At 48.6% G+C, this 57,671-nt stretch carries 54 protein-coding genes (1 of these 54 running past the window's edge); 48 read left to right on the top strand and 6 right to left on the bottom strand.

Translation table 11 applies throughout. The annotated features are described in order from the left end of the window. The 9 genes in view from radC to pyk are tightly spaced (at most 32 nt apart) and all read left to right on the top strand, a layout consistent with a single transcriptional unit that may run on beyond the window. Positions 1-578, top strand: partial view of a RadC family protein gene (gene radC / locus SOI44_RS04435; RefSeq protein ID WP_331348021.1) — the 3' portion only. Its footprint begins 127 nt before the window's first position; only the last 578 of its 705 coding nucleotides appear in the window; its start codon lies off the left edge, out of view; its stop codon occupies positions 576-578. A gap of 32 nt (positions 579-610) precedes the next feature. Next, entirely contained in the window at positions 611-1,675 is a 1,065-nt protein-coding gene (locus SOI44_RS04430) for a metal ABC transporter substrate-binding protein (RefSeq protein ID WP_331348020.1), read from the top strand. A gap of 22 nt (positions 1,676-1,697) precedes the next feature. Then, positions 1,698-4,295 (top strand): DNA polymerase I, encoded by a 2,598-nt coding sequence (gene polA / locus SOI44_RS04425; RefSeq protein ID WP_331348019.1) that lies wholly within the window; start codon positions 1,698-1,700, stop codon positions 4,293-4,295. Continuing rightward, entirely contained in the window at positions 4,295-5,101 is an 807-nt protein-coding gene (mutM, locus tag SOI44_RS04420) for a bifunctional DNA-formamidopyrimidine glycosylase/DNA-(apurinic or apyrimidinic site) lyase (protein WP_331348018.1), read from the top strand. The genes polA and mutM overlap by 1 nt, the downstream gene beginning before the upstream one ends. An 18-nt stretch (positions 5,102-5,119) precedes the next feature. Then, positions 5,120-5,716: a dephospho-CoA kinase gene (gene coaE / locus SOI44_RS04415; protein WP_331348017.1), complete on the top strand. Its 597-nt coding sequence runs from the start codon at positions 5,120-5,122 to the stop codon at positions 5,714-5,716. Continuing rightward, positions 5,709-6,893 carry a DnaD domain protein gene (locus SOI44_RS04410; RefSeq protein ID WP_331348016.1) on the top strand — a complete coding sequence of 395 codons (1,185 nt, stop codon included), beginning with the start codon at positions 5,709-5,711 and terminating at the stop codon, positions 6,891-6,893. Before coaE ends, SOI44_RS04410 begins: the two co-directional genes overlap by 8 nt. Then, positions 6,886-7,851, top strand: coding sequence for an ATP-binding protein (locus SOI44_RS04405; protein ID WP_331348015.1), 966 nt, complete (start codon positions 6,886-6,888; stop codon positions 7,849-7,851). Before SOI44_RS04410 ends, SOI44_RS04405 begins: the two co-directional genes overlap by 8 nt. A gap of 3 nt (positions 7,852-7,854) precedes the next feature. Next, positions 7,855-8,817, top strand: a complete 963-nt coding sequence (gene pfkA / locus SOI44_RS04400) for a 6-phosphofructokinase (protein WP_331348014.1) — start codon at positions 7,855-7,857, stop codon at positions 8,815-8,817. A gap of 22 nt (positions 8,818-8,839) precedes the next feature. After that, a complete protein-coding gene (pyk, locus tag SOI44_RS04395) occupies positions 8,840-10,276 on the top strand; it encodes a pyruvate kinase (RefSeq protein ID WP_331348013.1) in 1,437 nt (478 codons plus the stop codon). Between the two features lie 72 nt (positions 10,277-10,348). Here pyk and SOI44_RS04390 read toward each other — a convergent pair whose 3' ends face one another. Both SOI44_RS04390 and SOI44_RS04385 read right to left on the bottom strand, forming a co-directional pair. Next, positions 10,349-11,569 carry a cation:proton antiporter gene (locus tag SOI44_RS04390; RefSeq protein ID WP_331348012.1) on the bottom strand — a complete coding sequence of 407 codons (1,221 nt, stop codon included), beginning with the start codon at positions 11,567-11,569 and terminating at the stop codon, positions 10,349-10,351. A gap of 6 nt (positions 11,570-11,575) precedes the next feature. After that, the gene (locus SOI44_RS04385) at positions 11,576-12,175 is read right to left on the bottom strand and encodes a TetR/AcrR family transcriptional regulator (RefSeq protein WP_331348011.1); all 600 of its coding nucleotides are present in this window, start codon (positions 12,173-12,175) and stop codon (positions 11,576-11,578) included. 151 nt (positions 12,176-12,326) lie between these two features. On the opposite strand from SOI44_RS04385, the gene SOI44_RS04380 reads away from it, so the two are divergent. From SOI44_RS04380 to SOI44_RS04355, 6 genes are all read left to right on the top strand, one after another. Then, entirely contained in the window at positions 12,327-13,010 is a 684-nt protein-coding gene (locus SOI44_RS04380) for a deoxynucleoside kinase (protein ID WP_331348010.1), read from the top strand. Positions 13,011-13,106: 96 nt separating this feature from the next. Then, on the top strand, positions 13,107-14,306 hold the full coding sequence (locus SOI44_RS04375; protein ID WP_331348009.1) for an efflux RND transporter periplasmic adaptor subunit: 1,200 nt from the start codon (positions 13,107-13,109) through the stop codon (positions 14,304-14,306). After that, complete coding sequence (locus SOI44_RS04370; protein ID WP_331348008.1) at positions 14,303-14,983, top strand: ABC transporter ATP-binding protein; 681 nt, start codon at positions 14,303-14,305, stop codon at positions 14,981-14,983. The genes SOI44_RS04375 and SOI44_RS04370 overlap by 4 nt, the downstream gene beginning before the upstream one ends. Then, positions 14,980-16,686, top strand: a complete 1,707-nt coding sequence (locus SOI44_RS04365) for an HlyD family efflux transporter periplasmic adaptor subunit (RefSeq protein WP_331348007.1) — start codon at positions 14,980-14,982, stop codon at positions 16,684-16,686. The genes SOI44_RS04370 and SOI44_RS04365 overlap by 4 nt, the downstream gene beginning before the upstream one ends. Next, positions 16,683-17,936, top strand: a complete 1,254-nt coding sequence (locus SOI44_RS04360; RefSeq protein ID WP_331348006.1) for an ABC transporter permease — start codon at positions 16,683-16,685, stop codon at positions 17,934-17,936. Before SOI44_RS04365 ends, SOI44_RS04360 begins: the two co-directional genes overlap by 4 nt. A 75-nt stretch (positions 17,937-18,011) precedes the next feature. Beyond that, the gene (locus SOI44_RS04355) at positions 18,012-18,635 is read left to right on the top strand and encodes an MBL fold metallo-hydrolase (RefSeq protein ID WP_331348005.1); all 624 of its coding nucleotides are present in this window, start codon (positions 18,012-18,014) and stop codon (positions 18,633-18,635) included. Between the two features lie 54 nt (positions 18,636-18,689). Here SOI44_RS04355 and rnjA read toward each other — a convergent pair whose 3' ends face one another. Beyond that, the gene (gene rnjA / locus SOI44_RS04350) at positions 18,690-20,567 is read right to left on the bottom strand and encodes a ribonuclease J1 (protein WP_108775854.1); all 1,878 of its coding nucleotides are present in this window, start codon (positions 20,565-20,567) and stop codon (positions 18,690-18,692) included. Positions 20,568-20,657: 90 nt separating this feature from the next. Then, the gene (def, locus tag SOI44_RS04345) at positions 20,658-21,224 is read right to left on the bottom strand and encodes a peptide deformylase (RefSeq protein ID WP_331348004.1); all 567 of its coding nucleotides are present in this window, start codon (positions 21,222-21,224) and stop codon (positions 20,658-20,660) included. A gap of 123 nt (positions 21,225-21,347) precedes the next feature. Between def and SOI44_RS04340 the strand changes: the two genes are divergently transcribed. The 8 genes from SOI44_RS04340 (at position 21,348) to SOI44_RS04305 (ending at position 31,878) form a co-directional block, all read left to right on the top strand. Beyond that, complete coding sequence (locus SOI44_RS04340) at positions 21,348-22,562, top strand: FtsW/RodA/SpoVE family cell cycle protein (protein WP_331348003.1); 1,215 nt, start codon at positions 21,348-21,350, stop codon at positions 22,560-22,562. Continuing rightward, complete coding sequence (gene rsmD, locus SOI44_RS04335; RefSeq protein WP_331348002.1) at positions 22,559-23,116, top strand: 16S rRNA (guanine(966)-N(2))-methyltransferase RsmD; 558 nt, start codon at positions 22,559-22,561, stop codon at positions 23,114-23,116. Before SOI44_RS04340 ends, rsmD begins: the two co-directional genes overlap by 4 nt. A gap of 215 nt (positions 23,117-23,331) precedes the next feature. Continuing rightward, a complete protein-coding gene (gene hrcA, locus SOI44_RS04330; protein WP_331348001.1) occupies positions 23,332-24,378 on the top strand; it encodes a heat-inducible transcriptional repressor HrcA in 1,047 nt (348 codons plus the stop codon). Then, positions 24,375-24,977, top strand: coding sequence for a nucleotide exchange factor GrpE (gene grpE / locus SOI44_RS04325; protein ID WP_331348000.1), 603 nt, complete (start codon positions 24,375-24,377; stop codon positions 24,975-24,977). The genes hrcA and grpE overlap by 4 nt, the downstream gene beginning before the upstream one ends. 22 nt (positions 24,978-24,999) lie before the next feature. Then, positions 25,000-26,835, top strand: coding sequence for a molecular chaperone DnaK (gene dnaK, locus SOI44_RS04320; protein ID WP_331347999.1), 1,836 nt, complete (start codon positions 25,000-25,002; stop codon positions 26,833-26,835). A gap of 86 nt (positions 26,836-26,921) precedes the next feature. Next, complete coding sequence (gene dnaJ, locus SOI44_RS04315; RefSeq protein WP_331347998.1) at positions 26,922-28,070, top strand: molecular chaperone DnaJ; 1,149 nt, start codon at positions 26,922-26,924, stop codon at positions 28,068-28,070. A 44-nt stretch (positions 28,071-28,114) separates the two neighbouring features. Beyond that, positions 28,115-30,664 carry an ATP-dependent Clp protease ATP-binding subunit gene (locus tag SOI44_RS04310; RefSeq protein WP_331347997.1) on the top strand — a complete coding sequence of 850 codons (2,550 nt, stop codon included), beginning with the start codon at positions 28,115-28,117 and terminating at the stop codon, positions 30,662-30,664. A gap of 98 nt (positions 30,665-30,762) precedes the next feature. Beyond that, the gene (locus tag SOI44_RS04305) at positions 30,763-31,878 is read left to right on the top strand and encodes a cation diffusion facilitator family transporter (protein ID WP_331347996.1); all 1,116 of its coding nucleotides are present in this window, start codon (positions 30,763-30,765) and stop codon (positions 31,876-31,878) included. 3 nt (positions 31,879-31,881) lie between these two features. On the opposite strand, the gene SOI44_RS04300 is transcribed toward SOI44_RS04305, so the two are convergent. Beyond that, entirely contained in the window at positions 31,882-32,703 is an 822-nt protein-coding gene (locus SOI44_RS04300) for a Cof-type HAD-IIB family hydrolase (protein ID WP_331347995.1), read from the bottom strand. 78 nt (positions 32,704-32,781) lie between these two features. Here SOI44_RS04300 and SOI44_RS04295 point away from each other — a divergent pair, with 78 nt between their 5' ends. The 25 genes from SOI44_RS04295 to SOI44_RS04175 all read left to right on the top strand — a co-directional run bounded on the left by SOI44_RS04295 (position 32,782) and on the right by SOI44_RS04175 (position 57,445). Then, the gene (locus SOI44_RS04295; RefSeq protein ID WP_331347994.1) at positions 32,782-33,279 is read left to right on the top strand and encodes a DUF5673 domain-containing protein; all 498 of its coding nucleotides are present in this window, start codon (positions 32,782-32,784) and stop codon (positions 33,277-33,279) included. Positions 33,280-33,378: 99 nt separating this feature from the next. After that, positions 33,379-34,206 (top strand): NUDIX hydrolase, encoded by an 828-nt coding sequence (locus tag SOI44_RS04290; RefSeq protein ID WP_331347993.1) that lies wholly within the window; start codon positions 33,379-33,381, stop codon positions 34,204-34,206. Continuing rightward, positions 34,203-34,721, top strand: a complete 519-nt coding sequence (locus SOI44_RS04285) for a cysteine hydrolase family protein (protein WP_331347992.1) — start codon at positions 34,203-34,205, stop codon at positions 34,719-34,721. The genes SOI44_RS04290 and SOI44_RS04285 overlap by 4 nt, the downstream gene beginning before the upstream one ends. A gap of 15 nt (positions 34,722-34,736) precedes the next feature. Next, the gene (locus tag SOI44_RS04280; RefSeq protein ID WP_331347991.1) at positions 34,737-36,251 is read left to right on the top strand and encodes a nicotinate phosphoribosyltransferase; all 1,515 of its coding nucleotides are present in this window, start codon (positions 34,737-34,739) and stop codon (positions 36,249-36,251) included. Further along, positions 36,251-36,877 (top strand): nicotinate (nicotinamide) nucleotide adenylyltransferase, encoded by a 627-nt coding sequence (gene nadD / locus SOI44_RS04275; RefSeq protein ID WP_331347990.1) that lies wholly within the window; start codon positions 36,251-36,253, stop codon positions 36,875-36,877. The genes SOI44_RS04280 and nadD overlap by 1 nt, the downstream gene beginning before the upstream one ends. Beyond that, on the top strand, positions 36,874-38,823 hold the full coding sequence (locus SOI44_RS04270; RefSeq protein WP_331347989.1) for an NAD(+) synthase: 1,950 nt from the start codon (positions 36,874-36,876) through the stop codon (positions 38,821-38,823). The genes nadD and SOI44_RS04270 overlap by 4 nt, the downstream gene beginning before the upstream one ends. Before the next feature lie 54 nt (positions 38,824-38,877). Next, the gene (locus SOI44_RS04265) at positions 38,878-39,255 is read left to right on the top strand and encodes a hypothetical protein (RefSeq protein ID WP_331347988.1); all 378 of its coding nucleotides are present in this window, start codon (positions 38,878-38,880) and stop codon (positions 39,253-39,255) included. A gap of 145 nt (positions 39,256-39,400) precedes the next feature. Then, complete coding sequence (locus SOI44_RS04260; RefSeq protein WP_331347987.1) at positions 39,401-41,062, top strand: diphosphate--fructose-6-phosphate 1-phosphotransferase; 1,662 nt, start codon at positions 39,401-39,403, stop codon at positions 41,060-41,062. A gap of 92 nt (positions 41,063-41,154) precedes the next feature. After that, on the top strand, positions 41,155-42,057 hold the full coding sequence (locus SOI44_RS04255; RefSeq protein WP_331347986.1) for a PfkB family carbohydrate kinase: 903 nt from the start codon (positions 41,155-41,157) through the stop codon (positions 42,055-42,057). Positions 42,058-42,062: 5 nt separating this feature from the next. Continuing rightward, positions 42,063-42,422 carry a DUF2200 domain-containing protein gene (locus tag SOI44_RS04250; RefSeq protein WP_331347985.1) on the top strand — a complete coding sequence of 120 codons (360 nt, stop codon included), beginning with the start codon at positions 42,063-42,065 and terminating at the stop codon, positions 42,420-42,422. A 9-nt stretch (positions 42,423-42,431) separates the two neighbouring features. Next, positions 42,432-43,070 (top strand): MBL fold metallo-hydrolase, encoded by a 639-nt coding sequence (locus SOI44_RS04245; RefSeq protein ID WP_331347984.1) that lies wholly within the window; start codon positions 42,432-42,434, stop codon positions 43,068-43,070. Then, complete coding sequence (locus tag SOI44_RS04240) at positions 43,057-43,440, top strand: VOC family protein (protein WP_331347983.1); 384 nt, start codon at positions 43,057-43,059, stop codon at positions 43,438-43,440. The genes SOI44_RS04245 and SOI44_RS04240 overlap by 14 nt, the downstream gene beginning before the upstream one ends. A 15-nt stretch (positions 43,441-43,455) precedes the next feature. Beyond that, complete coding sequence (locus SOI44_RS04235; protein WP_331347982.1) at positions 43,456-44,358, top strand: GNAT family N-acetyltransferase; 903 nt, start codon at positions 43,456-43,458, stop codon at positions 44,356-44,358. 66 nt (positions 44,359-44,424) lie between these two features. Continuing rightward, on the top strand, positions 44,425-44,880 hold the full coding sequence (gene bcp, locus SOI44_RS04230; RefSeq protein WP_331347981.1) for a thioredoxin-dependent thiol peroxidase: 456 nt from the start codon (positions 44,425-44,427) through the stop codon (positions 44,878-44,880). Beyond that, the gene (gene yaaA, locus SOI44_RS04225; protein ID WP_331347980.1) at positions 44,877-45,632 is read left to right on the top strand and encodes a peroxide stress protein YaaA; all 756 of its coding nucleotides are present in this window, start codon (positions 44,877-44,879) and stop codon (positions 45,630-45,632) included. Before bcp ends, yaaA begins: the two co-directional genes overlap by 4 nt. An 84-nt stretch (positions 45,633-45,716) precedes the next feature. Next, the gene (locus SOI44_RS04220; protein WP_331347979.1) at positions 45,717-49,334 is read left to right on the top strand and encodes a DEAD/DEAH box helicase; all 3,618 of its coding nucleotides are present in this window, start codon (positions 45,717-45,719) and stop codon (positions 49,332-49,334) included. Next, positions 49,331-50,014 (top strand): hydrolase, encoded by a 684-nt coding sequence (locus SOI44_RS04215; protein WP_331347978.1) that lies wholly within the window; start codon positions 49,331-49,333, stop codon positions 50,012-50,014. Before SOI44_RS04220 ends, SOI44_RS04215 begins: the two co-directional genes overlap by 4 nt. Continuing rightward, a complete protein-coding gene (locus SOI44_RS04210; protein ID WP_331347977.1) occupies positions 50,011-50,640 on the top strand; it encodes an HAD family hydrolase in 630 nt (209 codons plus the stop codon). The genes SOI44_RS04215 and SOI44_RS04210 overlap by 4 nt, the downstream gene beginning before the upstream one ends. Next, positions 50,637-51,776 carry a 23S rRNA (uracil(1939)-C(5))-methyltransferase RlmD gene (gene rlmD, locus SOI44_RS04205; RefSeq protein WP_331347976.1) on the top strand — a complete coding sequence of 380 codons (1,140 nt, stop codon included), beginning with the start codon at positions 50,637-50,639 and terminating at the stop codon, positions 51,774-51,776. Before SOI44_RS04210 ends, rlmD begins: the two co-directional genes overlap by 4 nt. Positions 51,777-51,818: 42 nt before the next feature. Beyond that, positions 51,819-52,070: a hypothetical protein gene (locus SOI44_RS04200; protein WP_331347975.1), complete on the top strand. Its 252-nt coding sequence runs from the start codon at positions 51,819-51,821 to the stop codon at positions 52,068-52,070. Positions 52,071-52,130: 60 nt separating this feature from the next. Then, positions 52,131-52,901, top strand: coding sequence for a 3'-5' exonuclease (locus tag SOI44_RS04195; RefSeq protein ID WP_331347974.1), 771 nt, complete (start codon positions 52,131-52,133; stop codon positions 52,899-52,901). 3 nt (positions 52,902-52,904) lie between these two features. Then, a complete protein-coding gene (locus tag SOI44_RS04190) occupies positions 52,905-53,489 on the top strand; it encodes an MBL fold metallo-hydrolase (RefSeq protein WP_331347973.1) in 585 nt (194 codons plus the stop codon). 176 nt (positions 53,490-53,665) lie between these two features. Further along, positions 53,666-53,851: a hypothetical protein gene (locus tag SOI44_RS04185; RefSeq protein ID WP_331347972.1), complete on the top strand. Its 186-nt coding sequence runs from the start codon at positions 53,666-53,668 to the stop codon at positions 53,849-53,851. 78 nt (positions 53,852-53,929) lie between these two features. Continuing rightward, the gene (locus SOI44_RS04180; protein ID WP_331347971.1) at positions 53,930-55,417 is read left to right on the top strand and encodes a cellulase family glycosylhydrolase; all 1,488 of its coding nucleotides are present in this window, start codon (positions 53,930-53,932) and stop codon (positions 55,415-55,417) included. Between the two features lie 240 nt (positions 55,418-55,657). Beyond that, positions 55,658-57,445: a sensor domain-containing diguanylate cyclase gene (locus SOI44_RS04175; protein WP_331347970.1), complete on the top strand. Its 1,788-nt coding sequence runs from the start codon at positions 55,658-55,660 to the stop codon at positions 57,443-57,445. On the opposite strand, the gene SOI44_RS04170 is transcribed toward SOI44_RS04175, so the two are convergent. Further along, positions 57,442-57,671 (bottom strand): hypothetical protein (locus SOI44_RS04170; protein WP_331347969.1); only part of this gene is annotated, 230 nt, incomplete at its 5' end. The genes SOI44_RS04175 and SOI44_RS04170 overlap by 4 nt on opposite strands.

The raw sequence follows: 57,671 nt of genomic DNA, 5'->3' as shown, positions 1-57,671 counted from the left end.
GTGCTGTTGATACAGCCGGTGATCTTTTGAAAAAAGCAGGCAGTGTTGCCGGTGTTTCCGCAATGAGTGTTCCTGAGCTGACAAAGATTTCCGGCATTGGCAAAGTCAAGGCACTGGAAATCGTAGCTGCCATGGAACTCTCACGCAGGGTGGCTCTGGAGCGTGTTTCCCAGGGCAGTATCCTGGATACACCGGAGCGGCTGTTTCACTGGCTGCAGAAAGAGATCGGCTCTTCCATGCAGGAAAACTTTCTGGTTGTCTACCTGGACGCCAGCCTGCATCTGATCAGTTACCGGGTATTGTTTACAGGCTCTTTGAATGATGCCCGTGTATACCCACGGGAAGTGTTCAAGGAAGCACTGCTGGCGAACAGCTCTGCATTCATGATGGTGCACAACCATCCCAGCGGCTCTCTTGTTCCAAGCGGTGCAGATCTGTCCTTGACCAAGCTGATGTGTGAAACCGGCAGAATGATGGGGGTTACGGTCATTGATCACATCATTGTGACCGCCAACGGGTATTATTCCTTTGCGGCAGAAGGTCTGCTGAAAGATGCCATGGATGAGACCTGTGCCTGATGGTAAAATGATATGACAGAAGAAGGTGCCCATTGATCAGAAATACATCCGGCAGGAAAAACAGAATGAAGCATTCTCAAAGCAGAAAACATGTTCTGTCCCATTGCGGACAGATCCTGCTTGCCGGCCTGCTTTGTATATGCCTGCTTGGCAGCCTGCCGGGCTGTGTTTCCGTGCGCACCCAGATTGCCTACAGCATTTATCCCATTGGCTGGCTTGTAACAACCCTGGCCCAGAATACCGTTACCACCGTATCCCTGCAGGATGGTCAGACGGCCCAGCGCGCGCAGATCCAGAGTAATTACCAGGACATTCTTGCCAAAAGTGCTGTCTTTATGCACATAGGCGATCTGGAACCTTATCTCTCTGTTTATCAGAATGAGATTGCATCCAGCGGCACGCCGGTGCTGGATCTGTCTGCCCACAATGCAGTGTATGACTTTGCCCGCTATACACCCGATGACAGCAGTACTGCGATGGATGATCAGGAATCTGCCTGGTATGATTCTGCTTTGTTTGACCATACGGATATGTATGAAAAAGATGTCTCTTTGTGGAATGATCCGGTGCTCATGCTTTCGATGGCGAAGGACATCCTGAGCTGGCTGGAAAAGACATATCCGGAAAATACTGATCTGTATGAAACCAACTTCAAGAAGCTGGAGGCGGATCTGATTGATCTGGATGCCCAGTATCAGGCTCTTGCCACCCAGGCTGCAGACCAGTCCATCACACTTCGCTTTGTGACCGTGACGCCAAGTTTTGGCAACTGGCAGAAAACATATGGCTTCCAGGTATATCCGCTTGTATTAAGCCGTTATGGCGTCCTGCCGGATGAGGAAGAGCTGGCTGTGATCGAGCAGCGCATCAAGACAGATGGCGTGCAGTACATTGTCTATGAAGACAGTATGCCGGATGATATGAAGAGTCTGTTTAACAGAGTCATGAATGACTGCGGACTGACCCGCATTGATCTTTCCAATCTGAGCAGCCTGACCCCACAGCAGGAAACCGATGGCAAGGACTATCTGTCCATCATGTATGAAAATCTTGCTGTGCTGCAGAGCATCGTGGAGCAGAAAGACAATGAAGGATGAAAGTAGAAGAGGTAGCGATAAGATGAAAAAGTTAATGCTGGTGGATGGCAATTCCATGCTGTTTCGGGCATACTATGCCACTGCTTATGGAAAGAAAATGACGACGGCACAGGGTGTGCCGACCAATGCTGTATTTGGGTTCTGCCAGATGCTGCAGAAAGCCCTGGATGATCAGAAACCGGATGCGGTTCTGGTTGCCTTTGATGCCGGCAAGCATACCTTCCGGCATGATTTGTATCCGGATTACAAAGGCGGCCGCAAGCCGGCTCCGGATGATCTTGTCCCTCAGTTTCAGATGGTCCGTGACTTTCTGGATGCAGCCCACATCAAGTGGGTAGAAATGCCGGATATTGAAGCGGATGATCTGATTGGCACCATGTCAAAGAAATATCCTGACTGTCAGACGATCATCTTCACAAGCGACCACGATCTGCTGCAGCTGGTGGATGATACAACCTCTGTGCTGTTAATGAAAAAGGGCATGACCGATATGGATATCATGACGCCTTCATCCATGCAGAGTGAGCTTGGCATCAAGCCGCTGCAGATCATTGATCTCAAGGGTCTGATGGGCGATCACAGTGACAATATCCCCGGTATTCCAGGGGTTGGTGAAAAGACCGCTGTCAAGCTGCTGAACCAGTATGACACATTGGAAAACGTGCTTGCCCATGATCAGGAAATCAAAGGTGCGCTTGGCAAAAAGATTCAGGCAAACCATGATCTTGCCACACTGTCCAAGAAGCTTGCCACCATCCGCCGTGATGTCGATCTGGATATTAAACTGGATGACTGTACATTCCAGCCGGATTATGCATCGCTTGTTCACTTCCTGGAAACACTGGGCATGAAGATGCTGGCTTCCCGCTATCAAAGCAGGCTGCAGGGAAATCAGGAACAGAAAGCGGAAGAGACCATGCAGGTACAGCATGTATCTGTGATTCCGGAAAAGGTATATGCAGGCCGCTATGCGGTATTTGGCTGTGATGACCATCAGCAGTTCATGGAGGCATCCCTCTATGGACTGGGCATTGCCACCCAGGCAGGCCTGTATTATATCAATGCAAAAGATCTTCCCAATGATGCACAGTTGTTAAAGCATCTGGGTGCATATGAAGCAGCCGGCTATGATGTCAAGCGTCTCATGCATGTACTGGCAAATATGCACATTGAAAGCCACTTCAAAGACGATGCCATGATCATGGCATCCCTGGCAGATTCCACGCTGACAAGCAATGACAAGATTGCTGAAAAATATGACCTGCATACAACCAGCAGCTATGAAGATGTCTTTGGCAAACCAGGCAAACCTGTTCTTGTGGATGAAGACAAGGCAGCCCGTTTTGGGGCAGAAAATGCAGCCAATATCCTTACGATCCTGGAACAGGCAGAACCTGTCATCACATCCTGCGATATGACCCATCTCTACAAGGATGTGGAAATGCCGCTGACAGAGATTCTGTGTGAAATGGAAAGTGATGGCATCCGCTGTGATGTAAACGTGCTGGATGCGATCTCTGATAAGACACAGGCCCAGATTGATGAACTGCAGAAGCGCATCTATGCCCGTGCCAATAAAGAGTTCAATATCAACTCTCCCAAGCAGCTGGCATCTGTGCTGTATGATGACCTTGGGCTGTATGGCGGTACCAAACGTTCCACCTCTGCTGACCGCCTTGAAAAGCTAAGAGGTGCTGATCCGATCATTGATGACATTCTTGCTTACCGCAAGCTTGCCAAGATCTTAAGCACCTATGCCGAAGGCCTCAAGAAGTACATCTGTAAGGACGGCCGCATTCATACGATCTACAACCAGGCAGCCACGACTACCGGCCGTCTGTCCTCTTCAGAACCTAACCTGCAGAATATCTCGGTGCGGGATGAGCAGGGCAAGGAGGTGCGCAAGGCTTTCCCGGCTGATCCTGGCTGTGTATTGATCTCCTGTGACTATCACCAGATTGAGCTGCGGATGCTGGCCCATATGGCCGATGAAACAAGCATGATCCAGGCGTTCCGGGATGGCATTGATATTCATACTAAGACGGCCATGGATGTGTTTGGTGTTTCCAAAGACGAAGTGACACCACAGATGCGCCGGCAGGCCAAGACGGTTAATTTCGGCATCGTCTATGGGATTTCTGACTTTGGCCTGAGTGAACAGCTTGGCACCAGTGTTGCCGAAGCACGTAACTTTATTGAAACGTATTATCATAAGTATCCACGTATCCGCACCTATATGGATCAGGTTGTCAAAGACTGTGAGAAAAACGGCTACGTGACAACACTGCTAGGCAGAAGAAGAGAGATTCCGGAGATTCATGACAAGAACCGGATGATCCGGGAATTCGGCAAGCGGGCAGCTATGAATGCCCCGATTCAGGGCAGTGCTGCGGATCTGATCAAGCTGGCTATGATCCGTATTGACAAGGCTATGAAGGAAAAACATGTGAAATCACGCATGATTCTGCAGGTCCATGATGAACTGATCTTTGAAGTGCCTGAAGATGAAATTGATATGATGAAGACACTGATCAACGACGGCATGGTCAATGCCATGAGCCTGAAAGTGCCGCTGACCGCAGAATGTGCGGTTGGCAAAGACTGGTATGAGGCCAAATAATGCCGGAGCTGCCTGAAGTAGAAACGGTTGTGCGCACGCTGGAACACCAGGTCAAAGATGATGAGATTGTGGATGTACAGGTGCGCTATGCGAAAACGATCGATGGTGACCCGGATGCATTCTGCCAGTCATTGAAAGGTGAGCATTTCCGTCAGTTTCAGCGGCGTGGGAAATATCTGATCTTCCGGATGGACCATGTCACACTGGTTGTCCATCTGCGCATGGAAGGCAAGTTCTATCTCATGTCACCCGATGATCCCATCAACCGCCACATGCATGTGATCTTCCAGTTAGCAAGCGGCAGATCGCTGCGCTATCACGATACCCGCAAATTCGGCCGTATGTGCATCCTGCCTCTGGACTATGATTTTTCACACTTTCATGACCTTGGCCCGGAACCGTTTGATCCTTCCTTCAATGCAGACTATGTCCATCAATACCGCAGAGGCAGAAAGGAACCATTGAAGTCATTACTGCTGGATCAGAACTTTGTGGCCGGCATCGGCAATATCTATGCCGATGAAATTCTGGCTGCCTGCCATCTGCGCCCGGGCAGAAACTGCGCGCGCATCACCCGCAAGGATGAAGAGAATATTGTTGAAAATACCAGAAGGATCATGAAGGCGGCCATTGCGGCAGGGGGCACGACGATCCGCAGCTATACTTCTTCTCTTGGTGTAACCGGCCGCTTCCAGACAGACTGCACCGTTCATATGCAGAAGATCTGTCCACGCTGCCATGGTCCCATCAAAGTAAAATACATCGGCGGCCGCAGCAGTTATTACTGCCCGCACTGCCAGAAATAGGAAAAGGAGAGACGACAAATGAGAATCGGGATTACCGGAACCATTGCCTCTGGCAAAACAACTTTCAGCAAAATGCTACGCCAGCGCGGCATGCCGGTCTTTAACAGTGATCAATATGCCGCCATCTGTCTGTATGGCAGCCACCCCTGTGCAAAGGTGATTGCCAGTGAATTTGGCGATGTATGCATGCCCGATGGCGACATTGACCACAAGAAGCTTGCTGCTGCTGTCTTTCATGATGAAACCAAACGGAAACGGCTCAATGCCATCGTTCATCCCTATGTCATTGCCGGCATGGAGCATTTCTTTTCCTCTCAGAATGGGAAACTTGTGTTTGCCGAGGTGCCGCTGCTGTTTGAAGCAGGCATTGAAGATCACTTTGACTGCATTGTACTGGTTACCTGTGACAAGGAAACTGCCATTGACAGAATGATGCAGGACCGCGGATATTCCAAAGAAGAGGCGCTGGCCCGCTATGCCAGCCAGATTGATCCCAAAATCCAGAAACAGAAGGCAGACATTGTGATTGAAAACAATGGCACCACAGATGATCTGAATCATGCCGTCAACAATCTGTTAAAACAATTGCGCGCAAAGGAGAGACATCATGCTTAAAAACGAAGATACCTTCCGGGTGGAATGCGTGAACAGCATCTCTGAAGACAGCATTGTTTCGCTTGCCAATCTGTATCAGCCCTTGATCGGCGGTGATGGATTGCTGCTGTATCTGACTTTGCATGCAGAGGCAAGACACCAGCGTGTCCAGTCCACGCACAAGCATCTTTGCCGCATCATGAACAATATCTCCCTGGATACACTGGAAAGGGCCAGGCTGCGGTTGGAAGAATACAACCTGCTGCGTGCCTATATGCGCCAGGGCAGCGGCCATGATGCCTGGATTTACCACCTCAATACACCATTGCCTACCATGGATTTTCTTTCCAATCAGATTTATCTTTCCCGCTTCCGCAATGAAGTCGGCACAAAAGATACCGATGAGATTGTTGCCCGGCTTGGCAATGTCGGCATCTCTTTGCAGGGATACAAAGATATGACAAGGCAGATCCGTACAACGCCAATGGAACGACAGATGCCGGAGACAGCATGGACAACGGTACGGCCGCGCTATCAGTTTTCTTCAGGCAGTGAAACGATTGATTTTGACTATGAGCGCTTCCTTGCCACAACCAGTGCCGCTGTTTTCCCGATAGTGCTGCGCACCCAGGAAAACATGGCTCTGATTGGCAGACTTGGCACCGTCTATGGCATCTCGGCTGACCGTATGCGGCAGCTGATTGCCAACTGCACGGTTCCGGATCCGGCCTACTTCAATGCCGATAAGCTCAAACTGATGTGTGAAAAGGAAAAGGTGCAGACAAAAAATACCCATGATCCTTACAGCCTGCCGCCGGTATCCTTCCTGCAGTCATTGATGAACGGCCGGGAAGTGCCGCTTTCTGAGAAGAAGATTCTGGAGAATCTTTCTACCCAGATGCATTTTTCCAATGAAGTCATCAATGTCCTGATTGCCTATGTGCTGAAAATCTCTGACAACCGGCTGTCAGCCCGCTTTGTCAGCTCAGTGGCAGCTGCCTGGGCCCGGGATGGCATTGAGACAAAAGAGCAGGCACTTCTGGAAACAAAGAAGGATCTGCGTACCTCACGAAACCGCCAGAGCGTGCCGCTGCCGGATTACATGAACAAGCCGCTGCCGGAAAGTAAACCGGCCAGTGATCAGCTTGTGCAGAAAGTCAAAGCAATGCAGCAGGAGATGAAGAAACACGATGCATGATGGATTCCAGAAAATGAACTTTGATGTGTCACTGAGTGACACCCAGAAAGAAAAAACAAGAAAGCTTTGTCAGCAGCTTGCCAACGATCCCGATGTAGCCTATCTTGTCCAGCATAAGGGCCTGCCCGTGGAACTGATCAGCCAGTATCCCTGGCGGATTCATGACTGGTGCAAAGGCATTGCCGTCTGCCATAACTGTAAGGGACTGGAACACTGCAAACAGAAAAAAACAGGGTACTATGATGATCTGATGTATGATGGCATCCTGCAGAAGGTGGTATCACCATGCCGGTTCATGAAGGAAAAGCTGAAACAGGAAGCACATCTGCAGTACTTTCTGATCAACGATATGCCAAAGCATCTGCGCACGGTTGGCTTTGCCTCGATTGCAACAGATGGGGAAGATGGTGCCTATATCGGTGTACTGGCTGCCTGCATGGAAGCCTTTCAGAAACAGACGGGTGTGTATCTGTATGGCCACATGGGTACTGGCAAGACCTATCTGGCGGCTGCTGCCTGCAATGATATGGCCAGAAGAAAGCAGAAATGTGCCTTTGTCTACTGGCCGGACTGTGTGCAGAGAATGGTAGCCGGCATTGATTCCGGTGAATACCGGATCGAGCTGGAACGGCTCAAGTTTGTACCATTCCTGGTCATTGATGATATCGGGGCAGAAGCTGTGACCCAATGGAACCGGGATCAGATCTTACTGCCGGTATTAAATGCAAGATATGAGGCACATCTGCCGACCTGGTTTACCTCCAATGAGGACATTGCTTCCCTGCGTGCACACTTTGCTGTTTCAGGCCGCGGCAAGGAGGAAGCGATGAAGGCAAACCGCATTATTGAGCGCATTCAGGCGATGTGTTCTGTGAAAGCGCTTGAGGGAAAAGATCGCCGTCAAATGGTTGACGGAACCGTTTACGATGCTAGAATTAAAGGCGAAATCGGAGGCTAAACAATGGTCAGGAAGATTGGTGTATTGACCTCGGGCGGCGACGCACCGGGCATGAATGCGGCGATCCGCGCCGTTACAAGAATTGCACTGAATAATGGTGTTGAGGTCGTTGGTGTTCACAATGGCTACCGGGGACTTCTCGAAGAAACATTTGAGGATCTGGGCCGTACCAGTGTGTCCGACATCATGGACCGCGGCGGCACTGTCCTGGGTTCTGCCCGTCTTCCTGAATTCAAGGAAGAAGAGGTTCAGGACACCTGCATTAAGAATCTGAAAAGGGCAGGCATTGATGCACTTGTTGTCATTGGCGGCGACGGCTCCTACCGGGGCGCGCTGGCGATGACAAAGAAGGGGATCAACTGCATCGGCTTACCCGGCACGATTGACAATGACATTCCGGGGACGGATTTCACAATCGGCTTTGATACCGCTCTGCATACATGTGTAGAGAATGTCGATAAGCTGCGTGATACATCCAGTTCCCATCACCGCTGCTCGATTGTGGAAGTCATGGGCAACCACTGTGGTGATCTTGCCCTGTATACTGCCATCAGCTGCGGTGCGGAAATGGTCATTACGCCTGAGACCGGATATGATGAGCTGGAAGTTATTGAAAAGCTCAGATATCTTGGTGAGGCCGTGAAGAAGAACCATGCCATTGTCATCATTTCGGAAAAGATCTGTGATGTGGACGCATTGGCCAAGAAGGTCAGTGCAACGACGGATTTCTCCGGAAGAGCTACGGTTCTCGGCCATATCCAGCGCGGCGGATCGCCAACCCCGACGGACCGCATGCTGGCAAGCCGCATGGGTGAAAAGGCAGTAGATCTGCTGATGGAAGGCATCGGCGGCCACTGTGTCGGCATCATTGACAACCAGATTACGTCAATGCCGATCGATGAAGCACTGAACCGTCCGTCTCAGAGCCGCAAAGCCCTGTACCGTCTGTTTGACCGTCTGGTTTAAGGAAAAGAGGAAAATCTATTTTATGGCTAACGACAAGCACATCTTCAAGAAGACAAGAGTTGTCTGCACCATTGGCCCTGCTTCGGAAAGTGTTGAAGTACTGACTAAGCTCGCCTATGCAGGCATGAATATTGCCCGCATGAACTTCTCTCATGGCACCCATGAAGAGCACAAGGCAAGAATTGAAGCAGTCAGACATGTATCTGATACAACCGGTATTACACTGGCTGTTGCTCTGGATACAAAGGGACCGGAAATCAGACTTGGAAACTTCAAGAATGATACCGAGAACTATCAGATCGGTGAGATCGTCTATCTGACCAAGGCTGAGTGCGAAGGCACACATGAGCGTTTCTGGATTCAGTGCCCGGAACTGTTCGATGATCTGAAGGCTGGCAATTATATCCTTGTCAACGATGGCAAGATGAGACTGACTGTTCTGGAGAACGATGGCTCTGAGATGAAGTGCAGAGTGGAAGTCGCTGGTCCGATCAGCTCCCACAAGGGCTGCAACGTGCCAGGTGTCAAGCTCTCCATGCCGTTCCTTTCCCAGAAGGATATCGATGATATCAAGTTCGGCTGTGAGATGGATGTTGACTTCATCTTCGCTTCCTTTGTCAGAAGAGCAAGTGATGTCAATGCCATTCGTAAGATCTGCATTGAGATGGGCAAGCCGCACATCAACATCATTGCCAAGATCGAGAACCAGGAAGGCTATGACAATGTCGATTCCATCCTGGAAGCTGCTGATGGCGTGATGGTTGCCCGTGGCGACCTGGGTGTTGAGATTCCGACCATGATGGTTCCGGTTTACCAGAAGCACATCATCCGTGAAGCCAACATCATCGGCAAGCCGGTTATCACAGCTACCCATATGCTGGATTCCATGACACACAACCCGAGATGCACACGTGCTGAGGCATCCGATGTCTGCAACGCTGTGCTGGATGGTTCTGATGGTGTCATGCTGTCTGCTGAGTCTGCAGCCGGTGATTATCCGGTTGAGGCCTGCGAGACCATGAGTGAGATTGCTGAGGAAGCTGAAAAGATCATCGATTACCGCAGCAGACTTGACTGGCTCAAGACAACATCCAATAAGACTGTGCAGGATGCAGTTTCCATCGCTATCTCTGATGCAACCCTGACACTGGATAACATCGGTGCCATCGTTGTCTTCACACAGGGCGGCACAACCGCAAGAAGAATCTCCAAGTTCAGACCGTGTGTTCCGATTCTGGCTGTTACCTTCACAAAGGACACCCAGAGAAAGCTGCTGAGCTACTGGGGTGTCGTTCCGCTGTTCTCTGATGTACAGAACCAGCTCACCAACGATGATGATCTGGCATCTCTGTTCGCCAAGGACTACGGTGTCAAGCCTGGTCAGCTGATTATTATCTCCGCTGGCTATCCGACAGGTGAAGGCTCTGCCAACATGATGAAGATTGTTGAGGTTAAGTAAGCTTTCTTCCTTCAGTAAATACAAAAATGGCATCTGCTGATTTCAGCAGATGTCTTTTTGCATGGTTCTGCATTATGCTTTATGCATTTCACCAGCCAGCTCAAATCCCTTTCTGGCTGCAAATACCGCAATGATTTCATTGATGACAGCAGCTGCAGCAATGGTTCCCTTCACCAGTGAGGCAAGATCAGGCCGCGATGCCTGCAGAGTTGCACAGATGATGCCGGTAAACACAAGTGATACACCAGAATGCGGCAGTAATGTCAGGCCGAGGTATTTCTGAACTGTCTTTGGCATATGGGTGGCAGTGGCACCAATGCGGGCACCAAAGTACTTGCCAAAGGCACGGGAGGCAATATACAGGAAAGTTGTCATACCGGCGCCGATGATCAGATGATAATCCAGCGGTGCACCTAGATCGACAATGGCTGTGACAAGGCTGACAGAAAGAATATTGTTATACCAGGCAGTGATATTGTTCAGTGTTTCATCATCCACCATATTTGAGAAGCAGGCAGAGAAGGATACACCCATTAACATATAGTTCAGAGTGATATTGGTGAATACCATTTCATTGAAGAACAGACCGATGGCTGCAGTGGCGGTAACACCAACTAAGAGAATGGCGAGTGTCTGCTGTTTATTATGAGGGTGTTTCAGGATTTTGCCGGTAATGATGCCGGTGGCTATGCCAATCAAAATCGGCAGAAAGATCATAACCGGAATCATATACAGAGGTAAGGCACCGCCCGATACTGCTCTGGCAATGCAGGAATCTACCGTGAAAAACACAGCTATGCCGACAATATCATCCAATACCGCCATAGGCAGCAGCGTACTTGTCACAGGTCCCTTGGTATGAAATTCCTGGACGATGGCAAGGGCAGGGGCAGGTGCTGTTGCAAGGGCAATGCCGCCAAAGGCAAAGGCCAGATACAGTGGAATGTGGATGAAATAAAACAGAATGGCAAACATGGCAGAAACAAACAAAAAGGTGCCCAGTGACTGGGTCAGAGTTGTGATCATCAGTGCTCTGCCATATTTTTTCACCCGCCGCCAGACAAGCTCGGTGCCAAGCATCAGGCCAAAGGAACACTGCATCCAGATAATGACGGTTTTATACAGTGTTGTATCCATCAGGTTCTGCGGTAAAAGATTCAGCGCATTGGGACCTAAGGCCATGCCGGCAATCAGCCAGCCAAGAATGGCCGGCATCTTCAGCTTCTGCATCAGCTTGCCGGCAAACACTGCCAGAATCAGTGTCAGAATCCATCTTAAGATATTCAATACCATTTTTCTTTACCTCTTTTCATCAACGATGCCATACAGGAAGATCTGTAATACAGCTCTTGAATCTTTGTCGTGCTGGACAATTGCCCTGGTATCATGCGCAATCAAAGAACGCCTGTATTGGGCATTCAGGAAGTTCTGAAAGGCTTCAAAGATCCGCTGTACATCTTCTTCCTGATACCCATTGCGCAATTGCTTTCCAGCCAGCACTGCCTTCAGGACACAGCGGTTGGCTTCATCGTACCGCTGCCTGCACTTTTGCATTTTTTCCTGCAGCTCCTGTGGATAAAACAGCAGCACTTCACAGAACATGGCAGCTTTGTCAGGATTGCTGGCAAACCAGGCAGAACGGGCCGAGAAGTAGGCATCAATGCCGCCATCACCGGTCTTGCCAAGCACATCTGCCAGCTCATTAAATACGATGCCGGCACAGGTCAGATACAGGTCGTTTTTATCCTTGAAATAGTGATAGATAATGCCTTTTGATATATCTGCATCATTGGCAATATCCTGCATGGAAGCAGCTTTATAGCCAGCATTGGCAAAGACATGAAAGGCACTCTCCAGGATTTTCTGCTTTGTCAGCGCTGTCTTTATCTCACGTTTCATTTCATCACCTCACAACAATTGACTGATCGGTCAATTTGAAATGATACTAAAATTGACCAATCGGTCAATAATTATTTCACTTTCATTTGTATACAGAACGTGCAAGCTGTCGAGGAATGTGGTTCAATAGACAGGCAGTAAAGGAGTAACAATGATGATTATCATGTCTGGTACGATTGGTGCCGGTAAATCCAATCTGACCGAAATTCTTTCCCGCCATCTTGGCACAAAGGCATTTTATGAACCGGTAGAGGACAATCCGATCCTGCCTCTGTACTATGCCGATCCAAAGAAATATGCATTTCTTTTGCAAATTTACTTTCTCAACAAGCGTTTCCGGCTGATCAAGGAAGCCATGCGGCAGGACAACAATGTGCTTGACAGGTCAATCTATGAGGACGCGCTGTTCTTCCATATGAATGCCGAAAAGGGCAATGTCACAAAGCAGGAAGTCGAAGTCTATGATGATCTGCTGGATAACATGATGGAAGAGCTGCCATATGCCGCTGCTAAGAAAGCACCGGATCTTCTGATCTATATTCGTGTTTCTTTAGATACAATGCTGAAACGGATTGCCATGCGCGGCCGTCCTTATGAACAGCTGTCTGCTGATCCAGGCTTATTAAACTATTACAAGGATCTCAATGCCCACTATGAGCCCTGGTATAAGCAGTACAATGCCTCCAGCAAGATGATCATTGACGGAGACCGCTATGATTTTGTCAATAACATGGAAGACCGCAGACAGGTGCTGGCTATGATTGATCAGCGTTTATATGAACTTGGCAAGCTGGATGAGAAAACTTACCGGAAACTGCAGCAGAATCAGGAATAATGCCTGATTCTTTTCTTTTTCCCACAATCATTCTTAATATTTTCATGGATATGAAAATGCTATCATATTTGTAGAAATACCCGATGGGAGAGTTTTATGAAGAAAAAGATGGGCAGAAAGAAAAAAGGAATCATTTTTGCAGTTGTCTGCGCTGTGGCAGTGGCAGCCGTAATTGTTACCGTACGCCGTTTTGCCAGTACTTCAAATGGTGATGGCAGTGAGATCTATGTCCAGAAGGTATCAGACCTGGCTGGCATCAGTTCTTCTTTGAATGACGGCCAGCGTTTTTCCGGTGTTGCCCAGGCCCAGGAAAGTGTGGATTTCAAGGCAGACAGCAGCCGGAAAATCGATCAGATTTTTGTCAGTGAAGGACAGAGCGTAAAAAAAGATGATCAGCTGTTTTCTTATCAGACGGATGATCTGCAGAACACAATTGACAATGACAATCTTTCGATTGAAGGGTTGAGCAATGATATCAGTGCGCTGAATGAGGAAATTGCAGACCTCAACAGTCAGATGCAGAGTGCATCCCAGAATGATAACTTCCAGTACACAACCCAGATTCAATCAAAGCAGATGCAGATCCGTCAGGATCAGCTGGATATCGAGACCAAACAGAATGAGATCAAGCATACCCAGCAGCAGATTGACCAGTCGGTTGTCAAATCAACGATTGATGGGGTTGTCAAAGCTGTCAATGATACCAGTTCTTCAAGTACAGATGGCACGGACAAGCCGCTCATTACGATTTCCAAAACCGGTGATATGCGGATCAAGGGTACCGTGGATGAGCAGTCCATGGGTGTGCTGTATGAAGGCCTCAGTGTGATTATCAGATCCCGTGTGGATGAAAATGAAATCTGGCAGGGAACCATTACCAGTGTGGATTCGGAACCCGCTTCTAATGATAACAATGCCGTGATCTACGGCTCTTCTTCCTCCAGTGACAACCAGGCGTCACGCTATACGTTCTATGCCTCTCTGGACAATGCCAGCGGCCTGATGCTTGGCCAGCATGTCTATGTGGAGCCAGCTGGTTCTGCCACGGTGGCAAAGGATGGCATCTGGATCAATGCAGGCTTTATCACAAGCGATGAAGATGGCACAAGCTATGTCTGGGCAGATCATAATGGAAATCTGGAAAAACGAAAAGTAGAAACCGGCAGGACTGATGATTCTGATGGCACGGTGGAGATCGTCTCCGGTTTGAAAGAAGAGGATGCCATTGCCTATCCGGATGATACACTGCAGGAAGGCATGAAGACTGCCGAAGTTACAATGGGAGGCATGTCATGATCCTCTCTCTTTCACATGTTTATAAAAACTATGGCCAGGAACCAGTTGTTGTCCCGGTGCTGAAAGATATCTGTCTGGATGTGCAGGAAGGGGAATATCTTGCCATCATGGGTCCTTCCGGTTCGGGTAAATCAACGCTGATGAACCTGATCGGGTGCCTGGACCGTATGACAAGCGGAAAATATATTCTTGATGGGGAAGACATCAGTACACTGGATGACAATGCGCTGTCTGATATCCGCTTGAACAAGATCGGTTTTGTTTTTCAGACATTTAATCTATTGCCAAAGGAAACAGCACTGGAGAATGTGGCACTGCCTTTGATCTATGCCCATGTACCTAAAGCTGAGCGCAATAAAAGAGCTATGGCACAGCTGGAGAGCGTGGATCTTGGTGCACGTGCTTCCTTTACACCCAGTCAGCTGTCCGGCGGCCAGAAGCAGCGGGTTGCCATTGCCAGAGCCATGATCAATCATCCCCGGATTCTATTGGCAGATGAGCCTACCGGCGCATTGGATCAGGCCAGCGGTGAGGCAGTTATGCAGCTGTTTGGCCAGCTTAACAAGCAGGGCGTTACGATTATCATGATTACCCATGATGCCAAGGTAGCTTCCCATGCCCACCGCATCCTTTCCCTTGTAGACGGGCGGCTCAGCCCTATGGAGGCTGCAGGATGAAGAAAAAAGGAATCATTATTTCCGTATGCATTGCGGCAGCCATTGCCTGTAGTGCCGGCGGACTGCTGCTCTATCGCAGAAACAATACAAAAACCCCTGTCGTCCGTGCAGGTGATGCGGCCAGCACCGGTCTCAGTGATGACAGCAGCCTGTCAGGCATCGTCTATGAAGCAGACAATCAGTCTGTCTATTATGACGGCACAGCCCAGATATCAGAAGTCTATGTCACCCAGGACCAGCAGGTTCATGCCGGTGACAAACTGCTTGCCTATGATCTGACTTCACTGCAGATCTCTGTTGAAATGAAACAACTGGCTGTCCAGCAGGCCCAGAATACGTTAAGCGGCGAACAGCAGAAACTCAATGTACTCAAGAATACACAGCCCATTGAACAACCTGTTGTGACGCCGACACCTGAGCCAACCCCAACAATAGAACCAACACCAGCACCGCTGCCAGAGCCGCAGCAGGATCATGATGCCTGGAATATCATTACTGCAGATGTGACGCCTTATGAACCTTCTGTTGTACCAACGGCATCACCATCCGCAGATCCTTCCGCTTCACCATCTGCATCTGCCTCTGCATCAGTTGATCCCGTTCCTTCTGCCAGTGCTTCTGCTGAGCCATCCGCTTCACCAACTGCCACAGCTGTACCAGCAGGCACCACTTCCACGGATCCGATCCGCTTCATCGTACAGAAAGATGGCACGATTGCTGGAAACTTGTTTAACAAGTACCGTGCAATGAAGCCAGCTGTCTATCTTTCCTTTGAAATCTGGGAAGATAATACGGTGAAAAGTGATGGGGAGCCGCTGTCAAAGTGGCTGGTCCGCTCGGATCTATTGCCAGAGTGTGCTGACAGCGATCAATGGTATGTATTAACTCATCAGATTGTGCCTGCACAGTCAGATACATCCGTACAGGAAGAAGATACAGTGTCAGCTGATATTGACAATACAGAGGTACAGGATGGCTATACAGCAGCCGAGCTTGCTAAAGCAATCCGTGATCAGGCCAGGGCTGTGAAAGAAGCAAATCTGAATGTGCGGCGTGCCCAGCTCGATCTCAAGACGGCTCAGGAAAGCCTGAAAGATGGTGTTGTGTATGCCAAACGGGATGGCATTGTTACCAGAGTTTCTGATCCTGCCAATCCGCCCCAGGATGGCACTGCCTTTCTGACAGTTTCCAGCAGCAGCGGCACCTATATTCAGTCAGCACTTTCTGAGCTGCAGCTCGATCAGGTAAAACCTGGCGATGCCGTTACCGTTACTGACTGGAATACCGGATCTGTCTATGATGGCACCATCACTTCTATTGACAGCGATCCTACTGATGGCAGTTCCTATTCTGGCATTGGCAATCCCAATGTGTCCTACTATAACTTCTATATTCAGGTAGCAGAAGACATGTCAAACAATGCCGGCAGCGGTGTTTCCGTAGCCCTGACACCAAGTGGTTCCAGCACAAATATGTGGCTGGCATCCATGTATGTACGGGATGATCAGGGTGCCTATTATGTATTGAAAGAACAAGACGGAAAACTGGTCAGACAGAGTGTTTCCGTTGGCAATATCATGTATGACATGGTAGAAATCATCGATGGTATCAGTGAAGATGACTGGATTGCCTTCCCATATGGCTCCAAGGCAAAAGTTGGAAATCTAACCCGTCATAGTGAGGAATCGGAGGTGTGGCAATGATTGAAAATATCCGTCTTTCACTGCGGGGAATCATGTCCCACAAGATGCGCTCGTTCCTGACAATGCTTGGCATTATCATTGGTATTGCGGCGATCATCGCTATTGTTTCAACCATCAAAGGCACCAACGACCAGATTCAGAAAAATCTGATCGGATCCGGCACCAATTCCATCACCGTTCAGGTACAGCAGTCAGACTGGGAATATGATTTCTCCCAGGGAATTCCCTCCGGCTTCCATCCGATTTCGGATGATACCAGGGAACAGCTTGCTACAATTGACCATGTCCAGCAGGTATCCTTGTTTCATTCCCGCCAGGACTATACCGGCATTTATCATAATGAATCCGGGCTTTCCAGCGGGTATGTCATCGGTATCGATGAATCTTATCTTGGCACTGCGGATCTGACCGTTACCCAGGGGCGCGGCATATCTGCCGATGACAACAAGAACAATGCGCGTGTTGCCCTGATTGACAGTGCCGCATATAAGACACTGTTCAAAGGCAAGGATGCCATCGGTCAGACAATTGAAATTCAAAGTATTCCGTTTACCGTCGTTGGCATCGTCACTGCCAGACAGAACTATGAACCTGTCATCAACTCTGTTTCAGATTATTACTCCTATTCCCAAAACAGCACCGGGGCAAAGGTATATGTACCCACCAGTCAGTGGCCGGTATTATACGAGTATGATGAGCCGGAAAGTGTGATGCTGCGGGTTGACAATGTCAAACAGATGACCAAGGCAGGCAAGGAAGCCGCAGATATTCTCAATGCGTCGATGACTTCCTCGGACACGACAATTCAGTATGCTGCCAAGGACCTTCTGGAACAGGCCAAACAGATCCAGCAGTTCTCTGCAACAACCAACCGCATGCTGATCTGGATCGCAGCCATCTCATTACTGGTTGGCGGCATTGGCGTCATGAACATCATGCTTGTTTCCGTCACGGAAAGAACAAGTGAAATCGGCCTGAAGAAGGCACTTGGGGCACGTAAAAAAGCAATCATGGTACAGTTTCTCACCGAGGCCGTCGTATTGACTTCCATCGGCGGCATCCTTGGTGTCATCACCGGTATTCTGCTAGCCTTTATCATCGGTAAGTTCATGTCAATCCCCGTTGCCATCAGTATTCCGGCATCCATCTTTGCCGTGTTATTCTCCATGGCAATCGGTATTCTGTTCGGCATGCTGCCAAGCTATAAGGCAGCCAATCTGGATCCGATTGAAGCACTGCGGCATGAATAGCAGATCACAAGAGAGCGTCGGCTCTCTTTTCTTCTTTCCTGAATTTGCTAAACTAAAGAAAAGGAGGCAATTGTGATGAGCGAGATTTCCATTCAGTATCTTGGCCATTCCTGCTTCAAGGTGTCATACCAGCAGGATTCGATTGTACTTGATCCCTATGCAGATGAATCCGTACCGGGATTAAAACTGCCTGCGGTAACAGCAGGGCAGGTGCACTGCTCCCATCAGCACAGTGACCATAATGCATCTGATCTGGTTCAGATTGTGCAATGTACCAGAAAGATCACCTATGAAGGTATCATGGTACCCCATGATGATGCCGATGGTGCAAAGAGGGGGATGTGTGAAGCCATCCGCATGCATGCCGGAGAATGTACGATTGCACATGTCGGTGATCTGGGACGTTTATTGACGGAAAAAGAGAAGGCATTCCTGCAGGGCAGTGATGTTCTGATGATTCCCTGCGGCGGCTATTTCACCATTGATGCAGCACAGGCAAGACAGGTGATGAATCAGATTCATCCAAAGCTGACCATCCTCATGCATTTCCGCCGTGGCAGTATGGGGTATCCTGTAACCGCAGACTTTGATGCTGTCAAAGCCATCTTCCCGGAAGCTGAAGACAGAGAAGAAAGCACGGTCACGTTTGATGAGGATCATGTACCGGAAGGGGTATTGATCCTGAAACCAAAACAGTAATGCAATAGAGACAGACACAAAGAAAAAGACGGCTGAGCGTCTGAAGGTGATTTCTCACTTTCTTGTCTCAGCTGTCTTTTCGTTTTCCTTCTTTTCAGAATGCTGTGCACTTCTGGCCGTCCTGCCTCCTGTGCGTTTCACATTCCTTCTGCCGGCTGTCTTTTCCTTGATCTCAGCAATAGCAGCCTTTTGATTCAAAATGACCGGAATCACAATCGGATTGCGGTGTGTCTTCTGGAAAAGATACGGTTCCAAAGAAGAACGAATGCAGTTCTTCAGTTCCTGGAAGGTGGTGCGCTGCTGCATCTTCTTGGTCAAAGCATTGTAGACAATGACTTCTGCTTCCTTGAGCAGGGGCTGGGAATCCTTGATGTAGACAAAGCCTCTGGACACAATCGAAGGTCTGCAGAGAATCTTGTTATAGCGGCTGTCAATGGCAACAATGACAGCAACAAGACCATTCTCAGCCAGAATCCTTCTGTCCTTGATGACAGATGTGGAAAGACCGGAGGCATCATTGCCATCCACATAGATGGCATCTGTCTGCACACGCTCATTGGCAATGAAGCATTCCTCATTGCGCAATACCACAATGTCACCATTGGCACAGATCAGGCAGTGATCCTTGGGAACACCTGTCTCCTGGGCTGTACGGGAATGCTGCACAAGCATCTTGTACTCACCATGCATCGGCATGAAGTACTTTGGCTTGATCAGATTGAGCATCAGCTTCTGCTCTTCCTGCGGGGCATGGCCGGTTGTATGGAACGAAGTCAGCGGGGAATTGACGACTACATTGGCACCGACTCTGGTCAGCTGGTTGACAACTGCAGAAACGCTTGTGCCATTGCCTGGAATCGGATTGCTGGAGAACAATACCGTATCACCCGGAATAATCTTGATGAAGCGGTGGGTGCCATTGGCAATGCGGCTTAAGGCAGCCATCGGCTCACCCTGGGAACCTGTGCACACAATGCAGATCTTATTAGCCGGCAGGGTATTGAGCTCATTGCCGGTAATAAAAGCAGAATCCGGAATTTTGATGGTGCCAAGCTTCTTGCCGATCTCACATACATTCTCCATGGAGCGTCCAAAGACGGCTACCTTACGGCCGCAGCTTACGGCTGCTTCCAGAATCTGGTTCAGACGCAGAACATTGGAAGCGAAGGTAGATACCAGCAGTCTGCCCGGCGTTTTGCGCATCTGCTCATTGATTGCCTGAGCAACTTTCTTTTCTGAAATGGAGAAGCCCGGAACACCGGAGTTGGTGGAATCACTCATCAGCAGGGTGACACCGATCTGGCCGATGTAGGCCATCTTCTGATAATCAGAATTGACACCGATCGGGGTCAGGTCAAACTTGAAGTCACCGGTTTCCACGATACGGCCGTTCGGTGTATTGATCAATACACCATAGCTGTCCGGAATGGAATGGACAACATTGAAGAAGCCGATATGGAAGTACTTGGTGTCGATACGTGTATCCGGATTGATATCACGGATGGTCACGCTGCGCAGCTGATGATGTTCTTCCAGCTTCTTTTCGATCAATGCCTTGGCAAACGGGGCAGCATAGATTTCCCGCAGATGTACGGACTGCAGGAAGAAGGGGATGCCGCCGATATGGTCTTCATGGCCATGGGTAATGATCAGGGCCTTGATCTTTTCACGATTTTTTACCAGGTAAGAATAATCCGGAATGACATAGTCTACTCCCAGCAGGTCGTCCTCGGGGAACAGAATGCCGCAGTCGACAATGATGATCTCATCATTGTGTTCGAAGCAGTACATGTTCTTGCCGATTTCACCAAGACCGCCCAGAGCATAGACAAGCGTATCGGTCTGATGATTGATAGACTTGGCTGTCTCTTCAGAGATCTGGGAGTAACGAACCGGATGCGAAGGTCTTTTCGCCGTTTTCGTTTCTTTCATGTATGATTTCCTCTGTTTCTGTATGATGGCAGACAAACAACTCTCTGTCTGCATTATAGCACGATTGATATTGATAAAACTGTTGAATTGTCAGATGGCAATGGCATCTTCAATCCGATGGAACGGATTCTTCTTGTCAATCTTGTCATAGAAGAGAATGCCGCTGAAGTGGTCGATTTCATGCTGAAGAACAATGGCAAGATATCCTCTGACCCGGATGCGGATATTCTTCTCACTATACAGGTCATAAGCCTCAATGGTGCAGCGGGCACTGCGGTAGACAAAGCCGTCATGTTCCTTCTCAACCGAAAGACAGCCCTCACCAGAGCGCAGGAAAGCCTGCTGGACACTGCTGGAAACAATCTTTGGATTCGCCAGCATGAACTTCCACTGGATCTCATTGCCGTCTTTGTCCACATCCGGCACAACCACCGCCGTTAACTGACGGGGAATACCGATCTGAATCGCTGAAATGCCAACGGCAGGGCGCAGATTTTCCTTCTCAGCCAGCTCTTCGTTTGTTGAATCTTCGACATACTTGAGCATGTCGCGCAGAATTCCTTTGTTCTCTTCAGAAAGAGGCAGCTCTACAGGCTCACTCTTCTGGCGGATCAAAGGATTGTCATCCTTGATGATCGTATCATTATTAATAAGCATCTTGTTTACCTCGGTTGTTATGATAGTGAACCAAAGCCTTCTTGTAAAGCTGAAAGCAGTGCTGAAACCGCTTAACCATGCGGCTTTTTTTCGAAAGGGACAAAATATGCTAAAATCGTATCCATGACAGTACGCGCACAGGATACACAAAAGACAAAACGGCTGAGCAACCCATTCCGCATGGCAAAAGGGTTTGATCCCGTGATCCATATCACCTTGATGCTGCTGGCCTTTTTCGGTGTCGTCATGATCGGCAGTGCCACCATGGGTGAAACCGTAGGGGCGCCAAAGACACTGATGATCACAATTGCCAAGCAGCTCATCTTTGTCATCATGGGATATTTCCTGATGGCATTTGCCTCAAGGAATTTCCGTCTGTCACAATTGCATGGCAATGGCTTCTCCGTGTGCATCATCACACTGTATATTCTTCTGCTGTCCACCCGTGCCTTCACAGGTGCCAACGGCTCCTATGCCTGGATCCGGATTCCCGGGATCGGCGTGACCATCCAGCCCTCTGAATTTGCCAAGATTGCAACATTCCTGGTGGTAGCAGGACACCTTGGCGACAGACGTACCCGGAATGAAAAATTCTGGGAACTGGTCAAAAGGCCGGTGATCATTTGCTTCATCATGAGTTTCATCATCTTCGTCATCCAGAAAGATTTCGGAACCATGTCCGTGCAGTTCATGATTTTCTGCATCTGTTTCCTGATTCCCCGCAATCCAAAACTGAAAACAGCCCAGAAATGGCTTAGGATTCTGTTCTATGGCGTGCTGGTACTGGCTGTCTTTGTGCTTTCTCCCCAGGGAGAACACCTGATTGAAGTGCTGCCATTCAAGACCTACCAGAAAAACCGTTTCCTGTCTGCCATTAATCCGTTTGCGGATGTCTATGGCAGCGGCTATCAGCTCATCCAGTCTCTGGTTGCTATGTCCGGGGGCGGTCTGTTTGGCAGGGGACTGGGCAGATCTGTACGCAAATACATGAACTTTCCGGAAGCCAATAACGACTATATCCTCGGCATCATCGTTGAGGAGCTTGGCTTTGTCGGCTTTGTTATTCTGATGGCAATTTATGCTGTCATCATTTACCGCCTGCTCTGGTATGCCAAGCAGATGAAATCCGAAGCAGGACGCATTGTCTTAGTTGGTACAGCAATGTATTTCATGCTGCATATCTTCCTCAATGCCGGCGGTGTCTCCGGTCTGATTCCTTTAACCGGCATTCCGCTGCCGCTCGTATCGGCAGGTGGTTCCTCTGCCATGAGCTTCATGCTTTCCATCGGTCTTTCCCAGGCAGTCATCGCAGCCTACCGCAGAGGTGATCTGCAATGAGAATCGTTGCCGGAACCTATGCCAGCCGCCGCCTGGAAACTTTAAAAGGACAGGCCACCCGGCCGACGCTGGATAAAGTAAAGGAAGCAGTCTTTTCATCCCTGGGCGGTATGTTTGACGGCGGTAAGATGCTGGATCTGTATGCCGGCAGCGGTGCCATTGGTCTGGAAGCTCTTTCCAGAGGCATGGATCAGGCCATCTTTGTAGACCAGAGCCATGATGCTGTCAATATCATCCGCAGAAACATTGCCGCACTGCAGGTGCAGGGCCAAAGCAGAGTGCTTGCCATAAGTGACCGCAAGGCACTGGCTGTCTTAAGCAGAGAAGGGACGATGTTTGATCTTGTCTATCTGGATCCTCCCTATGAAAAACAGCACAACGCCGAAGTCATGCAGTACCTTGTTGATCATGGGATGCTCAATGATGGCGCCAGAGTTGTCATTGAAGCCAAAAAGGAAGATGCATATCCTGCCAGCTGTGGAACGCTTCAGTTTCAGAAAGAAAAAGTCTATGGCATCATGAAGATCGCATACTATCGTTACAGTGCCAGCTGACTGCAGATGTCATGACGAATTGATAAGACAGGAATCACAAGCAGCAGACAGGTATCAGTGGGATCCTGAGCAGATCCATTGATGCCTGTCTTTTTCTGTGGATGAAAGAAAATGAAAATTCAGCACGGAATTAGCACTTTATCCTTGACAGTGCTAACAGGTGGATGTACCATACTAGCAGGCAACAGGAAAGAGTGCTAAAGGAGGGATGCAAGGTGCTGACGCCAAGAAGAATTGAAATATTCAAAGCGATTGTAGACGAATATATCAAGACAGCTGAGCCGGTTGGCTCAAAGGCGCTGCAGCAGAAGTATCATCTCTCGTATTCATCGGCGACGATTCGCAATGATATGCAGGCACTGGAAGAAATGGGCTATCTGGAAAAAACCCATACATCTTCCGGGAGAATTCCCAGTACGCTTGGCTACAAGTTCTACTGTGAGAATCTGCTCAATGAAGCCCAGATGGACAAGAAGATGGAAGTTGCCATCAGCAGTGCCTTCGATGTCTCCAACATGAACATCGAAGAAGCAGTACATCAGTCATGCCGGATTCTGTCCGAGATGACCAATATGACCGCCGGTGCCATTGGCCCGGATTCCTCAGAACAGAAACTTGAGCATATCAAGCTGTTCCAGGTTGATCCGCGCAACTGCGTCGGAGTATTCATTACCAACACAGGCCATACCGAGACAAAGAATTTCCACTTCGATGATGATATTCCTTTCTCTGATATGGAAAGCTGTACCGACATCCTGAACAGGGAACTGCACGGGGTGCCGATTGATCAGCTTCCAGCCAGAATGAAGGAAGTCAAACCGGAGCTGAATTCCAATGTCCAGAAGCACGATATTCTGTTCGCGGCATTCGTCAAGGCATTTGTGAAGTTCGCCAGTGATAACGTGTACTTCAGTGGAAAAGACCGGATTCTGTATCAGCCGGAGTTTGAAGATATCGATAAACTGAAGAAACTGATGGGACTTCTTGAGGATACATCCTCGGATGCCTGGCGGCAGCTTCCCCATGAGAAGAACGCCGTTGCCGTTACGACCCAGCAGGGCGCGCATCTGACCTGGATCGATGATGTTGCCGTGGTCTCCAGCCCGTTCAAGGTACATGACGGTGAGCATGGCAGACTGGTTGTCGTGGGACCAAGCCGGATGAATTATGACAAGGTTGTGGCCATGATCCAGTATGCGGCCAAGCTGATTGAAAAGATGTATGACAATTCAGATGAAGGAGGCAGCAGTCATCAAAAATGAGTACAGAGACAAAGAATGAAAAGCATTCTTCTCAGGAAGAAGTAAAGAAGCCGGAAAACAAGAAGGCTGAGAATAAGCCGGAAACCGGAAAGAAAGAAGAGAAAAAAACAGAAAGCAAATCAATCTTTGATCATAAGAACAAGGAGATTGAAGAGCTGAAGAAAAAGAATGCAGAGCTTGAGACACAGGTTGCCCAGCTCAAGAATGCGTATGCAAAAGCATATGCAGATACGGAAAATACCCGCAAGCGGCTGAACAAGGAGTTTGAACAGCTCAGCAAGTACAAGATTCAGGACTTTGCCCTGCAGGTACTGCCGGTGCTGGACGATTGTGAGCGTGCTCTTGCACAGGAAACAAAAGATGAGGCATACCGCAAAGGTGTGCAGATGATCCATGACAAACTTGCCGCAGCACTTGCGGCTGAGGGAGTCAGTGAGATTGAATGTCTGAATCAGCCGTTTGATGCCAACTGGCATCAGGCGATCATGAGCGAACATGTCGATGGCGTTGCGCCTGGCACGGTCGTGGAAGTATTACAGAAGGGATATAAACTGAAGGATCGGCTGCTGAGAGCAGCGATGGTGAAGGTCAGTGAGTAACTGATCACTAGGAGGAGAAAATATGAGCAAGATCATTGGTATTGATTTGGGTACAACAAACAGCTGCGTAGCTGTCATGGAAGGCAAAGAGCCGAAAGTTATCACAAACCCGGAGGGCAACAGAACAACACCGTCCGTGGTTGCATTCAAGAATGGTGAAATCATCGTTGGCGATGCTGCCAAGAGACAGATGATCACCAACAAGAACACAGTTTATTCCATCAAGAGAAAGATGGGCACAAATGAGACGGTTGAGCTGGAAGGCAAGAAGTACACACCGCAGGAAATCTCTGCTATGATCCTGAGCTATCTGAAGGAATATGCGGAGAGCTACCTGGGCGAGAAAGTAACCGAAGCTGTCATCACGGTTCCGGCATACTTCAATGATGCTCAGCGTCAGGCAACCAAGGATGCCGGTAAGATTGCAGGCCTGGATGTCAAGCGTATCATCAATGAGCCGACCGCATCTGCCCTTGCCTTTGGTCTTGGCAAAGATACATCCAAAGAGAAGAAAGTCCTTGTGTATGACCTTGGCGGCGGCACCTTCGATGTCTCCATCCTGGATATCGCCGATGGCACATACGAAGTTCTGGCAACTGCAGGTGATACACATCTGGGCGGCGATGACTTCGATAACAAGATCATCGACTGGCTGGCTGACAACTTCAAGAAAGAGCACAACATCGACCTCAAGGCCGACAAGATGGCTCTGCAGAGACTGAAGGAAGCTGCTGAGAAGGCAAAGAAGGATCTGTCCGGCATGGTCCAGACACAGATTTCCCTGCCGTTTATCAGTGCCGGTCCGGAAGGCCCGCTGCATCTGGAAGCTACGCTGACACGCGCACAGTTTGATGATATGACCAGAGACTTGGTTGAAAGAACCATGGGACCTGTTCGCCAGGCACTCTCTGATGCCAAGCTGACATCCGGCGATCTCGATGAGGTTCTGCTGGTTGGTGGTTCAACCAGAATTCCGGCTGTCCAGGCTGCTGTCAAGAGAGAACTTGGCAAAGAGCCGAACAAGTCCGTTAACCCGGATGAGTGTGTCGCTATTGGTGCTGCTATTCAGGGTTCTGTCATTTCCGGTGATACAAAGGATGTACTGCTGCTGGATGTGACACCGCTGTCACTTGGTATTGAAACACTCGGCGGTGTGATGACTGTACTGATTCCGCGTAACACAACCATCCCGACATCCAAGAGCCAGATCTTCTCTACCGCTGCTGATAACCAGCCGGCAGTTGATATCCACGTGCTGCAGGGTGAGCGTCCGATGGCCGCTGATAACAAGACACTGGGCAACTTCCAGCTGTCCGGCATTGCACCGGCAAGAAGAGGTGTGCCGCAGATTGAGGTTACCTTCGATATCGATGTCAACGGTATCGTGAATGTATCCGCTGTTGATAAGGCAACTGGCAAGAAGCAGTCCATCACCATCCAGAACTCTTCCGGTCTGTCTGATGAAGAGATTGACAGAATGGTCAAGGATGCTGAGGCTCATAAGGCGGAAGATGACAAGCGTAAGGCTGACATCGAAACCAAGAACAAGGCTGAAGCTTACATCAGCCAGATCGATGAGACTCTCAAGGCCAACAATCCGAATGTGACAGATGCACAGAAGGCTGAGGTCAAGAAGCTCAGAGATGAACTGCAGGCAGCCATCGACAAGAACGACATGGATACCCTGAAGACAAAGCTGGATGCTCTGGAAAAGGCAGCCAACGACATGGCTCAGGCTATGTATCAGCAGCAGGGTAATGCCCAGGCTGGCCAGCAGACCAACAGCAATACCGGCAGTAACAATGACAATCACAACAATGATGACGTTGTGGATGCCGATTTCAAGGAAAAGAAGTAAGCGAAAAGATAAACACGCAAACAGGATGCGGGGCAGCATACGCTCCGCATCCTGTTGCATGAAAGGAATAAGGAGGCTAGTTGTCAATGGCTGAGAAGAGAGATTATTACGACGTACTTGGCGTCTCCAGAAGTGCAAGTGCAGACGAAATCAAGAGCGCTTATCGAAAGCTCGCCAAGAAATATCATCCGGATCTGAACAAGGCACCGGATGCCGCAGAGAAGTTCAAGGAAGTCAATGAAGCATATGAGGTGCTCGGTGATGCCGACAAGCGTGCCAAATATGACCAGTTTGGCTTTGCAGGCGTAGACCCGCAGGCCGCAGCCGGCGGTGGTTTTGGCAACATGGGCGGTTTCAGCAACGGCAGCTTCGACGACCTCAACGATATCTTCTCCAGTTTCTTTGGCGGCGGCATGGGCTCTGGCTTCTCATCCTCAAGACGTACCTCCCAGGGTCCGCGCAAAGGCGAAGACAAGTTCATGCGCATGAACATCTCCTTCATGGACGCATGCTTTGGCAAGACTGAGACGATCAATCTGTCCGTGGATGAGAAGTGCGATGCCTGCGGCGGCACTGGCGCAGCCAGTCCCAGCGACATCGATACCTGCCCGCGCTGCCATGGCACAGGCCGTGTGATTACCCAGCAGAGAACAATGCTCGGCATCATGCAGACAGAATCCGAATGCCCGGAATGCCACGGCACCGGCAAGAAGATCCGCCGCTACTGCCCGAAGTGCAACGGCTCCGGCTATCTGCACAAGCGGGTATCCGTTGATGTCAAGATTCCGGCAGGCATCAACAGCGGCCAGCAGCTGCGTGTGGCCGGCAAAGGTGAGCGCGGTGTCAACGGCGGCCCGAACGGTGATCTCTACATTGAGATCAATGTTCTGCCCCATGACAAGTTTGTACGTGATGGCAAAACCATCTACCTGGACATTCCGGTCAGTGCCGTTGATGCAACACTTGGCTGCACACTGGATGTACCGACCATCCGCGGTGAAGTGACCATGAAGATTCCGGCTGGCACACAGAACGGTGCCCAGCTGAGACTGCGCGGGGAAGGTGTGCCGGATCTGCGCACCGGCCGCAATGGCGATCAGATCTGCACCGTCAAAGTACAGATTGACCGCACATTGACAAAGCGCGAAAAAGAACTGTATCAGGAACTGAAGGAGATTCAGGACAGCGGCCAGGGTGAAACCATTTGGCAGCGCTTCAAGAAGAACTTCTCCTGATTACAATACATCTCATCAATATTTAGCAAGGGAGGTGAGTGCGTATGAATATCGATCAGATGACAGAACAGCTGCAGACAGTCATTTCCAATGCTGTAACACTGGCACAGCAGAAGAGTAACAGCGAACTGTGCTGTGAACATGTACTGGCGGCAATGCTGTCAGACAATGGTCTGGATGGCATCTTCGAGCGTCTTGGTATAGACAAGACAAAGATGCTGGAAAGAGTCAATGATGAAATCTCACACCTTCCGAGTGCGGAAGGAACAGAACCCTCTTTGAGCAGGTATCTGGCGGAGGCAGATGCCAAAGCAAATGCCTGGATGAAGAAGGAGGGCGATACCTACATGAGCGAGGCAGCACTGCTGATTGGTATCTTCCAGTCCAGTGCACCAATTGCCCAGCAGCTGATGCGGCAGTTTGGCTTCACGGTTGAACAGATTGAGAAGGCCGAAGAGGACCGCAGAGGAGGCGTCAAGATGGATGACAAATCAAATGAAGCACAGCTGGATGCTTTGAAGAAATATGGACATGACCTGGTCCAGGATGTCAGAGACGGAAAGATTGATCCTGTCATTGGCAGGGATGATGAAATCCGCCGGGTCATTGAGATTCTCTCCCGTAAAACCAAGAACAACCCGATTCTGATTGGTGAACCTGGTGTTGGTAAGACCGCCATTGTCGAGGGTCTTGCCTGGCGTATCATGCGTGGGGATGTACCGCTGGGACTGCGCAACAAGCAGCTGATTGAACTTGATATGGGTGCATTGATTGCCGGTGCCAAGTACAGAGGTGAATTTGAGGAACGTCTCAAGGGTGTCCTCAAGGCTGTACAGAAGGCTAATGGCAACATCATCCTGTTCATTGATGAGATTCATAACCTTGTCGGTGCCGGTAAGACCGAAGGCTCCATGGATGCCGCCAACCTGTTGAAGCCGATGCTGGCAAGAGGCGAGCTCAAGTGCATCGGTGCCACAACCTATGATGAATACCGCAAGTACATCGAAAAGGATAAGGCACTGGAAAGAAGATTCCAGAAGATTCAGGTATCCGAGCCTACTGTCGAAGATACCATTGCGATTCTGCGTGGTCTGAAAGACCGCTTTGAATCCTACCATGGCGTGCAGATCAAAGATGAAGCTTTGGTCGCTGCGGCAAAACTCTCTGACCGCTACATCACCGACCGGTATCTGCCGGATAAGGCCATCGACCTGGTGGATGAGGCATGTGCCTGCATCCGTACCGAGATGGATTCCATGCCGGTGGAGCTGGATGAACTGCACCGCAAGATCATGACACTGCAGATTGAGCAGACATCTCTGAAAAATGAGACCGATCCGAAGGCAAAGGAGCGTCTTGCCCAGATTGACAAGGAACTTGCCGATCTGAATGAGAAGATGGAAGCCGGCACAAGCCAGTGGAAGTCTGAGAAGAAGCAGATGGATGCTGTCAAGGATGCCAAGGAGCAGCTGGAAAGAGCAAAGCTGGATCTGGAGCAGGCCCAGAACCGTGCCGATTATGATACCGCAGCCAAGCTGCAGTATGGTACGATTCCGGATCTGCAGAAGAAAATTGCGGATGCCGAGAAGAACGATGGCTCCAAGATGCTGCAGCAGATTGTCGATCAGAACATGATTGCCAAGATCGTTTCCCGCTGGACACACATCGATGTTTCCCGGCTGCAGTCTACTGAACGTCAGAAGATCCTGCATCTGCCGGATGCCCTGCGTAAAAGAGTCATGGGTCAGGATGAAGCACTGACCCTTGTATCTGATGCCATTATGCGTTCCAAGGCTGGCATTCAGGATGAAAACAGACCGCTTGGTTCCTTCCTGTTCCTTGGTCCTACCGGTGTTGGTAAGACAGAGGTCGCCAAGGCCCTGGCCGAGCAGCTGTTTGATGATGAAAGCAAGATCGTGCGTATCGATATGTCTGAATACATGGAGAAGTTCAGTGTTTCCAGACTGATCGGTGCTCCTCCGGGATATGTCGGCTATGATGAAGGCGGCCAGCTGACAGAAGCTGTACGCCGCAATCCTTACAGCATTGTCCTGCTGGATGAGATTGAAAAGGCTCACCCGGATGTCTTCAACATCCTGCTGCAGATTCTCGATGAAGGCAGACTCACAGATTCCAAGGGTGTCGTGGTTGATTTCAAGAATACGATCATCATCATGACTTCCAACCTTGGTTCTGAATATGCCTTTGAGACAGACCCTGCGGCCCGCAAACAGCACTATCTCAATGCGGTTCACAAGTTCTTCAAGCCGGAACTGATCAACCGTATTGATGAGATCATCGTCTTCAATGCCCTTGGCAAGGACGTACAGAAGCAGATTGCCGACAAGTTCCTTGGCATTCTCTCCAACCGTCTTGCCCAGAAGGATATTCATCTGGAAGTGACCGACAAGGCAAAGGACAGAATCATTGCCTGCGGCGTCGATCCGCAGTATGGTGCCCGTCCGATGCGCCGTCATATCCAGCGTGAAATTGAGACCGAAGTCGCCAAGGTTGTCCTGGCCAATCCGGATATCACCGGCAAGACAATCGTGGTGGATGCGGACGATAACAAGTATCTTGTCAGCCTGCGCTGAGGGATCACAAGGATTGCATGAATGCATGCAGTCCTTTTTCTTTGCGCAGAATCAAAACCGCGGTAAAATCAGCAGATGGAAACGGAAGGTGAACATTCATGTCAGATGAAAAAAGCAGAGAAAAAGTCATAGTTCATACATCACTGACCGGCATTATTGCCAACCTTGCCCTGGTCGGCTTCAAGATGGCCGTCGGCTTTGTGTCAGGATCCATCGCTGTGATTCTGGATGCCATCAATAACCTGTCTGATGCACTGAGTTCGATCATTACGATCATCGGCATCCGTCTGGCCGCAAAGAAACCGGACGCCAAACATCCGATGGGATACGGCCGCGTTGAATACCTTTCAGCACTCATCGTGTCTGCTCTGGTATTGTATGCCGGCATCACATCCCTGGTAGAATCCATCAAGAAGATCATTCATCCATCCGCAGCGGATTATTCCATGGTGTCATTGATCATCATCGCGGCGGCTGTGATTGTCAAATTCCTGCTGGGCCGCTATGTATCCCGTCAGGGCAGAAAGGTAGACAGCGCTGCATTGGTAGCATCAGGCTCAGATGCCTCCTTTGATTCCCTGGTATCTCTTTCCGTGCTGCTCAGTGCAATTCTCTATCTGACAACCCATATTTCCATTGAAGCATATGTGGGTGCTGCCATTGCCGTATTGATCATCAAGAGCGGCCTGGAAATGCTGCAGGGGACCCTGGATGATATCCTTGGCATGAGCATTGATAAAAACATGGCCCATGCCATCAAGCAGTATGTCAAAGGACTGGATCCAGCCATTCATGGCGCCCATGATCTGATCCTGCATAACTATGGCCCATCCCATTTTGTCGGCTCGATCCATATCTCTATTCCGGATACGATGAATGCCGAGCAGATTGACAGCCTTACCAGAAAGATCACCGATGCTGTCTATCAGAAATTCGGCGTCCTGCTGGTCGGTGTCGGTATTTATTCCTGCAATACAAAGGATGATGCGGCGGCAAAGATGAGACAGCAGGTACAGCAGATTCTTTCTGATCATGAAGGCTTCATGCAGATGCATGGCTTCTATGTCGATGAGAAAAAGAAGTACTGCAGCTTTGACATCATCCTGAACTGGAATGTGCCTGACCGCCAGGCATTGTACGACCACATGAAAAAAGATGTCGAGAATGCGTTCCCGGATTATACCTTCCGGATCACACTGGATCTTGACATCTGAATCTTACAGCAGGTTTTCCTTCAGCCACATTACCGCCCCATCTTCCAGATTGGACAAAGCAAGCTGATCGGCCTGCTGTTTTACTTTTGGCATGGCATTGCCCATGGCAACACCAATGCCAGCCTCCTGCAGCATCGATATATCATTTTCACCATCCCCGATTGCCACAATTGCTTCTTTTGATATGTGCATATACTTCTGCACGGCTTTGACAGCGGCACCTTTGGATACACCAAAGGGCTGGATTTCAAGCCAGGTGGCGTTGACAAAGTAAATGGCAAACACAGAAGGATCTAGATGGCTGGCAAAGGCTTTGAGAATCCAGGGAAAGGACGCAAAGCAGAGCTTGTTGATGTGATCCGGGGCAATATCCTTTAACCGCTGCAGATGGTGGGGATAGTGGGGCTTATGGGTGATTTTGTGATACAGCCAGTACAGTCCCTGATACAGTCTGCCAAAGGGCAGAAACCATCCGGGACAGGTATGCAGGAATTCTTCTCCCTTTGAGAAAGAACATACCATCGGATAATGCTTCATCAAACCAAACAGCTGTCTTGTTTCCTCATGATCAAGATCCGGCAGATGCTGCAGGATGGTGCCATCGCTTTTGCAGGTGATCTGGCCGTTGAGACAGCCAGCATAGTCAAAAGGAATATCTTCCATGATGCGCTGGATGGAATACAGCGGACGTCCGGAGCAGATCATGATGGCAATGCCTTTTGCATGCAGTGCCTGCAGCACCACTTTGCCTTGTTTGGATATATGGCCGGACATGGACAGCAGGGTACCATCCAGATCCAGGATGACAAGACGTATCTGATTCATGAAAGAGATTTTATTCCCGGCTGGTGTGTAAGACAAGCATGAAATGGTATAATGTCCCGTGTGTCAAAGGAGTCTGTTATGGGAAACGCATTAAACATTATTTTTATTGCCGGCTTTGGAACACTTGGCATTGCCATGATAATCCGCTATGCCGGCATCAGAAAGCAGGTCATTGTACAGGACAAGATGTGGAACGGTCTGCGGATCGGCTTCGGCATGATCGAAATTCTTGCACTGGTCTCTCTGTTTTCAACCAATAATACAATTCTGGATTATCTGCGAATCTTTGCCATGGTGCTGGCATGCTCAGCATATATGGTTGTGCGTGACGGCATGGGAGAAAACGGCCTTGTTCACAATGGTAAGCTGATTCCCTGGCAGCTGGTAAGAGCCTGGGACTATGAAGATACCAAGAAGCGCTATGAAGTCTATTATACGATTGAATCCACCAATCCCAAGAAACCGGATAAGTACAGCACGATTGAGATCGACTATGATCCCGGCAATAAAGAGCAGGTTAAAAAGTTCCTGCAGGTAAACCTGGCCCGCAAATATACCCGTATGAAGCGCAAGTAAGCAGCATAGCCTGCTTGCTTTTTTTACATATGCAAAACATTGACAACACAATTGAGAATGGATACGATGGAATAGTCAAATTGACTACAAGGAGGAAATGTGGAAAAACTTTGCCAGAGTGATCATGCATCTGACAATGTGCCTTCCATTGAAGTGGCTTTGATTCTGATGACCGTTGTGCAGGACAGTCTGAAAATCCTGCTGGTCAGAAGGAATGAAGAGCCATGCAAGGGTGACTGGGCACTGCCGGAGGGTAGAGTGGCAATGGATGAAGATATGGATGATGCCGTGGTGCGTGCTCTGCGCGCCCAGACGCATATTTCCAAATATGCGTATTTCCGGCAGCTGTATACCCTTGGCAATGCCTCCAGGCATGGCCATGACAACAGAATCATGACAACGGCATACTTGTCTTTAACGCCGCAGGAGAATCTGAAAAAATGCAGCGAAGAGAAAAACGAGCAGATGGCATGGTTTCAGATCAATAAGAAAACGGTACAGCTGTCAGATGGCGGCAGAACAAGTGTTCTGACCATGTCACTGGAAGAAAGCGGCATTGTGATGCGCTATGAGGTCAAGGACAAGGCTATGCACAACTATGTGGAAACACGGTCCCGCCGCATGGCAGATTCCAATGCATCGCTTGCCTTTGACCACATCAAGGTCATCAATATGGCCATGGATCAGGTACAGCACCGGGCTGCTTCCACCGGCATCATGTTCAACCTGCTGCCAAAGGAATGCACACTGCGGCAGATGCAGACAACCTATGAAGCTATGATCGGTAAAAAGACCGATACAGGCAATTTCCGGCGTGATATCCGGAAGATGTTAACCGATACCGGCCGCAAGACAAAGGTAAACGGAAGAATGTGTGAGCTGTATACATTCAATCCCATGTATACCTATCTGAAGGAGAACTTATGAAACATGTACTTGTCGTTGTCGACATGCAGAAAGATTTTGTCGACGGCGCCCTTGGTACGAAAGAGGCACAGCAGATTGTGCCGGCCGTTGTACAGGCCATTCTGGATCCCGGCTACGATACAGTGATTGCGACGCTGGATACCCATGATGAAAACTACCTGCACAGCCAGGAAGGAAAATATCTTCCAGTAGAACACTGCATCAAGGGAACACCAGGCTGGCAGCTAGTGCCGCAGGTGAAAGAGGCATTGACCAAAAGAAATGCGCAAATCATCGAAAAGCCGACTTTCGGCAGTCTTGCCTTGATGGAGCTGCTGCAGAAGGAACAGCCTGAAGATGTGACCTTATGCGGTCTTTGCACGGATATCTGCGTTTTGAGCAATGCGATGCTGATCAAGACCGCACTGTATCAGAAAGATGTGTATATTCTGAAAGAGGCAACCGCTGGCGTAACACCGGAAAAAAAGAAAAGTGCACTGGATGCGATGGCATCCTGTCAGATTCAGATGAAATAATGAAGGAGAAAAGAAATGAGTATTCATGTTGAACCGTATGTACCGGATGAAGATTATGACAATCCGGCAATGGTAACTGATTTTTATGAATTTACAATGGCAAACTGCCTGTTCCTGCATGGCTTCAAGGATACGGTCATGGTCTTTGATATGTTCTTCCGGGAAAATCCGGATAATCTTGGCTATTCGATCAGCTGCGGCCAGGACAAGCTTGTCAAGTTCCTGCTGAACTATCACTTTACCGAGAAGGACATCACATGGCTGCGTACAAAGGGCATGAGCGAGGAATTCTGTGAATACCTGCGCACATACCGCTGGAAGGGCAGTGTGTATATGTTAAGAGAAGGCACGGTTGCCTATCCGCAGGTACCGATGGTCCGCATTGAGTGCGATATGGCCGGTGCCATCCTGATTGAAACATACCTTCTGCAGACAATGAACTTCCACAGCCTGATTGCCACCAAGGCAACCAGAATCACCGGTCTCAACCTGCACAGACCTCGCAATGTCATGGAATTCGGTACCAGACGTGCTCAGGGTGAAAGTGCCGGCAATGACGGTGCTTATGCGGCAGTACTTGGCGGCTGTGTCGGTACAGCCAACTGCCTGGCAGAAATGAAATATGGACCGGATGTCAAGGCCGTGGGTACCATTGCCCATTCCTTCATTGAGTTCTATCCGTCTGAGTATGAAGCCTTCAAGGCCTATGCGGAAACCTATCCGGAGAATGTATCTCTGCTGCTGGATACGTATTCTATCTTTGAATCCGGTCTGCCGAATCTGATCAAGATTGATGATGAGATGATCCGCAAGTACCCGAACGATCCTAACAAGCGTGTCAAGAGTGCCCGTATTGATTCCGGCGACCTGGCAAGAGGCTACAAGAAGCTGCGCAAGGCTCTGGATAAGGCTGGCAAGCCATACATCAAGCTGGTCGCTTCCAATGCCCTGGATGAAAAGAAGATGAGCGATATGGAACTGTATGAAGATGCGCACTTTGATTCCTATGGCGTCGGTGAAAATCTGATTACTTCTTCCACGGATCCGGTCTTTGGCGGTGTCTATAAGCTGGTTGCTGTCAAGAATGCCGATGGCACGTATACACCAAAGATGAAGTGCTCTGATTCCGCATCCAAGGCAATCATCCCTGGCAAGCTGATGGCATGGCGTGTGTTTGATGAAGAAGGCAAGGGACAGTGCGATATCATCTCTATGGATGATGAAGAGATTGAGGCAGGTAAGCCGATTGAAGTCATCAATCTGGATCCGGATGAGCTTGATAGACACAAGGTCATTACGCCGTGCCACGTTGAAAAGATCCTGGTGCCGCACATCATCAATGGTGAGCTTGCCATAGATCTGCCGACCATTGCCCAGAAGAAAAACTATATCCGTGAACAGCTGGAGAACAGAGTCTGGGAATCTGAGCTGCGTCCGGAAATGCCGCACAAGCATTATGTCGATCTGACTCTGAAAGTTGCCAAGGTAAGATCTGACATGTATGAAAAGCTGCATGGCGGTGAACTTTGATGAACGTGCTGGCCTTCTTTGGCGCCTTTAATCCGCCAACCATCGCCCATATCAATCTGGCCAAAGAAGCTCTGGATCAGTGCGGACTGGAAAAGGTGATCTTTGTGCCAAGCCAGGACAGCTATGTCCGTGAGGTACAGAAGAAAAGCTTTTCCTTCTCGAACAAGCAGCGGCTCGATATGCTGCATGCCATTGCGAAAAACAGGCAGTGGATGCTGGTGGATGAAGAAGAGCTCCTGCTTGATTACCAGCCGCGCACCTATGATACGCTTTGCTCGCTTGAGAAGCAGGGATACCATGCTCATCTGTTAATGGGCTCTGACAAACTGAAAGAACTGCAGACCGGCTGGAAACACGTGGAGGAAATTGTGCACCAGTTTGGCATTGTATGCATGTCACGCAGTCAGGATGATGCCGCAAAGTTGATTCAAAGTGATCCCTATCTTGCCTCACTGGCAGATGGCATTCAGGTTGTGACAGTCAATACAAAATACAGAGATATCTCCAGTTCCAAGGCACGCCAGCTGTTTCTGATTCTGCAGGAACCTGGCAGCCACTATCGTGAGGCAGATGAGCTCAGGCAGATTCTGCCGGAAGAACTGCATGGATTGAGGAACTACTTATGATCAGGAATCACATGATCAAGATCGGCACCTGTGTGCCGCGCCTGAAAGTCGCAGATGTCAAAGCCAATACAGAGGAAATCTGTGCATTGATCCAGTCTTCTGACTGCAGTCTGCTTGTGTTCCCGGAGCTTTGCATCACCGGTTATACTTGTGCAGATCTGTTTGGCTCGGATGCACTCATACAGCAGGCTCAAGATGCTCTGCTGCAGATTGCCCAGGCAACAAAAGAACACAGTGGGGCTGCCGTAGGCTTACCCATCGCATATGGAAACTGCCTGTATAACTGTGCAGCATTATGCGCCAATGGCAAAGTAATGGCCATCATCCCCAAGATCAATATTCCTACTTACAGTGAATTCTATGAATCCCGCTGGTTTGCCTCTGGAAAAGACATCAGAAACAAGGAAATCATGATCAATGATCAGCCGGTTCCCTTTGGCTGGGATGTTCTTGTCCAGGATGAAAAAACGGGTGCTGTGATCGGCATGGAAATCTGTGAGGATCTCTGGGTGGCGGATAAGCCATCGACCCATGCTGTACTGGCTGGGGCAAATGTTATCCTGAATCTTTCGGCATCCGATGAAATCATTGGGAAGAAAGATTACCGCAGACAGATGATCACACAGCAGAGTGCGGCATGCTATTGTGCCTATGCATATGCTTCCAGCGGCAATGATGAATCCAGCACTGACCTTGTATTTTCGGGGCATTGTCTGATTGCCGAAAACGGCAGACTGCTGTCTGAGCAGTTTGACAAGGACAGACCGTATATCAATACCGCCATCATTGATCTGGATACGATTTCCTATAACAGAAGACATCAGAATACATTTGGCTTTGAGATGGATGGATACAGGCATGTCAATGTCAGCCTTTCACCATTGGCTGATCAAAGTGAAATCACATCATCCCAGCTTGCCAGTGTTCTGCAAAAGGAAAAGTATCAGATCAGCCGCAGTCCGTTTGTGCCATCTGATGCAAAGGAGCGCGGTGAAAGAAGCAGATCGATTCTTGCCATTCAGGCAGCTGGGCTTGCCACCCGGGTCAGAAACACCGGCATTCACAATCTTGTGATCGGTATTTCCGGCGGTCTGGATTCTACGCTGGCCCTGCTTGTATGCCATGAAGCGAAAAAGAAGTGCAAAGACATCCACATCATAGCCTATACGCTGCCTAACGAGGGCAATACAACCTCGCATACGTATAACAATGCCAAAGCTTTGATGAACATGCTTGCGGATGAGTGCCGTGAGGTTGCCATCAATGCCGGTGTTAACAGCCATCTCAAGGATATTGGCCATGCATTGACATATCAGGGCAGCTCTGATACCGCTTATGAAAATGCCCAGGCCAGAATGCGCACCTATATCCTGATGGATGCAGCGAATATGGAAAACGGTCTGGTTGTCGGCACCGGCGATCTTTCTGAGCTGGCCCTGGGATGGTGCACCTACAATGGCGATCATATGTCCATGTATGCTGTTAATACATCCGTTCCTAAAACACTTGTGCAGTACATCTGCCGAAGCTATGCGGATACCTGTGGAAACAAGGAACTGGCCGATGTGCTGTACAGCATCTGTGATACGCCGATCACACCGGAATTAACGCCAAGTGACAACGGTAAGATTGCCCAGAAGACAGAAGAAAAGATCGGCAAATACGACCTGAATGATTTCTTCCTGTTCTATACACTGCGCTATGGCATGGATCCCCAGAAGGTCATTGCCTTTGCATTGTGTGCCTATCCGGAGCTGGATCTGCAAGCAGTCAAAGAAGCTGCCATGCGTTTCTATAAGCGTTTCTTCCAGCAGCAGTTCAAGCGCAGCTGTCTGCCGGATGGACCAAAGGTTGGCTCGGTGACACTCAGCCCAAGAGGTGACTGGAGAATGCCATCGGATGCCAGTGCGGCTCTATGGCTGCAAAGGGTAAAAGAAGCACAATAACCGTAAATCATGATCAAAAGCATTCAGATCCGCTCATTGGCCAGCATATATGCCATGCCAAAGATCAATGAGGAAATCGAGCAGCATCTGACCATTTCCTCTTCCGGCAGAATCTGGCTGAGCAGATATGGCTTTTCCCTGACATCCAGCTATCCGCTTTTAAAGAAGGAATATGCAAAGATTGTTAAGGAATCAGCGGATACGCTGTTTGCATATCTACAAGAATATCTCAGACATCCCGATAATAGCTGTGTCTGTGATGCCGGTGTATGGACATTGACGATCCGCTATGATGACCGTCCAGCGCTCTCCATCAGCGGTCCGATGATGGATCAGGTCTATGTTGGAGATGTCAACATCTCTGACTGGATCCGGAAGAATATTCCACTGAAAAACCTGATGGCCTTTGGCGATGATGGTGAGGATGCATGATCATTTCATGATCACGATGAGCTCTTCAGAAATGGAGAGCTTTTTCTCTGGACGCATCTTCATGACTCTTTCTGCTTCAAAAAAAGTGGAGGCTATGCCGGTTACTGGCTATAATTGAAACGGTAAAGGAGCTGAAAAAACAAATATGGAAATTTCACCACTTCAGAAAGAAAGACTTCAGTATCAGCCGAAGCTGCCTGGAATGCTGAGAGGCGGTATTGCCAATATCAGTGTTCAGGAGGGTGAGGAAACACAGAGTGTTGCCGATCAGGAGAAGATCAAGTCTCTTTTCCCGCTGACGTATGGCAAAAGAGAGATTACCTTTGTTAAGGGCACCAATACTGCCCCGGCAAAGAAGCAGGTTGTCGGTGTCATCCTGTCCGGTGGACAGGCACCTGGCGGACACAACGTCATCTGCGGTCTGTATGATGCCCTGAAGGCTGCCAACAAGGACAATGTTCTGCTTGGCTTCAAGGGTGGTCCTTCCGGACTGACTGACGACAAGTATGTCGAGTTCGACGATGCTTTCATCAATGCCTACAGAAACACAGGTGGATTTGATATCATCGGATCCGGCCGTACAAAGATTGAAACACCGGAGCAGTTCGCTGCTGCTGAGGCTACGGCAAAGCGCCATGGCCTGACTGCTGTTGTCATCATCGGCGGCGATGATTCCAACACAAATGCAGCTGTACTGGCTGAATACTTTGCTGCTCACAAGAGCGGTGTACAGGTCATTGGCTGCCCGAAGACCATCGATGGCGATCTGAAGAATGACGACATCGAGTGCTCTTTCGGTTTCGATACAGCTACCAAGACATATTCCGAGCTGATCGGCAACATTGAAAGAGATGCCAACTCTGCCAAGAAGTACTGGCACTTCATCAAGGTCATGGGCCGTTCTGCTTCCCATGTTGCCCTGGAGTGTGCTCTGGAGACACAGCCGAACATCTGCCTGATCGGTGAGGAAGTCGCTGCCAAGAAGATGTCTCTGTCTCAGATTGCTGATCAGATTGCTGACTCTGTTGTGGCAAGATCCAAGACAGAAGGCAACTTCGGTGTTGTGATCGTACCGGAAGGCATCGTTGAATTCGTTCCTGAATTCGGTACTCTGATCTCTGAGATCAACGAACTGCTGGCTGGTGAAAAGACAGCTGAGTTCAATGCCCTGCCTAGCTGGGAAGATAAGAAGGCTTATATCAAGAAGGGCCTGACAGAAGCTTCCTGGAATGTCTTCGACATTCTGCCGGAGAACATTCAGCAGCAGCTCTTCCTGGAAAGAGACCCGCATGGCAACGTACAGGTTTCTCTGATTGAGTCTGAGAAGCTGTTCTCCCAGATGGTTGCCAAGAAGCTCGAGGAAAGACGTGCCAAGGGTGAATACAATGGCAAGTTCTCTGCCCAGCATCATTTCTTCGGTTATGAAGGCAGATGCGCATTCCCGTCCAACTTCGACGCTGACTACTGCTACAGCCTGGGCTACAATGCCTGCATGCTGATTCAGTATGGATACACTGGATATCTGTCCAAGATTTCCAACCTGTCCAAGCCGGCTGAGCAGTGGGTTGCCGGTGGTATGCCGATCACCAAGATGATGAACATGGAAAGAAGAAACGGTGAAGACAAACCGGTTATCCGCAAGGCTCTTGTGGATCTGGATGGCAAGCCGTTCCAGTACTTCGCTGCTCACAGAGCAAAGTGGGCTGTTGAGACAGACTACCTGTATCCGGGTGCAATTCAGTACTACGGACCTTCTGATGTCTGTGATCTGACAACCAGAACACTGGCTCTGGAAAAGGGCGAGTAATCACAATTCTTGCAATGACAGCTTCTGCATCCGCAGAGGCTGTTTTTGTTTTCTGCTACAATAGAGACAGCAAACCGAAAGGAATGACCATCATGAAAAATCTGCTTGTCATAGGTGCTGCCTGTACAGATGTCCTGCTCAAAGTGGACCATCTGCCCGTTACCGGTGAAGATCTCAACCTGCAAAGCCAGCAGTTGTCCATTGGCGGCTGCGGCTATAATGCCGCATTATGTCCCTATGCCAATGGCATCGATGTCACACTTGCATCTCCTGTTGGCAAAACCGGTATCTACAGCAGCTATGTACGCAATGCCATCACAAACATCGGCATACAGGGCCCCTATGATAGCGAAGGAGAAAACGGCTGTACCTACTGCCTTGTTGAAAACAGCGGTGAGCGCACTTTCCTTTCTCTGCATGGGGCAGAATTTGGCTTTGATCCTGCTGCCATACCAGAAAGACATTATGACTATGTCTATGTTTCCGGCCTGCAGTTGGAAGAAACGGATGGACAGGCCATCATGGCCTGGCTGTCACATGCGGATATCGGCACCATGATTTATGCGCCCGGACCCCGGCTTGCCAGCATTCCTGCTGACCGCACACAGGCAATGCTTGACATGCATGCAATGATACACTGCAATGCACATGAAATCACACTGTTTCCTGGCTGTGACGGGTTATCCGTACCGGAAGCTGCCATGCATGTATGGCAGCAGACGCACCAGGCAGTCATTGTTACACTGGGTGAAAAGGGAACGTATTACATAGATATGAATGGGATGGAAAACCGTGTGCCATCTGAAAAAGCAGAAGTAGCAGATACCATCGGGGCAGGCGATGCTCACTGCAGTGCCTTGATGACAGGATTATGTATAGGATACAGTCTGAAAGAGAGCGTGATGACTGCAAACAAGGTGGCAAAGGAAGTGTGTGAAACAAACGGTGCTGTACTTTCCCTGGATCATTACCGCCGCTGTTTTGGAAAGGAATGATGAGGATGAATGGCGAAGACAAACTGTATGCGATGAAGCTTTCAAAGATCTATCCTGCCCTTGTCAATAAAGCTGTGCGCAAGGGCAGAAGAAAAGAAGAAGTGGACCAGGTGATCTGCTGGCTGCTGGGATATGACAAAGACGGTCTGCAGAAGATGCTTGATCAGGATCCTGACTACAGAACTTTCTTTCTGCAGGCACCGTGCTATAACAAGAATGCAGAAAGCATCCATGGCCGTATCTGCGGCATCAAAGTGGAAGCCATAGAAGATCCTTTGTACCGCCATATCCGCCAGCTTGATAAGCTGGTAGATGATTTAGCCAAAGGAAAACCGATCGATCAGATATTGAGGAAGGAGGTGTGAGAAATCATAATGATGAACATCACGCCGATTGCCCACAGCTCATTCCTGATTGAAACAAGTGAGAGGTATCTGCTGTTTGACTGGGCGATGGGATCACTGCCTGCAATGGGCAGTGATAAGCCACTGTATGTCTTTGTCAGCCACAGCCACTTTGACCATTACGATCCAAAGATTTTTTCCCTACATGCAGAGAAGTTTATTCTTTCTGATGAGATCAATGACAGTCTGGCAAGACGGGACGATGTGATCCATCTCCATGTACATCAGAGCATATCGATCGATGGCATGCGCATCATGGCGCTGGCATCCAATGATCTAGGCTGTGCCTTTGTCATTGATACAAAAGATGGCAGTATCTACCATGCTGGCGATCTCAATAACTGGTGGTGGGATGGCGATGAAGAAGACCGGAAACTTGCGGATTTCTATCACCGGGAATTATCCCTGATCAAAGGAAAGCATTTTGCATGTGCCATGATTCCTTATGATCTGCGCATCAAGCAGCCAGATTATGGAATCAAAGATTTTCTGCAGTACTGCACTGCAGAAAGAATTTATCCGATGCACTGGAACGCATCCAGACAGGAAGTGATGCAGAGAATCAAAACAGATCCTGTCATGAAAGGAATTCAGAATGTATACTTTTAACCACTTTAACTTTAATGTTTCAGATCTGCAGAAAAGTCTGCAGTTTTATCACGATGCACTGGGACTGCAGGAAATTTCCCGTACAGAAAATGATGATTTTACGATTGTGTTTCTGGGAGACGGCCATACGGGTTTCCGTCTGGAACTGACCTGGCTGAAGAATCATCCTCAGAAATATGATCTTGGCGAACAGGAATTCCATCTTGCCTTGACAGCATCCGACTTTGCAAAGGCCCATGCCTATCACAAGAGCCATAACTGGATCTGCTTTGAAAATGAAGCCATGGGCATCTATTTTCTGGAAGATCCGGACGGCTACTGGATTGAGATCGTGCCGGATGGAAGCTATATGGAAGCTCATACAAAGTAAAAGGAAGTGAAGATTATGGAAGTCAGATTGAACGATGTGATCGATGCGATTGAGCAGATGCAGGATAACGAAGAAGCCTGGTATGATCCAAGAAGACAGCAGATTGTCTTCGATCATCCGGATGATGCGGAAATGGAACGGTTTATCCGTCTGCCGGACAAATATGACCGCAATGATTATCACAACATGAAACTGTTCATTGCCGGCCTGGATGATGAAGGTGAAAAGGACTGGCTGTACAATGCTATCACCGGACAGGGTGCCTTCCGGCGTTTCCGGGCTGCCTGTGACAAGTTTCATATTCTGAATGACTGGTATGACTTTGAAGATGCCTGCCACAGAGATCTTGCTATTGACTGGTGTGAAGCCCATGGCATTGTCTACCGTCTGGACCGTGACAATGATGATGAGGATGAGGAAGATGATGATGTCTCTGATTTCCTGCAGGAAGATTATTCTGAACCGGTGCAGGAACCAGAAGAAGAACCAGCTCCTTTTGTCCCGTTCCATATTGTTGCTCTGCAGGAAAAGAATCTGGAAAATGCACTTGTTCTCTATGATGATTACCGTCATGAAGTGCTGCATCTGCCATCAGACCTGCAGGCTGCTGAAGAAGATCTGTATCATGTGCTGTCCGCAGGAGAACATGCCTATGCCGTCAGTGATCACGGCCGCCTGATCGGCCTGGCCATCGTTGAAAACACAGCAGATGCCCTTGTGTTGCATGATCTGTATGTCATCAAAGATATGCGCAGAAACGGCGTCGGCCATCTGCTTGTATCACAGGTGAAACAGCTTGCCAAGGAAGCAGATAAGCCATGCCTGCTGTATGTGCCGGCTATCAGTTCCGCTTCTGCCTCGTTCTTCCTGCATGAAGGATGGCAGCTGACCAAGCGCGTGGAAATGTATCTGGAATAACGGGCATCCGGCTTATATAAGAAGCAGGAACTTTGCTATCATGATGTCAAAACAAGGAGAATAACTATGCTTGCAATTGGTACAAAAGCCCCCGATTTCACTCTGATGGATCAAAATGGAGAAACGCATTCCCTGCATGAATATGCCGGTACAAAGGTCATCCTGTACTTCTATCCCAAAGACAATACACCCGGCTGCACAAAGGAAGCCTGTAACTTCGGTGAACTGTATCCCCAGATCACAGAAAAGGGTGCCATTGTGCTTGGCATCAGTAAGGACAGTGTGAAATCTCACAAGAACTTCGCAGAGAAATATCATCTGCCGTTTACACTGCTTTCCGATCCGGACCATACCGTCATTGAAGCCTATGATGTCTGGAAGGAAAAGAAAAACTACGGACGCACCTATATGGGCATTGTCCGCAGCACCTATCTCATTGATGAAAACGGCATGATTGTCAAAGCCATGGGCAATGTGAAACCGGCCGAAAATCCAGGCCAGATGCTGGAGGCACTGCATTGATCGTCATCCTTTCTCCTGCTATGCGCATGATCAAAGATGATGGCATGACGCCATTGTCTTCACCTATCTTTCCTGATCAGACAAAGAAGATTGATGAGGCGCTGCAGCAGCTGTCTTTGCCCCAGCTGGCTAAGGTTTGGCTTTGCAGTGAGAAAGCTGTACAGAAGTTCTATCAGGCATATCTGCAGGAACCAAGAGAAAAAGAGGTGACTCCGGCTATTCTGAGCTTTGCCGGCATTGCCTATCAATATCTTGGTCCTTCTGCATTCACAGATGAGCAGTTTGCCTGGGTGCAGAACCATGTCCGCATTCTTTCCGGATACTATGGCGTCCTGAAACCCATGGATGGGGTAGTCCCATACCGGCTGGAGATGAAATCACCGCTTTCTGTTGGAAAGACAAAGGATCTTTATGCTTTCTGGCAAGACAGCCTGTACCAGAATTGTCTGGATGATGACCATGTGATTTTGAATCTTGCCTCCAAAGAGTACAGTAAAGCGGTTGAGCACTACTGCACAAAGCATGACCGCTTTGTAAATGTCTATTTTGAAGAGCATGAAAAGGGCAGATATGTCACAAAAGGCGTCTATGCCAAGATGGCTCGAGGGGATATGACAGCCTGGCTGGCAGAGAAGCAAGTTGATGATGTGGAAATGGTAAAGCAGTATGACCGTATGCACTATCACTTTGACAAAGCCAGATCCGATGATACACATTTCCATTTTGTAAGAGAAAGCAAGGTGCAGGGTTGACCTGTGCCTTTTTCTTCTGGTGAATGAAATCATTTGTTTTCGAATGGTGCTTTGGCAGATATAATGGGATAACGAGGTATAACAATGGACTGGAAGACATATTTTAACGAGCGTAATCTGCATAAAGGACTTGCTTTGTGGAAGGCAAGGGCAGTCCTTAACTGTAAGGATAATGGGGATGAAGTGACAGGAAGAGTCCGTGAATCCGGCAGAATCTATCTGACTTCAGTGGATCTGAGTGATAACTTTCATGCGTCCTGCACCTGCCGCAATGCTGCGATGGGAATGCGGTGTGCCCATATGGCCGCACTGCTGTATGCCCGTGATGCCCGGCGGCATCATCAGATTGATGTCCATAAGCCGCTGTTTGATGCCCGCAAGGATGAAAAGTGCTATTTTAACCTTGCCCGTATTTTCAAGGATGTCCAGATTCCAACAGAAGTCATACGCCAGGCAAGGATATTTGTCATGGATAAAACAGTCACCTTTGAGGGTGTCCATACTGCTTATTTCAGCAATTATGGCCTCAGTGACAGCAGTGAGCAGTCACTGATCATTGACGGCCACATTGGCACTGGTGATGATCAGGAACGTGTACAGGTAATTGTAACCCATGATCGTTATGTCGGCGGTACATGTGATGTCGATTATATTTATTCGTCATATTATACCAGCCGTCTGTGTGCCCACCAGCTTGCTCTGCTGATCCTGGCTGAGGAAACCATCCAGCATTACAATCTTGGTGATGCCACAGACTATGGTGCCGCCCAGTTCCTGACTGCTTTTGCAGAGAAAAGAACATCCCGCCGCCTGAAGGAGATCGGCACAAAGAACAATGTCATCCAGCTGAAGCCAAGACTGACCATCACAGATGATGACAAGCTGGAACTCAGTATGAAGATTGGTACGGGCAAACTGTACCTGATCAAGGATATGTCCGCACTGCTTTCTCAGAAAGACAGTGGAGAGATTGTCAAACTCGGCAAGAACAATGAAATCAATTTCGGCATGCAGGATTTTCTGCAGGAAGATGAGAAGTACTACCGTTTTCTGCGTACTCAGGTTCAGGAATCAAAAGCAGAATTTGCCCGCTTTATGCGGCGCTACTATGACAGCTATTCCTACTCCCGGCCATCGTTTCCCGGCATCAAGAACAGGATTGAACTGTCCGATCATGCCCTGGATACGTTCTTTGATACGGCAGAAGGCGATGTCATCGAATTTGTGGACAAGCGGCCCCATGGCAGCTCTGCCAGTTCTCTGCATCTGAAAGAAGGAGAAGCAAAGCTGACCCTGGCTTTGCATACCAGCATTGATGATGAGCGCAATGTGCAGGCTGTGGATCTGCAATTGCCGCGCAGCCAGGTCTTTCATGGTTCCCAATATTACTATGCCTTACAGGGAGATATACTGTACCGCCTGAGTCAGAAAGAAGCAGAAATGCTGGATACCATGGGCTTTGGCAGCCATGGCAGCGATCATATCCGGATCGGTATGCGCCGTCTTTCCGAATTCTATTACCACATTCTGCCTGTTCTGCAGCAGTCCGGCTTCTTTGAAATCCAGGAAGATGAAGGCATTGCTGAAATCGTACCGCAGGAAGGCACCTATGATTTCTATCTGGACCGCCATGACGATATCCTGACTCTGGCAGCGCAGGTATCCTTTGGTGATGTCAGTTATCGGATTATCGATGATCATTGGGCTGATTATCAAAACTCACCGCTGCGTGATCATACCTATGAGCGTGAAATCCTGGATACCGTGCAGCTGTATTATCCGGACTATGATGCTGAACATCATCAGTTTTCAGCAGATGCGGATGATGATACGATCTACAGCATATTAAGTGAAGGCATCAAGGCACTGATGATGTTTGGCGAAGTGCATGTGACCGATGCCTTTGACAAACTGCGCATCCGCAGAACACCGGTTGTATCCATTGGTGTACGCACAGAGAACAATCTGCTGGATCTTTCCATTGCCACCCATGATATGAGCGAGGAAGACCTGCTGGCTTTGCTTGACAGCTACAAGCAGAAGAAAAAGTATCACCGGTTAAGCAATGGTGACTTCATTGAACTGGATCAGAATGATTCTCTGGATGTTCTGTCTGCCTTGTTTGATACGATGAATGTTTCACTGGATGAATTTACCAACGGCAAGATGCAGCTGCCTCTTTACAGAGCACTGTATATTAACAAGCTGCTCGAGGAACATGACAGTGTTGCCGCAGAGCGTGACCGTACGTTCCGCAATCTGATCCGCAACTTTGAAAATGTGCGCAATTCAGATTATGAAGTACCGGCCAGCCTGCAGAATACCATGCGCAGTTATCAGATTTATGGCACTGAGTGGATGCATACTCTTTTAACATGCGGTTTTGGCGGTATCCTGGCCGATGATATGGGCCTTGGCAAGACGCTGGAAACCATTGCGCTTCTGCTGTCACGCAAAGAAGAGGGGATTGCAAAGCCATCACTTGTAATCACACCGGCATCCGTTGTCTATAACTGGATTGAGGAGTTCCACCGCTTTGCGCCACAGCTCAAGGTAATTGCGGTTGCCGGCACTGCGAAAATAAGAAGCCAGTTATTATCTGAGAAAGCAGATGTTTTTGTAACAAGCTATGATCTGCTGAAACATGACATCAAGACATACCAGCAGTACAGCTTTGATGTGGAAGTGATTGATGAGGCACAGAACATCAAGAATCCTGGTTCTGCGGCTGCCAAGAGTGTCAAGATCATTCCTTCTGACCACCGCTTTGCCTTGACAGGTACACCGATTGAAAACCGTCTGTCAGAGCTCTGGAGCATCTTTGACTATCTGATGCCGGGCTTCCTGTTTACCTATGATACGTTCAAGTCACGTTTTGAAACACCGATTGCCCGCAATAAGGATGAAGCTGTGACACAGCATCTGCGCCGCATGGTATCGCCGTTGATCCTGCGCCGTCTTAAGAAAGATGTACTGAAGGATCTGCCGGATAAGATGGAAGAAACCGTGTTTGCCAAGTTTGATGCTGACCAGCAGAAACTGTATGATGCCCAGACCGTGCATATGAAGCATTCTCTGCTGGCATTGCAAAACGGTGACAGTAAGAACAAGCTGCAGATTCTGGCGGAGCTGACCAAGCTCAGAGAGATTTGCTGCGATCCCAGACTGATTGCCACGGATTATACAAAAGGTTCTGCCAAGCTGGATACGTGCATCCAGCTGATTGAAAGTGCCATGGATGGCGGCCATAAGATGCTTGTGTTCTCACAGTTTACAAGCATGCTTGCCTTGATTCAGGAGGAGCTGGACAGCCGTCATATTGCCTATTACCTGATCACAGGTGCTACCCCAAAAATGGAACGGCAGCGTTTATGCCATGCCTTTAACAATGATGATACGCCGGTCTTTCTGATTTCATTAAAAGCCGGCGGCACAGGTCTGAATCTGACTGGTGCGGATGTCGTCATTCACTATGATCCCTGGTGGAATCTGGCCGCTCAGAATCAGGCGACGGACCGTGCCCACCGCATTGGCCAGGAACATGATGTAACGGTATATAAACTGATTGCCCAGGGTACGATTGAAGAGCGTATCATGGAGCTGCAGAATACAAAGAAAGATCTGGCAGATGCAATTCTCAATGGTGAGACCACAAGTCTTGCTTCGCTGTCTGCCCAGGAGCTGATGGAGTTAATCGGATGAGTGAAAAGAAAACAGCAACAAGCCGCCCGGTGATTGAAACAAAACTGCGGCACAATATTCTCAGTATTCCCGAAGAAGCCAGAAGGGCTTCCGGCATTGTCGTCTTTGGCAGAAGAATCAAGACACTGGTATTCACAACCGATGTAGCTATTATCCGCAACTGTGATGCCGATGCCGTCTTTGCTGTATATCCCTTTACGCCGCAGACGGCCATTGGTGATTCTGTCATCAAGTATTCCTATATTCCGGTATTCTGTGGCGTAGGCGGCGGCACAACCCATGGTGTGCGTACCATCGGTCTGGCCAGAGATATGGAAAGCAGCGGTGCCATGGGTGTTGTCCTCAACAGTCCGATCACCAATCTGAATCTGACCGCAGTTGCCAAGGCTGTGGATATTCCCGTTGTCATTACTGTTACCAGCATTGATACCGATATCCAGAAAAGACTGGATGCCGGTGCTTCGATTCTCAATGTAGCCTGTGGTCAGAGGACCCCGGAAGTGATCCGGAAGATCCGTGAGAATTTCCCGGATGTACCGATCATTGCCAGCGGCGGCAGTAAGCCGGAAACAATCTTAGCAACCGTCGATGCCGGTGCCAATGCAATCACGTATACACCGCCAAGTACAGCTCAGCTGTTTGCGTCCATGATGGATAAATATCGGGGTGATGCCCAATGAAGCCAATTCTGTTCTGGGACTTCAATGGCACCATTCTGGATGATGTGCATCTGACCTGGCAGATTGAAACCAAGATGCTGAAAGAGCGCCATATGCGCACGTATACGCTGGAAGAGTATAAGGACATGTTCTGCTTTCCAGTGATCAATTACTATTACAGGATGGGCTATACGTTTGAGAATGAAACCTATGATGATGTTTCGATTGAGTTCAATGATGCCTATGCAAAAGGATTTTCTTCCTGCCGTCTGATGCCGGGATTCCTTGCCAAGATCAAAGAGGCTATTCAAAAGGGCTATGACAACATCATTTTGTCTGCTTCCCAGCAGGACAATCTGAACCAGCAGTGCCATCAGCTTGGCATTGATCAGTATTTCTCGTATCTGCTTGGCACGGACAACCTGTATGGCGGCTCCAAGATCGACATGGCAAAGGATTTCATGCAGAATCACAGGATCAATCCTGCCCGGTGCCGTTTTATCGGCGATACCCTGCATGATAAAGAATGTGCCAATGCCATTGGCATTGAGGATGTTGTTCTGGTTGCCCAGGGACATCAGTCTCGAAAAGTGCTGGAAGAGGGCTGTGACAATGTGGCGGAAAGCCTGGATGAGGTGCAGTTATGATCAAACGGTGCAAAGTGGATAAAAAGTGCGGTGCCTGCCGCTATCTTGCCGTTCCCTACAGCCAGCAGCTGATTCAGAAACGAAACAAGGTCAGAGAACTGTTCCCTGGTGTCAATGTGGAGCCAGTCAAGGGCATGCAGGATCCGTATCATTACCGCTGCAAGGTTTACTGTGCGTTTGGCTATGATGAAAGAGGCCATGTCAAAGCAGGCCTGTTTCAGGAGCACAGCCATAAGATTGTGTATACCGATGCCTGCCTGATCCAGAATACAAAGGCCAATGCCATCATTCATGACCTTTGTAATACGGCAGATCAATTGCAGATTGAACCGTATGATGAAGACAGAGGAACAGGTGTACTTCGCTATGGCTATCTGCGTGTCTCCCATGCCAGCGGTGATGTTCTGCTGACAATTGTGATCGGCTCCCATTTTCTGCCAAAGGAAAAAGCATTTCTATCCATCATTCTGAAAAAGCATCCTGAAATCAAGACGGTGATTCTCAACTATAACCATGGCACTGATTCCATGGTGCTGGGACCAAATGAGAAAGTGATCTATGGCAATGGATCGATTACGGATACCATTGACGGCCTGACGTTCTCGATCTCTTCAAAATCATTCTTCCAGGTTAACCCGGTGATGACAACAGTTCTCTATCAGACGGCTCTGGATCTGGCGGAGCTGAAAAAGAATGAAACGGTGCTGGATGCCTGCTGCGGCATTGGCACGATTTCACTGCTTGCGGCAAGACAAGCATCCTTTGTCATTGGCGTGGAGATCAATCCCCAGGCCATCCGTGATGCAAAGAAGAACGCAAAGATCAACCACATCAGCAATGTGGAATTTGTTGCGATGGATGCCGAAGAATTCATGAACCATCTTGGCGAAAGACCGGATGTGGTCTTTCTGGATCCGGTTCGAGCAGGGCTTTCCGAAAAGTTCCTGCATGCATTAGGCAGCCTGCAGCCAGACAGGATCATCTATGTCTCCTGCAATCCGGAAACCCAGGCCAGAGATACCAAGATCCTGCGCAAGTATGGCTACAGAATCCGCACCATGGTACCTGTGGATCAGTTTCCATTTGCGCCTAATACAGAAAATGTAGCATTACTTGTCAGAAAGAATAACAGATGAACCAATACGCATTGCTGTAAGAAAGGAAAGAGGGGGGATCCTATGCCATCATCGGTAAAGAAAGCAATTGCCATCATCTTCCTGATTTTTCTGTCTGCATTTTTCGGCATCTGGATCATCGGCGGCATCGGTACACTGCCCACGTATCCTGTTTTCAGTGTGATCTTTATTGCCCTCAATGGCTGGTTCATCTACCTGACATGGAACTGGCATCCAAAACGGCATAAAAAACATGATGCGTCCATACCGATTGAAGATGTTTCAGGCGATAATACAATTGATGAAATATTTTAAGCAGAAAGTAAAGGATCCACTTCTGCGGCCAGCACTTTTTCCAATGATGCAGATACTTCATTGGACTTTCAGCCATTTACCAAAGAGGCAAAGGTACAGACAGATCAGAAAGCATCCTGCCATGATGCTTTCCGCAATGATCTTGAGCGTATTCCAAAACACAAGATCGTCATCAACAGGCAGAACAATATCATCCGGCATTCTCTGTGCCCGGAACATACTTTTTCCAATGTGACAAAACAAACGAATATGGAACATCTTGGCAGCTTTACTGCAATTGATACCGAAACAACAGGACTGCATCCTTCTTCTGATCGGATTACGGAGGTGACAGCCATCCGTTTTCGCAACTGGGAGCCGGTTGAAATTTTCAGTACGCTTGTTAATCCTGGCAGAAAGATTCCTGCTGTGGTCACTGCAAAAACAGGAATTGACAACAGCATGGTGCAGAATCAGCCAGCGTTTGCTGAGATTGCGGATGATCTTGCCTCCTTCATTGGCAGTGACAACATCGTCGGTCATAATCTTTCCTTCGACATGCAGTTTCTGGAATGTTCCGGCATGGACCTGTCTCTGCCGAAAAAGCGGAAATTCTATGATACCTTAAAGCTTGCCAGATACACGCTTGTCAAATATGGCCAGAAGGTCTGGGATCCAGATGAGGGCGGCTATACAGAATCGGATGAGTGGGATGTGATGGATTATAAGTTGACAACACTGTGTGACTATTACGGTATCCGTGACAACAGCAGTGCCCACCGCGCTGCATCAGATGCTTATGCCACAGGCATTCTGTTCCATATGCTTGCTGAAAGCAAAGTTAGTAAATGATCTATGATTAGCATTGAAGAACTTCTCTATGGCAGAACGAAATGCTATCTGATTGATGGAAAACTGCTGATTGATACTGACTGGGCAGGTACATTGCATGCTTTTTATAAATGCCTGCATGAAAAGAACATTAAGATCAGCCATATACAGTATCTGATGGTAACTCACTTTCATCCGGATCATATGGGACTGGTATCACAATTGATGGATGCTGGTATGCAGTTCATCATTTTTGATGTGCAGGAACCATATGTGCATGTTTCTGATGCTGTATTTGTCAAGCAGCATCATGTTTTCTTTCAGCCCATTGATGCCCAAAAAGCATTGCATTTATGCTGTAAAGACAGCAGGGCATTTCTGAAGAGCATCGGCATTGAGGGAGAAGTGATATCGACACCTGCCCATTCCCAGGACAGTATCTCATTGATTCTGGATGGAGGAGCAGCTTTTGTCGGTGATCTGTACCCATATGAAATGGAAGAATCAATGCAGGACCCTGTATTCTCAGAATCATGGCATTTGATCAAAGCACATCATGCAAGACAGATTTACTATGCCCATTGGCCAATCGAAGAGCTGCATGGATAATTCGTTTTTCTTTGCGTGCATTCGATGTTGTCCAAAAACAGTCGATAAAGATAGTATTTGTTAACTATTTACTTGCTGTACGCAAACACGTACAGCAGCTTGATGGTGGTGATGTAAGTTATACCTGCAGAGAGGAAGAGGCATTGAGAAAGATGCCAGGAAAGGGTATAACCAGAATGAAGAACACCGGGGACAAGTTTACATCTGATACAAGAAACATTGACCGCACCAGAGCCATTCTGATGATCTGTGCCATATGTGCTGTTGTGATGATCGTGGCATCTGTGTACCAGGCATACCGTTATGAAAACAGACAGTACACTGTCAAAGCTGTGACCATCACACCATCCGCAGGCCAGTAAATCAATGACTGCGCCATTTACTGCAGAATGCGCCTATCAGGTGTAATCACGTCAGCTGATGGAGGGGGAATGCATAGGATGAAAAACAGAATACATCATTCGTTACGTACTTTTTCCATGCTGTTTCTTTGCATGGTTCTTTCTGCATCCTGCCTTCTTTCCGGATGCGGCCATAACACTGCTGCAAACAGCAGTTCAACACCTTTGGCATCTGCTGTAACAGAAGAGAAGAAGGCAGATCTTGTATTTGACGTAGTTCAGACCAATTCCTGGCAGGAATCAGAAAAGTATGCATGCCAATACAGTGCTTCCCTGGAGAACAATACGAATCATGGCATGGCTTCCTGGACGGTGGTTCTTGATGCAGGTGAAACTGTCACAATCAAAGATTTCTGGAACTGTAAGCTGACAGCCAATGGTACAGAGCTTACCTTTACACCTGCAGATTACAACCAGAAGATTGAAGCCAGAAACAAGGTGAGCGATGTAGGGTTTATTGTGCTTGGCGATCAGCATCTGTCATTAGAGGGAAGATATTCTGTTGATCAGGAAAGCGGCAAAACCCAAAAGCTTCTGGATCAGGATCTATTTGCGGCTAGTGCTGCATCAGAAACGAGCAGTACGCCGGCTTTAGATAGATCTAATGATATCCAGGGATCCCCGTTAGCTGTGCATGGAGCTCTTAGTGTAAAGGGTGCAGATCTTATGGATGCACATGGCAATCCGTTTCAATTAAAGGGTGTCAGCACCCATGGTCTTGCCTGGTTCCCGCAATTTGTTTCTGAAGATTCTTTTAAGACACTGCGGGATGACTGGGGTGCTAATCTTGTCCGTCTTGCTTTGTATACCGATGAAAATGGCGGCTGGTGTACAGATGGCGATCAACATGTACTGGATAATACAATCGATACAGGTGTGCAGGCAGCAACAAATCTTGGCATGTATGTCATCATTGACTGGCATGTTCTGCATGATCTGACACCGGTGAAATATCAGGCTGAGGCAGAGGCATTCTTTGATAAGATGTCATTAAAATATGCAGATCATGACAATGTCATCTATGAAATCTGCAATGAACCCAATGGCGGCACATCCTGGCAGGAAGTGAAAAGCTATGCTGAGGATATCATTCCTATCATCCGGAAAAATGCACCAGATGCTTTGATTCTGGTCGGTACACCGAACTGGTCACAGGATATCAATGCGGCTGCACAGGATCCGATTCAGGATGGCGGTAATCTGATGTACACCATGCATTTCTATGCTGCAACACATAAAGATGATCTGCGCCAGCAGATGGCATCCGCTCATGACAGCGGTATGCCTGTATTCATTTCAGAATTCAGTATTGTGGATGCATCTGGCAGCGGAGCCATCGATTATGACTCTGCTGAAAAGTGGAAGACAGCCATCAATGATCGCAATATCAGCTATGCAGCATGGAGTTTATGCAATAAAGATGAGTCATCTGCACTTCTGAAACCTTCTGCACCGGCGCAGGGCTGGACGGATGACGACCTTTCGGATACAGGAATCTGGATCCGGGATATGATCAGGGGACAATGAAAAAACATCAGAGCCATGATGAGATGGGCTTTCGCCTTTCATAAGCAGTGAATGTGTTTGAAATCTGGTGTAGGCTTGATGGCAGATTTGTGGCATTATTGAGACAGGCAGGCAAAAAGTAAATACTCAATATTTGCCGGTCAATTTCTTTTCATTACAAGACCCGGTGATAGAACATGTACCAGATTGGTATGGTTACGATGCAAAGGTATCAACCATGAGCAAAGGAGGAATGCAGATATGAAGCTGTCCAAAGCACAGAAAATCCTTTTGATCACAGCTGCGTTTCTGCTGGCATTTATCTCCTGTATTTCTACCTATCTGATTCATTCAAACGATCTGAGCAACCAGCATATCCGTGCTTATGATGTAACAGAAGCCTATGGGGAAGAACTGCAGGATGACTTTCAATCCGCCATTGACAAGTCTTCTCTGCTGGATCAGGAAATTGCGGCGAATCATGGAAACATTGATTACTTTGAGGAATCCGCAAAGCTGTTAATGACAGACAATGTGGCCATGATTGAACTCGCTCCAGGCGGTATTATTACAAATACCTATCCATCTTCGGATTCTCAGATTGGCATGGATCTTAACAAAGATGCCGGTGCCCTGAACGTCATGCAGTATGCACGTGAGAATAATGAACCGGTATTGTATGGTCCTTTTACAATTGATACGGCTGGTGAATGTGTCTGTATCACCAATCCTGTTTTTCTTTCAGGTGACAAGCAGTTCTGGGGCTATGTGATTATTGCCGTAAAGGTGCCGGATGTTTACAGCAGTACGCTGGAAGCATTGAACACGCTTGGCTATAACTACAGTCTGCAGACAACCATGTCGCCATTGCAGAGTAACAATGTGGAAGTTTCAACCTCTTTGACAGATGGAAAACAGCTTGACAATCCTGCTTCTTATACGTTTTCCATCGGTGCCTGCAGCTGGACGCTGCAGGTAGAACCACTCAAAGGCTGGAAATCCAGCCGGGCGGTACCGTTCTGCGTTTTTACAGTGCTTTGCTGTATTGCCTTTGAAGGACTGCTCTATCTGACCCTGCATACAAAGCAGCAGGATAAACGCCTGCATACACTTGCCTATCAGGATGCTTTGACCGGACTGCTCAGCAGAGGCGGCTTTATCAAGCAGCTGGATGAAGCATCCGCCAATCCTTTTGTTCATACATACACTCTGGTCTTTCTTGATCTGGATGATTTCAAAGTCATCAATGATGTCTATGGCCATGCGGCTGGTGACAAGGCACTGAAACATCTGGCTTTCTATCTGCGTTCCTCTTTTCCTGAAGACAGTCTGATTGGCAGGACGGGCGGCGATGAGTTCTGTGTTGTCATCTGGAATCATACGCCTGAAGAAAGTGCTGAAATGGTAATAAAGGCAATTGCCAGTGAGCAGGTGTTTGAAATCAATGGCAAAACCATCCGCTATACAATCTCTGCCGGCTATGCCGATGCCCCACAGCAGGCACAGCAGCGCTCTGCGTTGATGATTATGGCAGATGAAGCACTCTATGCTGCCAAAATCTCAGGTAAGCATGAAGCCAGGCACTATGATCCTTCCATGGCGGATATCAAGCGGGAACAGCTTGGTTTCAGCACCAAGGCACTGGCATCCGGCATTCCCGGATCCTTCCTGATCTACAAGTCAGATCCAAACGATGAAGAGATTCTGTTTGCCAATGACTCCTTGATTCATCTGGTGGGCTGTGACAATTATGATGACTTCTGTTCCTTTACCGGCGGTAAATTCACGCACATCATCGTGCCGGAAGACCGCAGCCGGGTTGAAGCTTCCATCTGGGAACAGATCAACCATCAGAAGGAAACTGAAACTGAGAAGAAACCATACTATGAAGACTACGTCGAATACAGCATCATTACCAAAGATGGCAGAGTCATTCCGGTGATTGATGTTGGCAGACTTGTGGAAGATTCTTCCTATGGCGGTGTGTTCTTTGTGTTTATCTATGAAAAGGCAGCCATGGATGAAGATTTTCTGAAAAGGGCATATTAACAAATTGGCGAATTTTGATTGCCAGCATAGATGATTGTGTAATGATATTTTTTCACCAGCTGATTCACTTCTAACCAGGTTAATGTATTCTCTCTTTGATTCATTACATACTTGTCTGTGAAGATCGAATGATGCATATCTCTTACTCTGAAATACTGGCACTTGGTTCTCAGCCATTTAACAACGGTGAGAACAATCTCTTTAGGCTCGAATCCTGCAAATCTCT

This window comes from Lactimicrobium sp. (assembly GCF_036453465.1).
Taxonomy (GTDB): domain Bacteria; phylum Bacillota_I; class Bacilli_A; order Erysipelotrichales; family Erysipelotrichaceae; genus Bulleidia.
This window is presented reverse-complemented; position numbering and strand designations above follow the sequence as displayed.

Excerpts from the sequence above, each read along its gene's own strand:
- polA (WP_331348019.1), top strand. The coding sequence starts at position 1,698 with ATGAAAAAGTTAATGCTGGTGGATGGCAATTCCATGCTGTTTCGGGCA.
- mutM (WP_331348018.1), top strand. The coding sequence starts at position 4,295 with ATGCCGGAGCTGCCTGAAGTAGAAACGGTTGTGCGCACGCTGGAACAC.
- coaE (WP_331348017.1), top strand. The coding sequence starts at position 5,120 with ATGAGAATCGGGATTACCGGAACCATTGCCTCTGGCAAAACAACTTTC.
- SOI44_RS04410 (WP_331348016.1), top strand. The coding sequence starts at position 5,709 with ATGCTTAAAAACGAAGATACCTTCCGGGTGGAATGCGTGAACAGCATC.
- SOI44_RS04405 (WP_331348015.1), top strand. The coding sequence starts at position 6,886 with ATGCATGATGGATTCCAGAAAATGAACTTTGATGTGTCACTGAGTGAC.
- pfkA (WP_331348014.1), top strand. The coding sequence starts at position 7,855 with ATGGTCAGGAAGATTGGTGTATTGACCTCGGGCGGCGACGCACCGGGC.
- pyk (WP_331348013.1), top strand. The coding sequence starts at position 8,840 with ATGGCTAACGACAAGCACATCTTCAAGAAGACAAGAGTTGTCTGCACC.
- SOI44_RS04390 (WP_331348012.1), bottom strand. The coding sequence starts at position 11,569 with ATGGTATTGAATATCTTAAGATGGATTCTGACACTGATTCTGGCAGTG.
- SOI44_RS04385 (WP_331348011.1), bottom strand. The coding sequence starts at position 12,175 with ATGAAACGTGAGATAAAGACAGCGCTGACAAAGCAGAAAATCCTGGAG.
- SOI44_RS04380 (WP_331348010.1), top strand. The coding sequence starts at position 12,327 with ATGATGATTATCATGTCTGGTACGATTGGTGCCGGTAAATCCAATCTG.
- SOI44_RS04375 (WP_331348009.1), top strand. The coding sequence starts at position 13,107 with ATGAAGAAAAAGATGGGCAGAAAGAAAAAAGGAATCATTTTTGCAGTT.
- SOI44_RS04370 (WP_331348008.1), top strand. The coding sequence starts at position 14,303 with ATGATCCTCTCTCTTTCACATGTTTATAAAAACTATGGCCAGGAACCA.
- SOI44_RS04365 (WP_331348007.1), top strand. The coding sequence starts at position 14,980 with ATGAAGAAAAAAGGAATCATTATTTCCGTATGCATTGCGGCAGCCATT.
- SOI44_RS04360 (WP_331348006.1), top strand. The coding sequence starts at position 16,683 with ATGATTGAAAATATCCGTCTTTCACTGCGGGGAATCATGTCCCACAAG.
- SOI44_RS04355 (WP_331348005.1), top strand. The coding sequence starts at position 18,012 with ATGAGCGAGATTTCCATTCAGTATCTTGGCCATTCCTGCTTCAAGGTG.
- rnjA (WP_108775854.1), bottom strand. The coding sequence starts at position 20,567 with ATGAAAGAAACGAAAACGGCGAAAAGACCTTCGCATCCGGTTCGTTAC.
- def (WP_331348004.1), bottom strand. The coding sequence starts at position 21,224 with ATGCTTATTAATAATGATACGATCATCAAGGATGACAATCCTTTGATC.
- SOI44_RS04340 (WP_331348003.1), top strand. The coding sequence starts at position 21,348 with ATGACAGTACGCGCACAGGATACACAAAAGACAAAACGGCTGAGCAAC.
- rsmD (WP_331348002.1), top strand. The coding sequence starts at position 22,559 with ATGAGAATCGTTGCCGGAACCTATGCCAGCCGCCGCCTGGAAACTTTA.
- grpE (WP_331348000.1), top strand. The coding sequence starts at position 24,375 with ATGAGTACAGAGACAAAGAATGAAAAGCATTCTTCTCAGGAAGAAGTA.
- dnaK (WP_331347999.1), top strand. The coding sequence starts at position 25,000 with ATGAGCAAGATCATTGGTATTGATTTGGGTACAACAAACAGCTGCGTA.
- dnaJ (WP_331347998.1), top strand. The coding sequence starts at position 26,922 with ATGGCTGAGAAGAGAGATTATTACGACGTACTTGGCGTCTCCAGAAGT.
- SOI44_RS04310 (WP_331347997.1), top strand. The coding sequence starts at position 28,115 with ATGAATATCGATCAGATGACAGAACAGCTGCAGACAGTCATTTCCAAT.
- SOI44_RS04305 (WP_331347996.1), top strand. The coding sequence starts at position 30,763 with ATGTCAGATGAAAAAAGCAGAGAAAAAGTCATAGTTCATACATCACTG.
- SOI44_RS04300 (WP_331347995.1), bottom strand. The coding sequence starts at position 32,703 with ATGAATCAGATACGTCTTGTCATCCTGGATCTGGATGGTACCCTGCTG.
- SOI44_RS04295 (WP_331347994.1), top strand. The coding sequence starts at position 32,782 with ATGGGAAACGCATTAAACATTATTTTTATTGCCGGCTTTGGAACACTT.
- SOI44_RS04285 (WP_331347992.1), top strand. The coding sequence starts at position 34,203 with ATGAAACATGTACTTGTCGTTGTCGACATGCAGAAAGATTTTGTCGAC.
- SOI44_RS04280 (WP_331347991.1), top strand. The coding sequence starts at position 34,737 with ATGAGTATTCATGTTGAACCGTATGTACCGGATGAAGATTATGACAAT.
- nadD (WP_331347990.1), top strand. The coding sequence starts at position 36,251 with ATGAACGTGCTGGCCTTCTTTGGCGCCTTTAATCCGCCAACCATCGCC.
- SOI44_RS04270 (WP_331347989.1), top strand. The coding sequence starts at position 36,874 with ATGATCAGGAATCACATGATCAAGATCGGCACCTGTGTGCCGCGCCTG.
- SOI44_RS04265 (WP_331347988.1), top strand. The coding sequence starts at position 38,878 with ATGCCAAAGATCAATGAGGAAATCGAGCAGCATCTGACCATTTCCTCT.
- SOI44_RS04260 (WP_331347987.1), top strand. The coding sequence starts at position 39,401 with ATGGAAATTTCACCACTTCAGAAAGAAAGACTTCAGTATCAGCCGAAG.
- SOI44_RS04255 (WP_331347986.1), top strand. The coding sequence starts at position 41,155 with ATGAAAAATCTGCTTGTCATAGGTGCTGCCTGTACAGATGTCCTGCTC.
- SOI44_RS04250 (WP_331347985.1), top strand. The coding sequence starts at position 42,063 with ATGAATGGCGAAGACAAACTGTATGCGATGAAGCTTTCAAAGATCTAT.
- SOI44_RS04245 (WP_331347984.1), top strand. The coding sequence starts at position 42,432 with ATGATGAACATCACGCCGATTGCCCACAGCTCATTCCTGATTGAAACA.
- SOI44_RS04240 (WP_331347983.1), top strand. The coding sequence starts at position 43,057 with ATGTATACTTTTAACCACTTTAACTTTAATGTTTCAGATCTGCAGAAA.
- SOI44_RS04235 (WP_331347982.1), top strand. The coding sequence starts at position 43,456 with ATGGAAGTCAGATTGAACGATGTGATCGATGCGATTGAGCAGATGCAG.
- bcp (WP_331347981.1), top strand. The coding sequence starts at position 44,425 with ATGCTTGCAATTGGTACAAAAGCCCCCGATTTCACTCTGATGGATCAA.
- SOI44_RS04220 (WP_331347979.1), top strand. The coding sequence starts at position 45,717 with ATGGACTGGAAGACATATTTTAACGAGCGTAATCTGCATAAAGGACTT.
- SOI44_RS04215 (WP_331347978.1), top strand. The coding sequence starts at position 49,331 with ATGAGTGAAAAGAAAACAGCAACAAGCCGCCCGGTGATTGAAACAAAA.
- SOI44_RS04210 (WP_331347977.1), top strand. The coding sequence starts at position 50,011 with ATGAAGCCAATTCTGTTCTGGGACTTCAATGGCACCATTCTGGATGAT.
- rlmD (WP_331347976.1), top strand. The coding sequence starts at position 50,637 with ATGATCAAACGGTGCAAAGTGGATAAAAAGTGCGGTGCCTGCCGCTAT.
- SOI44_RS04200 (WP_331347975.1), top strand. The coding sequence starts at position 51,819 with ATGCCATCATCGGTAAAGAAAGCAATTGCCATCATCTTCCTGATTTTT.
- SOI44_RS04190 (WP_331347973.1), top strand. The coding sequence starts at position 52,905 with ATGATTAGCATTGAAGAACTTCTCTATGGCAGAACGAAATGCTATCTG.
- SOI44_RS04185 (WP_331347972.1), top strand. The coding sequence starts at position 53,666 with ATGAAGAACACCGGGGACAAGTTTACATCTGATACAAGAAACATTGAC.
- SOI44_RS04180 (WP_331347971.1), top strand. The coding sequence starts at position 53,930 with ATGAAAAACAGAATACATCATTCGTTACGTACTTTTTCCATGCTGTTT.
- SOI44_RS04175 (WP_331347970.1), top strand. The coding sequence starts at position 55,658 with ATGAAGCTGTCCAAAGCACAGAAAATCCTTTTGATCACAGCTGCGTTT.